The sequence below is a fragment of the Pseudomonas sp. IPO3749 genome, from assembly GCF_013386605.1.
In the GTDB taxonomy this organism is placed as follows: domain Bacteria; phylum Pseudomonadota; class Gammaproteobacteria; order Pseudomonadales; family Pseudomonadaceae; genus Aquipseudomonas; species Aquipseudomonas azotoformans_A.
Genome location: NZ_JACARN010000072.1, coordinates 1 through 55284 on the forward strand (window position 1 = coordinate 1; position 55284 = coordinate 55284).

59 protein-coding genes and 1 pseudogene (1 of these 60 only partly in view) are annotated in these 55284 nt (G+C 62.1%); 30 read left to right on the forward strand and 30 right to left on the reverse strand.

Translation table 11 applies throughout. The features are described from left to right. The first annotated feature begins 155 nt into the window (after positions 1–155). The 4 genes from metF to HX812_RS25265 all read left to right on the forward strand — a co-directional run bounded on the left by metF (position 156) and on the right by HX812_RS25265 (position 5129). Positions 156–1001, forward strand: a complete 846-nt coding sequence (gene metF, locus HX812_RS25250; RefSeq protein ID WP_038849413.1) for a methylenetetrahydrofolate reductase [NAD(P)H] — start codon at positions 156–158, stop codon at positions 999–1001. Between the two features lie 82 nt (positions 1002–1083). Continuing rightward, positions 1084–2166, forward strand: coding sequence for a hypothetical protein (locus HX812_RS25255; RefSeq protein ID WP_038849415.1), 1083 nt, complete (start codon positions 1084–1086; stop codon positions 2164–2166). A 63-nt stretch (positions 2167–2229) separates the two neighbouring features. Then, the gene (locus HX812_RS25260) at positions 2230–3021 is read left to right on the forward strand and encodes an ABC transporter substrate-binding protein (RefSeq protein ID WP_038849417.1); all 792 of its coding nucleotides are present in this window, start codon (positions 2230–2232) and stop codon (positions 3019–3021) included. A gap of 221 nt (positions 3022–3242) precedes the next feature. Beyond that, positions 3243–5129 (forward strand): DEAD/DEAH box helicase, encoded by a 1887-nt coding sequence (locus HX812_RS25265; protein ID WP_038849418.1) that lies wholly within the window; start codon positions 3243–3245, stop codon positions 5127–5129. 67 nt (positions 5130–5196) lie between these two features. On the opposite strand, the gene HX812_RS25270 is transcribed toward HX812_RS25265, so the two are convergent. After that, entirely contained in the window at positions 5197–5775 is a 579-nt protein-coding gene (locus HX812_RS25270) for a YceI family protein (protein WP_016976077.1), read from the reverse strand. Positions 5776–5807: 32 nt separating this feature from the next. After that, a complete protein-coding gene (locus HX812_RS25275; protein ID WP_038849419.1) occupies positions 5808–6359 on the reverse strand; it encodes a cytochrome b in 552 nt (183 codons plus the stop codon). A 272-nt stretch (positions 6360–6631) separates the two neighbouring features. Here HX812_RS25275 and HX812_RS25280 point away from each other — a divergent pair, with 272 nt between their 5' ends. Together HX812_RS25280 and HX812_RS25285 are read left to right on the forward strand one after the other, a co-directional pair. Continuing rightward, entirely contained in the window at positions 6632–8038 is a 1407-nt protein-coding gene (locus tag HX812_RS25280; protein WP_038849421.1) for an adenosylmethionine--8-amino-7-oxononanoate transaminase, read from the forward strand. Between the two features lie 151 nt (positions 8039–8189). Beyond that, a complete protein-coding gene (locus HX812_RS25285) occupies positions 8190–8909 on the forward strand; it encodes a 16S rRNA (uracil(1498)-N(3))-methyltransferase (protein WP_033897093.1) in 720 nt (239 codons plus the stop codon). Positions 8910–8929: 20 nt separating this feature from the next. On the opposite strand, the gene HX812_RS25290 is transcribed toward HX812_RS25285, so the two are convergent. Next, positions 8930–10153: a D-amino acid dehydrogenase gene (locus HX812_RS25290; protein WP_038849424.1), complete on the reverse strand. Its 1224-nt coding sequence runs from the start codon at positions 10151–10153 to the stop codon at positions 8930–8932. Between the two features lie 108 nt (positions 10154–10261). Here HX812_RS25290 and HX812_RS25295 point away from each other — a divergent pair, with 108 nt between their 5' ends. Beyond that, positions 10262–11164, forward strand: a complete 903-nt coding sequence (locus HX812_RS25295) for a LysR family transcriptional regulator (protein ID WP_038849427.1) — start codon at positions 10262–10264, stop codon at positions 11162–11164. Here HX812_RS25295 and HX812_RS25300 read toward each other — a convergent pair. Beyond that, entirely contained in the window at positions 11159–11776 is a 618-nt protein-coding gene (locus HX812_RS25300) for a hemolysin III family protein (RefSeq protein ID WP_016976069.1), read from the reverse strand. The genes HX812_RS25295 and HX812_RS25300 overlap by 6 nt on opposite strands. A 163-nt stretch (positions 11777–11939) precedes the next feature. Here HX812_RS25300 and HX812_RS25305 point away from each other — a divergent pair, with 163 nt between their 5' ends. The 3 genes from HX812_RS25305 to HX812_RS25315 are packed head-to-tail and all read left to right on the forward strand — an operon-like array spanning position 11940 to position 14006. Continuing rightward, on the forward strand, positions 11940–12506 hold the full coding sequence (locus HX812_RS25305; RefSeq protein WP_038849429.1) for a chromate transporter: 567 nt from the start codon (positions 11940–11942) through the stop codon (positions 12504–12506). After that, entirely contained in the window at positions 12506–13048 is a 543-nt protein-coding gene (locus HX812_RS25310; protein ID WP_038849430.1) for a chromate transporter, read from the forward strand. The genes HX812_RS25305 and HX812_RS25310 overlap by 1 nt, the downstream gene beginning before the upstream one ends. Positions 13049–13085: 37 nt before the next feature. After that, positions 13086–14006, forward strand: a complete 921-nt coding sequence (locus tag HX812_RS25315) for a LysR substrate-binding domain-containing protein (RefSeq protein WP_038849433.1) — start codon at positions 13086–13088, stop codon at positions 14004–14006. Between the two features lie 2 nt (positions 14007–14008). On the opposite strand, the pseudogene madM reads toward HX812_RS25315, so the two are convergent. From madM to HX812_RS25365, 10 genes and pseudogenes are all read right to left on the reverse strand, one after another. Beyond that, positions 14009–14740, reverse strand: a pseudogene (gene madM, locus HX812_RS25320) (malonate transporter subunit MadM); the annotation flags it as partial. A 1-nt stretch (position 14741) separates the two neighbouring features. Next, positions 14742–15146, reverse strand: coding sequence for a malonate transporter subunit MadL (gene madL / locus HX812_RS25325; RefSeq protein ID WP_038849435.1), 405 nt, complete (start codon positions 15144–15146; stop codon positions 14742–14744). Positions 15147–15213: 67 nt separating this feature from the next. Beyond that, entirely contained in the window at positions 15214–16113 is a 900-nt protein-coding gene (gene mdcH / locus HX812_RS25330) for a malonate decarboxylase subunit epsilon (protein WP_038849438.1), read from the reverse strand. Then, a complete protein-coding gene (locus tag HX812_RS25335; protein ID WP_038849441.1) occupies positions 16110–16697 on the reverse strand; it encodes a malonate decarboxylase holo-ACP synthase in 588 nt (195 codons plus the stop codon). Before HX812_RS25335 ends, mdcH begins: the two co-directional genes overlap by 4 nt. Then, entirely contained in the window at positions 16691–17461 is a 771-nt protein-coding gene (mdcE, locus tag HX812_RS25340; protein WP_038849444.1) for a biotin-independent malonate decarboxylase subunit gamma, read from the reverse strand. Before mdcE ends, HX812_RS25335 begins: the two co-directional genes overlap by 7 nt. Next, entirely contained in the window at positions 17458–18300 is an 843-nt protein-coding gene (locus HX812_RS25345; RefSeq protein ID WP_038849446.1) for a biotin-independent malonate decarboxylase subunit beta, read from the reverse strand. The genes mdcE and HX812_RS25345 overlap by 4 nt, the downstream gene beginning before the upstream one ends. Then, on the reverse strand, positions 18293–18592 hold the full coding sequence (locus tag HX812_RS25350) for a malonate decarboxylase subunit delta (RefSeq protein ID WP_015886328.1): 300 nt from the start codon (positions 18590–18592) through the stop codon (positions 18293–18295). Before HX812_RS25350 ends, HX812_RS25345 begins: the two co-directional genes overlap by 8 nt. After that, positions 18592–19425 (reverse strand): triphosphoribosyl-dephospho-CoA synthase, encoded by an 834-nt coding sequence (locus HX812_RS25355; protein ID WP_038849449.1) that lies wholly within the window; start codon positions 19423–19425, stop codon positions 18592–18594. The genes HX812_RS25350 and HX812_RS25355 overlap by 1 nt, the downstream gene beginning before the upstream one ends. After that, a complete protein-coding gene (gene mdcA, locus HX812_RS25360; RefSeq protein ID WP_038849452.1) occupies positions 19426–21096 on the reverse strand; it encodes a malonate decarboxylase subunit alpha in 1671 nt (556 codons plus the stop codon). A 297-nt stretch (positions 21097–21393) separates the two neighbouring features. Continuing rightward, positions 21394–21633, reverse strand: a complete 240-nt coding sequence (locus tag HX812_RS25365) for a DUF6124 family protein (protein ID WP_025857698.1) — start codon at positions 21631–21633, stop codon at positions 21394–21396. A 565-nt stretch (positions 21634–22198) separates the two neighbouring features. On the opposite strand from HX812_RS25365, the gene HX812_RS25370 reads away from it, so the two are divergent. Further along, on the forward strand, positions 22199–22486 hold the full coding sequence (locus tag HX812_RS25370; protein WP_038850857.1) for a HigA family addiction module antitoxin: 288 nt from the start codon (positions 22199–22201) through the stop codon (positions 22484–22486). Positions 22487–22607: 121 nt separating this feature from the next. Here the strand turns inward: HX812_RS25370 and HX812_RS25375 are convergent, their stop codons facing one another. The 6 genes from HX812_RS25375 to pilG are packed head-to-tail and all read right to left on the reverse strand — an operon-like array spanning position 22608 to position 32301. Next, positions 22608–23063, reverse strand: a complete 456-nt coding sequence (locus tag HX812_RS25375; RefSeq protein ID WP_038850856.1) for a chemotaxis protein CheW — start codon at positions 23061–23063, stop codon at positions 22608–22610. Then, the gene (locus tag HX812_RS25380; RefSeq protein ID WP_038850854.1) at positions 23056–28860 is read right to left on the reverse strand and encodes an Hpt domain-containing protein; all 5805 of its coding nucleotides are present in this window, start codon (positions 28858–28860) and stop codon (positions 23056–23058) included. The genes HX812_RS25375 and HX812_RS25380 overlap by 8 nt, the downstream gene beginning before the upstream one ends. 18 nt (positions 28861–28878) lie before the next feature. Beyond that, a complete protein-coding gene (locus tag HX812_RS25385) occupies positions 28879–30948 on the reverse strand; it encodes a methyl-accepting chemotaxis protein (protein WP_038850853.1) in 2070 nt (689 codons plus the stop codon). Next, positions 30945–31469 carry a chemotaxis protein CheW gene (locus tag HX812_RS25390; RefSeq protein ID WP_033897068.1) on the reverse strand — a complete coding sequence of 175 codons (525 nt, stop codon included), beginning with the start codon at positions 31467–31469 and terminating at the stop codon, positions 30945–30947. The genes HX812_RS25385 and HX812_RS25390 overlap by 4 nt, the downstream gene beginning before the upstream one ends. A gap of 12 nt (positions 31470–31481) precedes the next feature. Then, positions 31482–31847: a twitching motility response regulator PilH gene (gene pilH, locus HX812_RS25395; RefSeq protein WP_016976047.1), complete on the reverse strand. Its 366-nt coding sequence runs from the start codon at positions 31845–31847 to the stop codon at positions 31482–31484. Positions 31848–31893: 46 nt separating this feature from the next. Continuing rightward, the gene (pilG, locus tag HX812_RS25400) at positions 31894–32301 is read right to left on the reverse strand and encodes a twitching motility response regulator PilG (protein WP_010564379.1); all 408 of its coding nucleotides are present in this window, start codon (positions 32299–32301) and stop codon (positions 31894–31896) included. A 239-nt stretch (positions 32302–32540) separates the two neighbouring features. Between pilG and gshB the strand changes: the two genes are divergently transcribed. The 7 genes from gshB to HX812_RS25435 all read left to right on the forward strand — a co-directional run bounded on the left by gshB (position 32541) and on the right by HX812_RS25435 (position 38428). After that, the gene (gene gshB, locus HX812_RS25405; RefSeq protein ID WP_028618297.1) at positions 32541–33494 is read left to right on the forward strand and encodes a glutathione synthase; all 954 of its coding nucleotides are present in this window, start codon (positions 32541–32543) and stop codon (positions 33492–33494) included. Positions 33495–33571: 77 nt separating this feature from the next. Next, positions 33572–34477, forward strand: a complete 906-nt coding sequence (locus HX812_RS25410; protein WP_038850851.1) for an energy transducer TonB — start codon at positions 33572–33574, stop codon at positions 34475–34477. A 67-nt stretch (positions 34478–34544) separates the two neighbouring features. Continuing rightward, on the forward strand, positions 34545–35114 hold the full coding sequence (locus tag HX812_RS25415) for a YqgE/AlgH family protein (protein WP_033897066.1): 570 nt from the start codon (positions 34545–34547) through the stop codon (positions 35112–35114). After that, a complete protein-coding gene (ruvX, locus tag HX812_RS25420; protein WP_003195067.1) occupies positions 35114–35551 on the forward strand; it encodes a Holliday junction resolvase RuvX in 438 nt (145 codons plus the stop codon). The genes HX812_RS25415 and ruvX overlap by 1 nt, the downstream gene beginning before the upstream one ends. A 73-nt stretch (positions 35552–35624) precedes the next feature. After that, positions 35625–36131: a bifunctional pyr operon transcriptional regulator/uracil phosphoribosyltransferase PyrR gene (pyrR, locus tag HX812_RS25425; RefSeq protein ID WP_033897063.1), complete on the forward strand. Its 507-nt coding sequence runs from the start codon at positions 35625–35627 to the stop codon at positions 36129–36131. A 24-nt stretch (positions 36132–36155) separates the two neighbouring features. Then, positions 36156–37160 (forward strand): aspartate carbamoyltransferase catalytic subunit, encoded by a 1005-nt coding sequence (locus HX812_RS25430; protein WP_016976042.1) that lies wholly within the window; start codon positions 36156–36158, stop codon positions 37158–37160. Continuing rightward, positions 37157–38428, forward strand: a complete 1272-nt coding sequence (locus HX812_RS25435) for a dihydroorotase (RefSeq protein WP_016976041.1) — start codon at positions 37157–37159, stop codon at positions 38426–38428. Before HX812_RS25430 ends, HX812_RS25435 begins: the two co-directional genes overlap by 4 nt. A gap of 45 nt (positions 38429–38473) precedes the next feature. Here HX812_RS25435 and HX812_RS25440 read toward each other — a convergent pair whose 3' ends face one another. Further along, positions 38474–38902 (reverse strand): TM2 domain-containing protein, encoded by a 429-nt coding sequence (locus tag HX812_RS25440; protein ID WP_033897061.1) that lies wholly within the window; start codon positions 38900–38902, stop codon positions 38474–38476. Between the two features lie 250 nt (positions 38903–39152). Here HX812_RS25440 and HX812_RS25445 point away from each other — a divergent pair, with 250 nt between their 5' ends. After that, positions 39153–39794 carry a C40 family peptidase gene (locus HX812_RS25445; protein WP_028618303.1) on the forward strand — a complete coding sequence of 214 codons (642 nt, stop codon included), beginning with the start codon at positions 39153–39155 and terminating at the stop codon, positions 39792–39794. Between the two features lie 62 nt (positions 39795–39856). On the opposite strand, the gene HX812_RS25450 is transcribed toward HX812_RS25445, so the two are convergent. Then, positions 39857–40891: a type IV pilus twitching motility protein PilT gene (locus HX812_RS25450; protein WP_038850850.1), complete on the reverse strand. Its 1035-nt coding sequence runs from the start codon at positions 40889–40891 to the stop codon at positions 39857–39859. Between the two features lie 57 nt (positions 40892–40948). Between HX812_RS25450 and HX812_RS25455 the strand changes: the two genes are divergently transcribed. From HX812_RS25455 to HX812_RS25495, 9 genes are all read left to right on the forward strand, one after another. Next, positions 40949–41635 carry a YggS family pyridoxal phosphate-dependent enzyme gene (locus HX812_RS25455; protein WP_033897058.1) on the forward strand — a complete coding sequence of 229 codons (687 nt, stop codon included), beginning with the start codon at positions 40949–40951 and terminating at the stop codon, positions 41633–41635. 33 nt (positions 41636–41668) lie between these two features. Beyond that, positions 41669–42487: a pyrroline-5-carboxylate reductase gene (proC, locus tag HX812_RS25460; RefSeq protein ID WP_038850848.1), complete on the forward strand. Its 819-nt coding sequence runs from the start codon at positions 41669–41671 to the stop codon at positions 42485–42487. Positions 42488–42496: 9 nt separating this feature from the next. After that, positions 42497–43087 carry a YggT family protein gene (locus HX812_RS25465; protein ID WP_033897055.1) on the forward strand — a complete coding sequence of 197 codons (591 nt, stop codon included), beginning with the start codon at positions 42497–42499 and terminating at the stop codon, positions 43085–43087. Between the two features lie 95 nt (positions 43088–43182). Then, the gene (locus HX812_RS25470; RefSeq protein ID WP_038850846.1) at positions 43183–44322 is read left to right on the forward strand and encodes a homoserine O-acetyltransferase; all 1140 of its coding nucleotides are present in this window, start codon (positions 43183–43185) and stop codon (positions 44320–44322) included. A gap of 7 nt (positions 44323–44329) precedes the next feature. Further along, positions 44330–44950: a methionine biosynthesis protein MetW gene (gene metW, locus HX812_RS25475; protein ID WP_010207236.1), complete on the forward strand. Its 621-nt coding sequence runs from the start codon at positions 44330–44332 to the stop codon at positions 44948–44950. A gap of 21 nt (positions 44951–44971) precedes the next feature. Continuing rightward, the gene (locus tag HX812_RS25480) at positions 44972–45406 is read left to right on the forward strand and encodes a DUF4426 domain-containing protein (protein ID WP_016976033.1); all 435 of its coding nucleotides are present in this window, start codon (positions 44972–44974) and stop codon (positions 45404–45406) included. Continuing rightward, a complete protein-coding gene (gene rdgB / locus HX812_RS25485) occupies positions 45403–45999 on the forward strand; it encodes an RdgB/HAM1 family non-canonical purine NTP pyrophosphatase (RefSeq protein WP_038850844.1) in 597 nt (198 codons plus the stop codon). The genes HX812_RS25480 and rdgB overlap by 4 nt, the downstream gene beginning before the upstream one ends. Further along, positions 45996–47198 (forward strand): radical SAM family heme chaperone HemW, encoded by a 1203-nt coding sequence (hemW, locus tag HX812_RS25490; RefSeq protein ID WP_038850842.1) that lies wholly within the window; start codon positions 45996–45998, stop codon positions 47196–47198. The genes rdgB and hemW overlap by 4 nt, the downstream gene beginning before the upstream one ends. 19 nt (positions 47199–47217) lie before the next feature. Next, positions 47218–47541, forward strand: a complete 324-nt coding sequence (locus tag HX812_RS25495; protein ID WP_038850841.1) for a DUF3392 domain-containing protein — start codon at positions 47218–47220, stop codon at positions 47539–47541. A gap of 144 nt (positions 47542–47685) precedes the next feature. Here the strand turns inward: HX812_RS25495 and trmB are convergent, their stop codons facing one another. The 4 genes from trmB to HX812_RS25515 form a co-directional block, all read right to left on the reverse strand. Beyond that, complete coding sequence (gene trmB, locus HX812_RS25500) at positions 47686–48411, reverse strand: tRNA (guanosine(46)-N7)-methyltransferase TrmB (protein ID WP_038849389.1); 726 nt, start codon at positions 48409–48411, stop codon at positions 47686–47688. A 9-nt stretch (positions 48412–48420) separates the two neighbouring features. After that, positions 48421–49215: a thiazole synthase gene (locus HX812_RS25505; RefSeq protein ID WP_016976029.1), complete on the reverse strand. Its 795-nt coding sequence runs from the start codon at positions 49213–49215 to the stop codon at positions 48421–48423. Positions 49216–49267: 52 nt separating this feature from the next. Further along, on the reverse strand, positions 49268–49468 hold the full coding sequence (gene thiS, locus HX812_RS25510) for a sulfur carrier protein ThiS (RefSeq protein ID WP_015886354.1): 201 nt from the start codon (positions 49466–49468) through the stop codon (positions 49268–49270). Positions 49469–49539: 71 nt separating this feature from the next. Beyond that, the gene (locus HX812_RS25515; protein ID WP_038849390.1) at positions 49540–49917 is read right to left on the reverse strand and encodes a DUF423 domain-containing protein; all 378 of its coding nucleotides are present in this window, start codon (positions 49915–49917) and stop codon (positions 49540–49542) included. 74 nt (positions 49918–49991) lie between these two features. On the opposite strand from HX812_RS25515, the gene mtgA reads away from it, so the two are divergent. After that, on the forward strand, positions 49992–50714 hold the full coding sequence (gene mtgA, locus HX812_RS25520) for a monofunctional biosynthetic peptidoglycan transglycosylase (protein WP_038849395.1): 723 nt from the start codon (positions 49992–49994) through the stop codon (positions 50712–50714). 125 nt (positions 50715–50839) lie between these two features. Here the strand turns inward: mtgA and rpoH are convergent, their stop codons facing one another. From rpoH to ftsY, 4 genes are all read right to left on the reverse strand, one after another. Continuing rightward, positions 50840–51694 carry an RNA polymerase sigma factor RpoH gene (gene rpoH / locus HX812_RS25525; protein WP_016972967.1) on the reverse strand — a complete coding sequence of 285 codons (855 nt, stop codon included), beginning with the start codon at positions 51692–51694 and terminating at the stop codon, positions 50840–50842. Between the two features lie 126 nt (positions 51695–51820). Further along, positions 51821–52846 (reverse strand): permease-like cell division protein FtsX, encoded by a 1026-nt coding sequence (gene ftsX / locus HX812_RS25530; RefSeq protein ID WP_016976026.1) that lies wholly within the window; start codon positions 52844–52846, stop codon positions 51821–51823. Then, on the reverse strand, positions 52843–53514 hold the full coding sequence (gene ftsE / locus HX812_RS25535; protein WP_003234627.1) for a cell division ATP-binding protein FtsE: 672 nt from the start codon (positions 53512–53514) through the stop codon (positions 52843–52845). The genes ftsX and ftsE overlap by 4 nt, the downstream gene beginning before the upstream one ends. Beyond that, positions 53511–54869, reverse strand: a complete 1359-nt coding sequence (gene ftsY, locus HX812_RS25540) for a signal recognition particle-docking protein FtsY (RefSeq protein WP_038850621.1) — start codon at positions 54867–54869, stop codon at positions 53511–53513. The genes ftsE and ftsY overlap by 4 nt, the downstream gene beginning before the upstream one ends. Positions 54870–55100: 231 nt before the next feature. Between ftsY and HX812_RS25545 the strand changes: the two genes are divergently transcribed. Continuing rightward, on the forward strand, positions 55101–55284 hold the beginning of the coding sequence (locus HX812_RS25545; protein ID WP_038850623.1) for a pitrilysin family protein. It continues 1172 nt past the right edge of the window; 184 of the gene's 1356 nt are visible here — the first part of the coding sequence; its start codon is at positions 55101–55103; the stop codon falls past the right edge of the window.

Sequence of the window (55284 nt, forward strand, 5' to 3'; positions counted from 1 at the left end):
CGAGGGAAGCGGGCTTTATGTGGGAGCGGGCTTGCTCGCGAATGCGGTGTGTCAGTCGACATATTCATCAACTGACCTACCGCATTCGCGAGCAAGCCCGCTCCCACATTGACGGTGTACATCTTCTGGCTTGATGAGTTTCCATAGGTACGACCATGTCCCAAGACCGTCGCTACAGCTTCGAGTTCTTCCCGACCAAGACCGATGCTGGGCATGAAAAACTGATGGCGACTGCTACGCAGTTGGCCAGCTACAACCCCGACTTCTTCTCCTGCACCTACGGCGCCGGCGGCTCGACCCGTGACCGCACGATCAACACCGTGTTGCAGCTGGAAAGCCAAGTCAAAGTTCCCGCCGCTCCGCATTTGTCATGCGTGGGCGACAGCAAGGACGACCTGCGCGGCCTGCTGACCCAATACAAAGCCGCCGGCATCAAGCGCATCGTCGCCCTGCGTGGCGACTTGCCGTCCGGCATGGGCATGGCCAGCGGTGAGCTGCGCCACGCCAATGACCTGGTGAGCTTCATCCGTGAAGAAACCGGCGATCACTTCCACATCGAAGTGGCGGCTTATCCGGAGATGCACCCCCAGGCACATAGTTTCGAAGACGATCTGCAGAACTTCGTGCGCAAGGCCAACGCCGGCGCCGACAGCGCGATCACCCAGTACTTCTTCAACGCCGACAGCTACTTCTACTTCGTCGAGCGTGTACGGGCCATGGGTGTGAACATCCCGATCGTGCCGGGCATCATGCCAATCACCAACTACAGCAAGCTGGCGCGCTTCTCCGACGCCTGCGGTGCCGAGATCCCACGCTGGGTGCGCAAGCAACTGGAAGCCTATGGCGATGACGTCAAGAGCATCCAGGCGTTTGGCGAACAGGTCATCACGAATATGTGTGAAGATTTGTTGAACGGTGGTGCGCCAGGGCTGCATTTCTATACCCTTAACCAGGCTGAACCGAGCCTTGCGATCTGGAACAACCTCAAGCTGCCGCGCTGAGGTCGTTCAAGCAGTATCAAGGCCCTCGTTTATACGGGGGCTTTTTTTGTTCACACACTCCCGGAATGGAAGCCAGCAGTAAATGAATACAGCGCCCCCGACTCCTCGCCCACAGCTGGTTTACCTGGTATTTGGCGCCGAGACCTACCATCAGGAAGCGGTATTCAGCATCGCCAGTGCACTCGCGCATCTGGGCACTACGCAGAACATGCCGCTGGACATCCAGGTGTTCAGCGATAACCCCACGCCCTACGCAGGTTTGCCGGTGCAGGTCCACGCACTGGACGACGCCACGCGCCAACGCTGGAGCGAACCCCACGGCTACCATTTCCGCACCAAACATGTGCTGTTGCGCCAGGTCCTCGAAACCTCGGAACGCGCGCTGCTGATCGACACGGATACGTTTTTCCACGACTCGCCCATGGCGCTGTTCGAGCGCGTCGCGCCCGGCACCTTGTTGTGCAACGCGTTCCACGCAAAATACGGTGATAACTGCGAAAGCGTGCTGTATGAAGCCCTGGCCAACTACCTGGCCGACAAGGGCGTGGCCGACGACGATATGTGGCTACTCAACTCCGGCGTCATGGGCCTGGCCCGGCAAGACGCACACCTGCTGGAGCACTCGATCGAGTTGATGGACGAATTGTTTCCGATGGCCCATGGCGCGTACACCCTGGAAGAGTTCTGCTTGTCGGTGGCCGCATACCGTCAAGTCAACGTCCGCCAGTGTCCGGACCTGATCCACCACTACTGGAGCCGCAAACAGCTGTTCCGCGCCAAGGTCAAGGCTTGGATCATCAAACACGCCGCCACGCCCGTCAGCGCCGAGGCACTGGCCGACACGCGCAAGGTTTCCGCCCACCTGCCGCGCCCACCGCGCCTGCAGCGCCTGATGTACAAGCTGATCACCCTGGCCCTGCCCAAGCGCAAGCAGCAGTTCATCCGCGAGATTCTCTACGGTTGCTACGAGCATGAAAACGAATTCGACCAGGCGTGCGGCCCGGTTTGGTGGGACAAGGCTCGGCAAAACCAGGCAGAGCGCCAGAAGTGCCCGGTGGACGCGCACCAACTGGAACACTGGTTCGCCAACCCCCTGGTGCGCCTGATTCTCGGCGAGCGGCGCGCAGCCATCTACGAACACCTGATGACCTCAGAGGCAAAATAGCATCGCCCGCAGATGCGTGCGCCAGAGCTTCTCTTTAAGGCAGGAGCGTCGTAACCTCAGGGCATGCCCATCATTCTGAAGCTTGTGACCGCTGCCCTTTTTACTTGCCTGAGCCTGGCCGCTTACGGCGAGAAACTGCGCATTGTCACCGAGCCCTGGGCGCCCTATGTGTATGAGCAACAGGGCACCATGCAGGGGCTGGACTACGAAACCACGGTGATCGTGTTCCAACGCTTGGGCGTGGAAGTGCAATGGCAGTTCCTGCCCTGGAAGCGCTGCCTGGCCATGCTCGACCAAGGCCATGCCGACGGGGCGCTGGATATTTTCCACAGCCATGAGCGCGACGCCTTGCTGCTGTACCCCAGCGAACCGCTGTCGGAGGTGGAATTCGTGCTGTTCTACGCCAATGATCGCCCCCATCCCGTTCAAAGCCTCGAAGAGGTGCGGGGCCTGACTGTCGGGACGTCGCCGGGGTATCTGTACGGCGCGACATTCGGCGATTCCACCCTGTTCAACCGCGAGCCCGCCCCCAGCCATGAAGCCAACTTCGGCAAATTAATGCTCGGGCGTATCGACCTGGTGATCACCGACCGCCGTGTAGGCCAGCATGTGATCAAGACGCTAGGCCTGGAAGGCAAGGTCAGCCAGGCGCCGTTGGTGGTCAGCCGCCAGCAGCAGTTCCTTGCGGTGCGTCGTGGCGCGGGCATGGATCTGTTGGTGCAACGCTTTGCCGCCGAGCTCAAACGCTTCAAGCAAGAGCCGGCCTATAGTGTTTTGAGCGCCAAATATGGTGGAATCCAAGCGATTACGGGGTCTGGACGCACCGTTGAGCAGCAGGAAAGCAGCGCGCCGTGATTGCTCTGTTATACTCCGGCCTTTCCGCCAGGCTCACGCCCGGCCGCTGAGGTCTTGAAAAAGGCACCCAACCCCGCTACAGCGCAGCTTTCAGCCCGCGCGAGCCGGTGGAGTGCCCGCCAGACGCAGCAGGACCGGACGGGATAACGCTCCCCTAAGCGTCATTCACGCCCGGCAAGATTATCCCTTTGGGCCAAGCCCTAACTAAAACAGGATTACTCATGTCCTTTGCTTCCCTCGGTCTCTCCGAGGCTTTAGTCCGCGCCATCGAGGCAGCGGGCTATACCGAGCCTACTCCGGTGCAACAGCGGGCCATTCCCGCCGTGTTGCAAGGTCGCGACCTGATGGTCGCGGCTCAGACAGGTACTGGTAAAACCGGCGGCTTCGCCCTCCCGATTCTGGAGCGGTTGTTTCCCAATGGTCACCCGGACAAATCCCAGCGTCACGGCCCGCGCCAACCGCGCGTACTGGTTCTGACCCCCACCCGCGAACTCGCCGCCCAAGTGCACGACAGCTTCAAGCTGTATGCCCGCGACTTGAAGTTCGTCAGCGCCTGCATCTTCGGCGGCGTCGGCATGAACCCACAGGTTCAGGCCATGTCCCGTGGTGTGGACGTGCTGGTCGCGTGCCCAGGTCGTTTGCTCGACCTGTGCGGCCAAGGCAGCGTCGATCTGTCCCACGTGGAAATCCTCGTGCTGGACGAAGCCGACCGCATGCTCGACATGGGCTTTGTCCATGACGTGAAAAAGGTCCTCGCCCGCCTACCAGCCAAACGCCAGAACCTGCTGTTCTCGGCCACGTTCTCCCAGGACATCACTGCCCTGGCCGGCAAGCTGCTGCACAACCCGGAACGCATCGAAGTCACGCCGCCGAACACCACGGTCGAGCGTATCGAGCAACGCGTGTTCCGCCTGCCTGCCAGCCACAAGCGTGCGCTGCTGGCTCACCTGATCACCGCTGGCGCGTGGGAACAGGTGCTGGTCTTCACCCGCACCAAGCATGGCGCCAATCGCCTGGCCGAGTACCTGGACAAGCATGGCCTCACCGCCGTCGCCATCCACGGCAACAAGAGCCAGAACGCGCGCACCAAGGCCCTGGCTGACTTCAAGGCCGGCACCGTACGCATCCTGGTCGCCACCGATATCGCCGCCCGCGGCCTGGATATCGACCAGCTGCCGCATGTGGTCAACTTCGAACTGCCGAACGTCGATGAAGATTACGTGCACCGTATCGGCCGTACTGGCCGTGCCGGTCGTTCGGGTGAAGCCATCTCCCTGGTGGCGCCGGACGAAGAAAAACTGCTGAAAAGCATCGAGCGCATGACCAAGCAGAAAATCGCCGACGGCGACCTGATGGGCTTCGATGCCAGCGCCGTTGAGGCTGAGAAGCCTGAAGCGCGCGAGCGTCCAGACGTGCGCAACCCGCGCAACCCACGCGGTCCGAAGGGCGATGGCCCGAACGGCGGCGGTGGTGGCGGCGGTCGTCGCGACAAGGGCAAAGACAAGGGCGGCAAGGAAAAAGCGCCTACCAACGGCCGTGGCGAGCGTCCAGCCCGCGAGCAAAAGCCACGTGAAGGCACCCCGGCCCGCGAACAGCGCCAGCCGAGCCAGCCGCCACGTGCCGCTGCCGACCGTGCACCGGACGAGTTCCTCGACGACGACGTGGATAACTTCGGTAACCGCGTCGACTACGTACCACAGGCCAAACCGGCCCAGGGCCGTGGCCGTCGTCCAGGTGCCCCGGCACAGGGCGCAGGCGCTGGTGCTCCACGTGGCGGTCAGCCACAAGGTGGTCGTCAGAATGGTCCACGCAACAGCAGCGGCGGCACCACCGGTACACCACCTGCCAAGCGCAACGGCCCGCGTAACGGCGCGCCGCGTGATGGCCAGGCTCGCCGCGAAGACTCGCGCAGCAACAACCGTCGCCCGGCCCGTGACGACCAGCCTCGCTCGTCCGAGCCGGCCGTGCAGAACCCACGCGGTGGCCCGGCGCCAAAGATCATCCACAAGGAGTCGAAGGCTGATCGCTTCCCGACACCCGAGCAGTTGGATCAACTGCCAGGCCGTCCTCGTGGTGAAAAGCCAGCGCTGCTGACCCGCAACCGCTGAGTTTTGTAGCCCAATAAAAAATGCCCCGCATCTTTCGATGCGGGGCATTTTTTTGTGCAGGCAAAAATTACTTCTGCTTAACACCTTCCAGCGAGATGTCCAGGTCCACAGTCTGCGAGGACGGGCCTGGGCCTTTGATGCCGAAGTCGTTCAGGTTGACGGTGGTCTTGGCGTTGAAGCCGGCACGCTCGCCGCCCCACGGGTCTTTGCCCTCACCGTTGAAGGTGGCCTTGAAGGTCACCGGCTTGGTCACGCCGTGGAAGGTCAGGTCGCCGGTCACGTCAGCGGTTTTTTCGCCGGTCGATTTAACAGCGGTGGAGACGAACTTGGCGTCAGCGAACTTGGCAACGTCCAGGAAATCTTTGCTGGCGATGTGCTTGTCACGTTCTGCGTGGTTGGACCACAGGCTGGCGGTTTTCACGTCGACCGCGATTTTGCTGGCTTCCGGCTTGGCGGCATCCCAGCTGAAGGTGCCATCCCAATCCTTGAAGGTGCCGTGGATGAAGCTGTAGCCCAGGTGGCTGATTTTCCAGTCGATGAAGGCGTGCTGGCCTTCTTTGTCGATCTTGTAGTCAGCAGCCATCACCTGACCTGCAGACAGCAGGGCAGTACCGATTGCCAGAGCGGCGAGGGTCTTTTTCAACATGCGTTCTATTCCTTGTGAGTCGAGGTTGAACATCAGGCTTTGCGGCCCAGCATACGAAGCAGGGTCGCATCACGGTCAATGAAGTGGTGTTTCAACGCAGCCACGCCGTGCAAGCCGGCGAAGACCACCAACACCCAAGCGAGGTACAGATGCACCAGGCCGGCGTTATCTGCCTGGTCCGGTAGTCCGGAAACCACGGCAGGAATCTCAAACAGGCCAAACACCGGGATACCGACACCGTCTGCGGTGGAAATCAGGTAACCGGCGATCATCACGGCAAACAACCCGAGATACAGGAACCCGTGGCCAAAGGCAGCGCCGATACGGGTCATGCGGCTGTAGCTGGCCAGCGGTGGCGGCGGCGGGCTCACCAGGCGCCAGACAATACGCACTAGCATGATGGCGAACAGCGTGATGCCAATGCTCTTATGCAGGTCCGGCGCGTCTTTACGCCAGGCGCTGTAGTAGTCGAGACCGACCATCCACAGGCCCAGGGCGAACAAGCCAAACACCACCAGGGCCACGCCCCAGTGCAAAACCATGCTGACCCAGCCATAGCGGGCCGGTGAATTACGAAACTGCATGTACTTAATCCCGTAGTAGTGCGCCCAAGACTAGCGATTTACCTATCGAATTAAAGCGGAAAATTTCGCTTTGAAATATCGAGAAATACGATCTTGAGGGTATGAAGCGTAAATTAACATCGGATTAAGGACTATCCAGAAGAAACGTGACAGACCGTCCTGCCTTTACCGTCAATTCATAGGTAATGGCTTGTGACACAGCCATGCATTGCATAGGCTTGCGCGATTGTTTTACCTGCGCCCGCCGCAGGACCGCTTCGAGGAGAACACCGATGGGCTTGAACAACCAGTGGATGCAACGCGACCTGGCGGTGCTGTGGCATCCCTGCACCCAGATGAAAGACCACCAGCAACTGCCGCTGATCCCGATCAAGCGCGGTGAAGGCGTATGGCTGGAAGACTTCGAAGGCAAGCGCTACCTCGATGCCGTCAGTTCCTGGTGGGTCAACGTGTTTGGCCACGCCAACCCGCGCATCAACCAGCGCATCAAGGACCAGGTCGACCAGCTGGAACATGTGATCCTCGCCGGTTTCAGCCACCAGCCGGTGATCGAGCTGTCCGAGCGCCTGGTGCAGATGACGCCCGAGGGCCTGACCCGCTGCTTCTATGCCGACAACGGCTCGTCCTGCATCGAAGTCGCGCTGAAGATGAGCTTCCACTATTGGCTCAACCGCGGCCAACCGAATAAAAAGCGCTTCGTCACCCTGACCAACAGCTACCACGGCGAAACCATCGCCGCGATGTCCGTGGGCGACGTGCCGCTGTTCACCGAGACCTACAAGGCGCTGCTGCTCGACACGATCAAAGTGCCAAGCCCCGATTGCTACCTGCGCCCCGAAGGCGTGAGCTGGGAAGACCACTCGCGCACGATGGCCCAGGTAATGGAACAGACCCTGGCCGAGCACCACGCCACCGTCGCCGCCGTGATCATCGAACCGCTGATCCAGGGCGCCGGCGGCATGCGCATGTACCACCCGGTGTACCTCAAGTTACTGCGCGAAGCCTGCGATCGCTACGGCGTGCATTTGATCCACGACGAAATCGCCGTAGGCTTCGGTCGCACCGGCAGCATGTTTGCCTGTGAGCAGGCCGGCATCCGCCCGGACTTCCTGTGCCTGTCCAAGGCCCTCACCGGTGGTTACCTGCCGTTGGCCGCCGTGGTCACCACCGATGACGTGTACGACGCGTTCTACGACGACTACCCGACCCTGCGCGCCTTCCTGCACTCCCACAGCTACACCGGAAACCCGCTGGCGTGCGCGGCAGCGTTGGCGACCCTGGATATTTTCGAAGAAGACAACGTCATCGAAAACAACAAGGCCCTGGCCCAGCGGATGGCTAGCGCCACCGCGCATCTGGTGGACCATCCACACGTGTCGGAAGTGCGCCAGACCGGCATGGTGCTGGCCATCGAGATGGTCCAGGACAAAGCCACCAAGACCGCCTACCCCTGGCAGGAACGCCGTGGCCTGAAGGTGTTCGAGCATGCCCTGGAACGTGGTGCACTGTTGCGGCCACTGGGCAGCGTGGTGTATTTCCTGCCGCCCTATGTGATTACGCCGGAACAGATCGACTTCCTCGCCGAAGTCGCCAGCGAAGGCATCGATATCGCCACTAACAGCAGTGTCAGTGTTGCGGTACCAAAAGATTTCCACCCAGGCTTCCGCGACCCCGGTTGATTTGTGGCGAGGGAGCTTGCTCCCGCTGGGGTGCGAAGCGCCCCCAAAAGCAGGCGACTGCTGCGCAGTCGAACGGGAGCAAGCTCCCTCGCCACAGTTATTTTGCTCCTACGTTATCTCGCGCCTACACAGAATTTTGCAGAGAAAAGAAATGAGACTGTCCCGTTTTTTCACCGACACCCCGCTGAGCCTTGGCGATCACGAACTGCCGGAAGCCCAGGCGCACTACATCAGCCGTGTGCTGCGCATGGGCGAAGGTGACGCTGTGCAATTGTTCGACGGTTCCGGCCAGGAGTTCCGGGGCAGCCTGCTGGAAGTCGGCAAGAAACGCGTTAGCGTGCAACTCGTCGAAAGCTTTGCCGGCCAAGCTGAATCGCCGCTGCACATCCACCTGGGCCAGGGCTTGTCCCGGGGCGAGCGCATGGATTGGGCCATTCAGAAAGCCACCGAACTGGGCGTCAACGCCATCACGCCGATTTTCAGCGAGCGCTGCGAAGTGCGGCTCAAGGACGAACGCGCCGACAAACGCCTGCTGCACTGGCGCCAGGTGGCGATCAGCGCCTGCGAGCAATGCGGGCGCTCCACGGTGCCGGTGATTCACCCACCACTGCTGCTGGCGGACTGGTTGAAACAGACCGAAGCGGATTTGAAGCTGGTGCTGCACCCGGTGGCCGAGCCGATGGTCAGTCACGCCAAGCCTTCCAGCCTGGCCTTTCTGATCGGCCCTGAAGGTGGGCTGACCGACAATGAAGTCGACACCGCCCAAGCCGCCGGCTACCACGCCGCCCGCCTCGGCCCGCGTGTATTGCGTACCGAGACGGCGCCGGTGGTGGCGTTGGCGGTCGCCCAACAGTTGTGGGGCGATTTCTAACGCCTTCTTCTGCAACCCGATCAAATCAGCGCTGGCGAAAGGCCCTGCATATCAATGGAAGGCGCTCGCTGGCCAATCAGTTCAGCCAGCAACTGCCCGCTGCCACAGGCCAATGTAAAACCCAGCGCGCCGTGGCCAAGGTTCAGCCACAGGTTGCGGCAGGTACTGGCGCCAATCAGCGGTACGCCGGTCGGCGTCGCCGGACGCATGCCGGCCCATTCCACCGCGTGGGCGTAGTCGCCAGCGTCAGGAAACGTCTCCAGTGCCTGGCGCTTCATCAACGCCAGGCGTTTGGGCTCAAGGCTGGCGTCGAAGCCAACGATATCCACCATCGCGGCTACTCGCAGTTGCTCACCAATACGCGCGTACACGATCTTTCGGTCGTAATCGGTGATGCTCACATTCGGCGCCTGATGTTGCGTGCCAATCGGCACGCTGAGGCTGTAGCCCTTGAGCGGGTACAGCGGCAACGGCACCCCCAACTCGGCGCTGCGATACCCGGCCGCCAGCACCAGATGCTCAACCGGCATCACCTCATCGCCCAACTCGATGGCCTGCACTGCGCCCTCGGCGTGGCGAATACCGGTGACCTTGCGGCCCAGCAAAAAGCGGCATCGTCCCGACGCTTCCAACCGCGCCGCCAACTGCTGGCAGAAGGCGTGACAATCACCGACCTCCTCATTGGGCGTGTAGATCCCGCCGACAAAACCACCGCCCGCCAGCGCGGGCTCGAGGCGTGCGCAATCGGCGGCTGAGAGCACTTGTTGTTGCAGGATATCGGTGACCTTGCTACGAGCATGTTCAAAGGAGCTGGCGCTGCGAAAGGTCACCAGCTTGCCGTTGCGCCGCCAATCGAAGCCATCCAGGTGATCTTCGTCACGCCACTGCTGCAAGGTGTCCTGGCTCAGGGAGGCCAGGCGCAACAGGTGCGCGGCATTACGCTTGTTCACCGAGCCCCGGCAGGCACCGAGAAACGCCGCCATCCAGCGCCACTGCTGCGGGTCGAGGCGCGGGCGCAGCTTCAACGGAGAGTCACCGCGCAACAACCAACCGATGGCTTGCAGCGGCACACCCGCATCGGCCAGTGGCGCCACGTAGCGGTAGGACAGTTGACCGCCGTTGGCGAAGCTGGTCTCGCTGCCCAGGGTCTCGCGCGCGTCGATCACCGTCACCTCATGACCGGCACGCACCAACGCATAGGCGCTGGCCAGGCCAATCACTCCACCCCCGATAATGCACACCATTTGCGCCGTCCGCCGTTGAATCCAGAGGTCTCAAGCCTAGGGGCAGGTGACAGGCCGCCGACAATGAATAAAGATGGCTCACCTATAAACAAAGGTTATGGACTTGCCATGCGCTTGCGTCATATCGAAATCTTCCAGGCCATCCGCCAGACCGGCTCCGTCAGCGCCGCCGCGCAGTTGTTGCATGTGTCGCAACCGGCGGTCACCAAGGTGCTGCAACATGCTGAATTGCAGCTAGGCTTCCCGCTGTTCCTGCGCGTGCGCGGCAAATTGCAGCCCACCCCGGAAGCCCTGGCGCTGGAAAGCGAAGTGGAGAAAGTCACCGAAAGCCTGCAAGGCGTGCGACGCCTGGCCAAGAGTCTGCGCCGTGCACCAGGCCAGAGTGTGCGCATCGGCGCGATCCCGGCGCTGGCCTTGTCACTGCTGCCGCCGGCGATTCTGGAATGGAAGCGCGACTACCCGGACATGGCCTGCGAGCTGTCCAGCGACCATAGCCGCGAGCTGGTGCAGAAGCTGCTGATGCGTGAGATCGACCTGGCGCTGACGCTCAACTTTTCCGGTCATCCGGGGTTGACCACGCAGGTGCTGGCCAACGGCGTGCTGGTGGCGCTGGCGTCCAAGGGCTATTGGTCCGACGCCGAATTGAGCCAGCCATTGCCCCTGGCGAATCTGGCAGGCACGCCGCTGATTGGCCTGTCCAGCGCCGACCCGCTGGCGGCAAAACTCGACAGTTACCTGGAAAACGTCGACCCACCGCCACGGGTGACAATCGCCGTGCAAACCTACTCCCTGGCTCGTGCCATGGTGGAGTCCGGCGCCGGCCTCACCGTCATCGACCCCTTTACGGCCCTGGGTGCCTCGACGGCCACCACGTGCATCCGCCCGCTCACGCCACCGTTGCCGATTACCCTGTACGCCCTGACCCGCGCCGATGAACCGCCGCCGCACATGCTGGCCAATCTGCTGCAGATCTTTGGCCAGCGTGCCCGTGAGCTTCTGGAGCGTTTATAGGACGTAATGCATGATCGCCACGAAGTGCAGCAAACTCCCGCCGATCACAAACAAATGCCAGATCCCATGGGAGTGGCGCAGGCGATCCTCCAAGGCAAAAAAGATGATACCGACGGTGTATAAAACGCCGCCCGACGCCAGCCAGATAAACCCCGCCGTGCCCAATGCGGCAAGCAGCGGCTTGACCGCCACCAGCACGATCCAGCCCATCACCGCGTAAATCACGATCGACAGGATGCGCGCTTCGGAGCGCGGCTTGATCTCCTGCAGGATGCCGATCACCGCCAGCCCCCACACGATGCCAAACAGCGTCCAGCCCCACGGCCCTCTCAAGGTCACCAGGCAAAACGGCGTGTAACTGCCGGCGATCAGCAGGTAGATCGAAAAGTGATCGACCTTCTGCATGATCTCTTTTCGCCGCCCCTTCACGCTGTGGTACACGGTCGAGGCGCTGTACAACACCATCAGGGTAAAGCCATAGATCGCCACGCTGACGATCTTCCAGGGGCTGCCATCCAGGCTCGCCACCACCAACATCCACACCGCGCCGATACAGGCCGCAACCGCCCCAAGCAAATGGCTCCAGGCGTTGAATCGTTCCCCGTGATACATGTGTCACTCACCTCGAATAACCGTTATCACCTTAAGCATTCTGACGCCACCCACTCACTATCAGGTAACACCCTTTCTTCATTTGCACGAACACTACCGTCCATTGGATGATTCACAGCGGCGCCTACAGGGGGCGCATCCGCCCCAATCATTGGTGTTGACCATGCTCGAGTTTGAACCCGACGCGCCGCAACCCAGCCTATGGCAGCTGTTTTACAACTTTGCCATGGTTGGCCTGTTCGGCTTTGGTGGCGTGATGCCCTGGGCGCGGCAAATGATGGTCGACCGCAGGCGCTGGGTCAGCGAACAGGCGTTCAATGAGCTGCTGACCACTGGCCAGTTTTTCCCCGGTCCCAATATCGCCAACGTCGGCATCATCTACGGCCGTCGCCTGCATGGCCTGCCCGGTGCGGTTGTGACCGTGTGCGGGCTGTACCTGTTCCCGTCGCTGATCACCGTGCTTGCCGGATTCGCCTATACACAGTGGTGGAGCCATGAGGTGGTGCAGCAGATTTTCGGCGCGGTGATGCCGATTGCCACCGGCCTGATTCTGGGCACCACCCTACGCCTGCTCAAGGCCATGCCCAGGACGGTCGCCAACTACGTCGCGTTCCTGATGACCTTTGTGCTGATGGCAATCCTGGTGCTGCCGCTGTGGATGGTGCTGTTGATCTGCATCCCCAGTTCGCTGGCGCTGGGCTTCATCGATACACGCAAGGGAGCCCGCTGATGCAAGGCACGCTCCTGCACTTGATGATCCAATGCGCGCTATGGTCGTTGATGTCGATCGGCGGCAACATGGTGGCCATCGGCGATATCCATCGCTACTCAGTCAACGACATGAATTGGCTGACCGACGCACAGTTCGTCGCGTTCTTCGCCCTATCCCAGGCGTTGCCCGGCCCCAATGGCATGCTGTTGGTGTTTATCGGCCAGCAAGCCGCCGGCCTGCCCGGCGCCATCGTGGCCTTGCTGGCCAAGCTGGTGCCGTGCTCGGTGCTCACCTACGTCGGCGCCGGCTGGCTGGAGCGCCACACCGAAACGCCGTGGGTGCAGCGAGTCAAGCGCAGCTTGCTGCCGATTTCCATTGGCCTGATCCTCGCCGCCAGCTACATCCTCATGAACAGCCTGGAAAGCAACGCCACCAGCCTGGTGCTGACCCTGGCCAGTGCCGCCGTGGTGTATTACACGCGGCTGAATGCGATCTGGCTGATCATCCTTGGCGTGCTATTGGGCCTGTGCAGTGCATGGCTGGGAGCGGACTGGTTTTAGGGGCACAATCGACGGCATTCGAACCAGAGCCACGGCCATGCTGATCGACGAAGAATTCACCCTCAAAAAGCTCGAGATCTTCCTGGCGTTCATGCGCACCGGCAACCTGGCCCGCGCCGCCGCCGAGCTGCAAACCAGCAACGTCAGTGTGCACCGCGCCATCCACTCCCTGGAAAACGCCCTGCGCTGCCCGCTGTTCAAACACGAAGGGCGCAACCTCACGCCGCTGGAAAGCGCCTACGTCTTGGAAGAGCGCGCGCAGAAACTGGTGGCCGATGTGGTCGACAGCGTGCGCCTCACCCGTGAAGCCGCCGGGTTCTCCGCTGAACGCTTCAAGCTCGGCTCGCTGTATTCGCTGACGGTGAAGACCGTGCCGCAACTGATCATGGGCCTGAAGATCCGCCGCAGCGAACTCAACATCGACCTGATCCTGGGCTCCAACTTCGACCTGCTCTACAAGCTCAAGAACATGGAAGTGGACGCGATCCTCATCTCCCTCGACGAGCACGCCAACGACCCGGACTGCGAACAGATCGCGCTGTTCTCCGACGATATCTTCCTCGCCACCCCGGCGGATTCACCGTTCGACCGCGACCAGCAAATCGACCTGGCAGATGTGCGCGACGCGACCTTCATCACCCTCACCCAAGGCTTCGCCACACACCAGGATGGCAATCGCGTGTTCAAGCAGGCGGGGTTCGAGCCGAAGGTGGCGATGCAAGTCAATGACATCTTCACGTTGCTGAGCATGGTCAGCTCAGGCGTGGGTTATGCGCTGCTGCCGGGGCGGATTGCGGCAGTGTATGAGAACCGCGTGAAGTTGATACCGCTGCAACCCCGGTATCGGTTGCAGCAGCATATTGGCGTGGTGTTCCTGAAGGCCAAGGAAAGGGACCCGAACTTGCTGGCGTTATTGGCGGAGTGTCGGATGTACGCCAACCGCCAGGTGACAGCCTGACAAACCGCTTTCGCGAGCAAGCAACCCAACCCGGTGTGAAACGTCGCAGTCAGCGCGCCATAGGGCACCAACCGCCGATCTGTCGCCGCCAAGCCAGCCGTCACACCACTGACGGTGCCGGCCAGCCCACCAAACACCATCGCCGAACGCGGGTTATCCAGCCCCATCCAACGCGCCGCCACCGGCGTGCCGACCATCACCAGGATCGCCTTGATCAACCCGGTGGCAATCGACAGCGCCATCACATCCGACGTCGCGCCAATCGCCGCGCCGGTCACCGGGCCGACGATATAGGTCACAGCGCCCGCGCCAATGGTGGTCATGCTGATCGCATCGCGATACCCAAAGGCCCAGGCCATGCTCGCGCCGACGATAAACGGCAGGATCGTGCCCAGCAGCAACGCGATCACACCGATCATTCCGGCCTTGCGCGCCTCGGTGGCTTGCACTTCAAACGCCGTGGCGACGATGGCGAAGTCGCGCAGCATTGCGCCGCCCATCAGGCCGATGCCGGAGAACAGCGCCAGGTCCGCCAGGCCTTTCTGGCCGCCGGTGATCGTGCCGCCGACCCAGGCCAATACCAGGCCGATGACAATGGCAATCGCCGAGCCATGAATACGCCCGAAGGTCAGGCGCTTGGACAGCACCACGGAAATCCACATCACCACGCCGACAAAGGCAAACGCGGTGACCAGGCCGTTATGTTCCAAGCCTTTTTCAATTAGATCCCACATATCAGCGACCTCCCGCAGGAACGATCAGCGGATCTTCATCGGGCAAGGGTTCGCCCTTGTGGGTACGACTGATCAGCGCAATGGTGCAACCACACACCACCACTGACCCAATCGCCGCGAGCACCGCCACAGGGCCACCGTGCAGAGCGGTCACCACGTTTTGTTGCGCAGCCATCGCCACCACCACGGGGATGTACATCGCGCCCCAGAAGCCCACGCCCATTTCGCAATCCTTGGTCATGCCGCCGCGCTTTTGCATCCACAGGCGGGCGCAGATCAGCAGGATCATCGCGATCCCCACCCCGCCCACGTTGGATTTGACACCCAGCAACACGCCAAGCATGTCGCCCATGATCACGCCCGCAAGCGTGCAGATCGCCAGCAATGCCACACCGTAGATAATCATTGTTGTTGTCCTCAAAGTGCTCGATCGAAATTGTTGTTGTTGTGCTTCGAAAGCCTTGGGTGCTGCTTTATCGGTGGCGGCGCTCCTCCTCTTGCAGCAGGGCCTGCAAGGTGTCCAGGCGTGCGCCTTCGCAGGCGATCACCGTGCCTTGTTCGAATACGCGGCGTGACAGGCCGGTGAGCACGGCGCCCGGTGGCAGTTCGATTTGCAGGCGCACGCCGCGCTCGTAGGCGCTTTGCACAGTGCCGCGCCAGTCGACGATGCGACACATATTGAAGGCCAGGTCGTCGCGCAATTGTTCGGGGTTGTGGATCGGCCGCGCACGGGTGCTGCTCAGGTAGGTGATGCGCGGTGCCTTGAGCGGCACGAAGGCTTGTGCCAAAGCCTGGGCTGGCTGCTCCAGCAACGCGCAGTGAGACGGCACGCTGACAGCCAGTCGCTTGGCGATGCCGTTGCCTTTGATGCGACTGGCGACAAGCTTCATGGCCTGGTCGCTGCCAGCGATCACCGTCTGGTTGTCGGCGTTGATATTGGCCAGGTACACCGGGGTTTCGGGGCTGTGGATTTCGGCCAGCAGGTTTTCGACGGTGGATAACTCCGGGCCGATGATCGCGGTCATGCCGTAGCCCTGTGGATAAGCGTTTTGCATCAGCTCGCCGCGCAGGCTGACCAGCCGGATCGCGTCGGCGAAATCCAGCGCACCGGCAATCACCGCTGCCGGGTAAGCACCAATGGACAACCCTGCGACGTAATCCGGCGTGTGTTGCAGCAAGCGGGCGTGGGCCACGCCGGCGATCAGCAGGCAAAGCTGCACGGCGCGGGTACTCGCCAGGGCGTGCGCCGAATCCAATACGCGAACGTCTTCGCCCAAGGCATCACTGGCGTGTTCCAACACATCGGCCGGCAACGCCTGGAGCATGCCGGAGCGTTGGGCGCCCTGGCCGGGGAAGACCAAAAGGCTGCTCATGCCACCGCCTGCCAAGGATCAATGACGAGGTGCGCACCGCGGGCGGTTTTCAATAGCACGCGCCGCGATGAACCGGCCCATTCGCGCAAGGCGACGGCGCCGAAAGGTGTTTGCAGTTGCATATCCACAGCGCACGCGGTGTTGTCCAAGGTTGCCAGCAAGTCGCGTGCATCGTTGCGATCCAGCGGCTCGGGCGTGCGCAGCATCAGGTCCAGATCGCTCTGGGCATGCAGCGCTTCAATGCCCGTTGCCAGCTCAAACCCCGCGCTGCCGGTGATGCCCCAATTCAAGGGCGCCAGCACCGGCCGCAGTTGTTCGAGTGCGTGCAAGGCCGGTAAGTCCCGTGTCGAGACAACGTCACGCAGCGCTTGCGGCGTGACTCGCCGCTGCACCGCGGCAATCGGCATCTCGGCAGCAAACCGCTGCTCGCGCAAACGCCCGCGCACGCCTACCGCGACCCAGCCCGGCGCAACGATTGCGCGACGCACCACCACCGTGCCTACCGCCTCCACCGCCCACACCGGAGCGTCAGCAGGCAGATGCGCCGGGGTCATGCCCCAGAGCAAGTCGTGGGCGTTCACCATTGTTCCCGCAGCAGTTGGCGTACGTGGCTGGAAGCCGCGCGGTTGGTCGCACCAAGGCGGACGCTCAAGTCGGTGCTGCGAATATCCTTGATCGCACTCACCAGGCAATCGCTGACCCGCGCCACATCCTCTGATGTAGGCTGTTCAATCTGGCTGACCGACAAGGTTTCCCACAGCAAGCCCAGGCTGGCGTAACTGTCTATGTCATAGGCCATGGGCGGCACGCTGGCGGCCAAGGCTTCCAACTCTTCGACGCTGCGCAGGGTCACCCGCGCCGCCGAAGCCTTACCCATGGCGTGCACCATCACACCGGGATCGCGCAGGGCAATCAGGCGATTGGCTTGGTACCCATGGGCGAGAAACGCACCGGACATGGCCTTGCCCACCAACAGCGCAATCACCGGGTGCCCGGCCAGACGCGCACGGGCATAGCTGTCGGCGGCAGCAGCCAGCGCCTGGTGGATGCCGAGCGCTTCTTCGCGACGGCCATAGGCTTGGCTCGGTACATCGACGATGGCGATGATCGGGCGCTTGTCGCCACGGGCGATGGCTTCATCGACGGCTTTTGCCAGACCCCAGCCTTCCAGCAGGCCGACTTCGCCATTGCGTGCGCGGGGGAAGCGGTTTTGCGCGTCGGTGACCACAGCGATATAGCGCACAGGCTGCTCACCCAGCACACCATCGGCGACTTTCAGCGAGTTGGGCAAACCCTCAACGGCTGTCGCTCCGGCGCTCAATGCGTTGAACCACTGCAAACCTCTCATGAGCGATCTCCTTGAAACAGCGCGCGTACCGTCGCCGGGTCGATTTGCGGCGTTGCGTCCAGTTCGGCCAAGCGCGCCAGGTAATAGTCGGCCTGACGACTGCGTTGTTGGGTGGGCAGGCCTTGTTGTCGTAATGCGCTGACGGTCTGTTGAATCTCGGCCACATCGTCAGCGACATAGCGATCGGCCAGGCCGCTGTTGAAGCGTTGCTCACCGCCGGTCAGGCTCCAGATGAAAGGCCGATCGCGGGAGTCGTACTCCTCAAGCCCCGCTTCCTGTTCGATGACTTGCGGGCCATTCAAACCCAGGCGCGCTTCGCGGGTGACGACAAGGTAACTGCACAATCCAGCAGCAATGGACATGCCGCCAAAGCAACCGACACTGCCCGCCACCACGCCGATCACCGGCTGGTGTTGGCGCAGATCGACAATCGCCGCGTGGATATCCGCAATGGCCGCCAGGCCCAGGTTGGCTTCCTGCAAGCGCACGCCACCGGTTTCCAGCAACAGGACGGCGCAGGTGGGAATGCCCTTGCGATTGTCCTCGGCCGCCAGCTCCAGAGCGCCCGCAATTTTTGCACCGCCGACTTCACCCAGGCTGCCGCCCTGGAAGTTGCCTTCAATGGCGGCAACCACCACAGGCTTTCCGTCGATGCTGCCCTTGGCGATCACCACACCGTCATCGGCCTGCGGCACTACACCTTGGCGACTGAGCCACGGCGACATGACGCGCTGGAACGGGTCGATCAATTCGCGGTAGGAACCGGCGTCCAGCAACGCCTTGGCCCGCTGCCGAGCGCCCAGCTCAACGAAGCTGTGTTTGGCGAGTAAGTCAGTCATGGCCGATCTCCTCGAAACCCTGCTCCAGGCGCAAGCGCACCACGCCGGGGGTGGCACCGAAGTCGTGGATATCAATGTTCAACGCCGGTGGCGTCTGCTCCTGGAAGATGCGCTCGAACAGATGCTGCCAACGTTGCTCGGCGCCATTCACCGAGGTTTGCACCTGGATGGTCAGCGTGCCCGGCGTACCGGGTTCCAGCAGCACCTCCAGATCGCCCGAGCCGACGCAACCCACCAGAGCACGGCCTTTTGGCGGCTGCCCGGCGGGGAATTCAAAGGACAAGGTTTCCATCACAACGCTCCGTCGAGGCGGTCGATAAACAGGCAGGCAGCCAACAGGTCGGCGGCGCCGCCGGGGGAGGCATTCAGGGCCAGCAGTTGAAGGTCCAGCGCGTGCAGTTGGCGACGACCGCCGAGGGTTGCGCTGCCGCCTGCCTCCAGCACGGCCTGGGCGCCGCGTTGCATCGCGTAGAGGCCTTCGGTGCCAGCACGGTAGAGCACGCAGGTGTCGGCCAGGTCCGTCATGATCGCGAGCAAGGCGTCCAGGCGCGCGTTCTGTTCGCCGGCGTTTTGCTGGCGGCTTCGGTGCAGCTGCGGCAAGCCGCGTTGCACCACGGACGGGAAGCCCAGCTGCGCTTCTTCACGAGCGCCGCGTGCGCCGTAACGTTGGGCGACTTGAGCACCGTGGCTCACGGGCTGCGGCGCGTAGCGGTCGTTGAGCAAGGCCAGTTTGGCTGCCGTCAGCGTGACGGCGCGAGGTTCCAGCGCCGCCGCTGCCGTGAGCAAACCAAGGGCCCAGATCGCACCGCGATGGGTGTTCACGCCGTTGGTGGTGGTCAACATTGCTTGCTCACCTTCACGGCCAATGCGCCCAAGGGCTTCACGCAGGGGCAAGCCGACTTCACCGAATTCAATCGCCGCCTCGGCCATCTCCTTAAACATCGGCCACAGCGACAACGCCGAGGCGTGCATCAGGCCCAGGTGCAAATCACTGTGGGCGCCGTTGCCACGCCGGTCCACCAGCGCGGGTTTGGGCGACAGGTCCGCTTCATCGATCAGCGCATCGACGGCCAGATCGGCCAGGCGATCCGCAAGGCTGAGTTCATGCAATTTAAGGGCGCGCATTTACCAGCTCCTGAATTTGGCGGGCGGGTTGTACAAGCCACCGGACCACTCCACCAGGTCGGCCACGCTCTTGGCGGCCAACAGTTCGCGGGTGGCGTCGGTGCGGCGGATGCCCAAGTCTTCGGGCAAGGCGATCAACCCTTCGCGGCGCATGCGCGCGGTGTCCTTGGGGTTGTGGCGCATGCCAATCGCCGTGACACCTGCGACGGCAGCGATCATCGCCTGGCGCTCTTCGAGTGAACGCGCCTTGTACAGGTAGGCGATGCCCTCTTCAGTGAGCAGGTGAGTGACGTCATCGCCATAGATCATGATCGGCGCCAAGGGCATGCCGCTTTTGCGCGCGACTTCCACGGCGTCGAGGGTGTCGACAAAGGTGGGTTTACCGCCTTCCTGGAAGGTCTCGACCATTTGCACCACGAGTTTTTTGCCGCGCTCCAACAGCGCTTCCGGTGCATCGTCGTGGCGCATATCCAGCCAGGCCGGCGTGCCATGGCGACGACCACGCGGGTCGTGGCCCATGTTCGGTGCGCCGCCAAACCCGGCGAGGCGTCCACGGGTCACGGTGGAAGAATGGCCGTCACCGTCCACTTGCAAGGTGGCGCCGATAAACAGGTCCACCGCGTATTGGCCGGCAAGTTGGCAGAACATCCGGTTGGAACGCATCGAGCCGTCGCGACCAGTGAAGAACACATCCGGCCGTGCAGCGATGTAGTTCTCCATGCCCAGTTCGGTGCCAAAACAATGCACGCTTTCGACCCAGCCGCTTTCAATCGCGGGGATCAGCGTGGGGTGCGGGTTGAGGGTCCAGTTGCGGCAGATCTTGCCCTTGAGGCCAAGGGATTCTCCGTAGGTGGGCAGGATCAATTCAATGGCGGCGGTGTTGAAGCCGATGCCATGGTTAAGCGACTGCACATTGTGTTTTTCGTAGATGCCACGGATCGCCATCATCGCCATCAGCACATGCACCGGCTTGATGTGGCGCGGGTCGCGGGTGAACAGCGGCTCGATATAGAACGGCTTGTCGGCCACCACCACAAAATCCACCCAGCTCGCCGGGATATCCACGCGCGGCAAATCGGTAACGTCATCCACCAACTGGTTGACCTGCACGATCACGATGCCATCGCTGAACGCGGCGGGCTCGATCAGCGCCGGGGTGTCTTCGGTGCTGGCGCCGGTGTAGATATTGCCAGCGCGGTCGGCCATGAAGCCGGCGGAAAGCACCACGTTGGGGATCAGGTCCACCACCAGCCGCGCGTAGAGTTCGATGTAGGTGTGGATCGCGCCGATTTCCAGCAGGCCGTCTTCGAGCAACTGGCTGATGCGCAGGGATTGGGTGCCCGCGAAGGAGAAGTCCAGCTTGCGCGCGATGCCCTTTTCAAACAGGTCCAGGTGCTCGGAACGGCCGACGCTGGGCATGATCATGTGCAAGTCGTGGAGCTTGGACGGGTCGGCTTTGGCGAGGGAGCGCGAGAGGAAATCCGCCTGCTTCTGGTTATTGCCCTCCAACACCACACGGTCACCGGGCAGGATCAGCGCCTCAAGCGCCTCGACGATCCTGTCACTGGGCAACACCGCCCCGTCTGCGTATTTTTTGACCAGCCCGAGCCGCCGCTGCTTCTCGTCGCGCCGCCGCGTCCAGCGCGAGTCGGGGGTGATTGTTGTTGTCATGGTCGCTCCACGGGTTTGCTGTCGTGGGCTGTACCTTAGGAGTGATTCAGAGGGCCATCAATCAAGCTCGGCGGTGGTTCGTTACGGTTGGGGTAATAGAACATCAGCAAATGCTGGTTTTGACCGAATGAAGATCAAAATGTGGGAGCGGGCTTGCTCGCGAATGCGGTGTATCAGATGCAGATGTATTGGCTGACACCCTGCATTCGCGAGCAAGCCCGCTCCCACATGTGTTGGGTGGTGTTCTTTAAGTAGCGGTCCCAAGCAGGGAACGATCAGTCCCTGTTTGGGACCGTTTCAAGAGGCTGGCGATGGGCTGACTTGCTCCAACGCTCTATCAACCAACAACTGACCCAACTCTGCCATTTGCTGAATCCCGAGCATGATCGCGCGCTGGGAGGTGTCCAGGTCGAAAGCGAGATTGCAGGTCAGTGCGTTGAGGGAAGACAGGGTTTCGCTGGCGTTGACCAGCAGGGTTTCGGTGTTTTCGTGCGGGTTTACGGTGAAGAGGGGCGGATTGGGGGTAGGTTTGACCATGATGAAGCTCCTAAACAGTGAGTAAGGAGCGCCACCTTTCGCTTGCACGCGAATGAGGGTGGCGACCGTGCGCAGGTGTGCAAGACCGGGCCTGTTTAGGACACCCAGCAGGTCCGAAGACCTCCTGCGCGCAGCCGCCATAAAGCAGCGAGCACAAAAAACGCCCGTTGGTTGGCTGGGCGTTTGTACGCCTAAACAGTTTCGTCGGACTTGCACGTCCGTGTCACCGTTTTTTGCGATGACAGGACGAAGACTAGGCGCGCTGACGGCACGCGACAAGTTCATGCATGGCCCAAAATCTTGCAGGAAAAATCCGAGAGCCCAACCCCCTGTGACGAGGGAGCTTGCTCCCGCTGGGCTGCGCAGCAACCCCAGTAAGAACACTGCGTTTTTACAGGCAGGAAGCGGCCGCACATTTTGGGGCCGCTTCGCGTCCCAGCGGGAGCAAGCTCCCTCGCCACAAAAGAGATCAGCAGGAAGATTCATACAATATTTTAAGGTTGTTGCTCGGAACGGCCCCTTCTAGCCTTTGGGCTGAATACCCATCGCCGTAGGACACTTCAACATGACCCTGCACAACCCCCCTCACCCAGGTGAAATCCTGCTTGAAGATGTAATCCCTGCCCTGGACATCACCATCACCGAAATGGCCCGGCACCTGGGTTTCGCCCGTGAGACGTTTTCGAGGATTTTGCATGGGCATGCGCCTGTCAGTCCTGACTTGGCGGTGCGGCTTGAGCGGGCAGGTGTGAGCACTGGGCAGTTATGGCTGTCGATGCAAAGTGCCTACGACTTGTGGCAGGCCGAGCATCGGGAGCAGCCGGTGATTGAGCGGTTTGCGCGGATTGATTGAGCCTGTTCCTGTAGGAGCGAGCTTGCTCGCGAAGAACCGTCAGGCACCGCTGGTTTAAAAGGAGCGCTGCGTTATCGTTGGCGTTTTTCGCGAGCAAGCTCGCTCCTACAGTGGGTCACTGTCAGGCCAGGCCGGACTCTACCAGCAGTGCCTCAAGCCCCATCAAATCCGGCACCTTCGCCACATGCTCGCCCACCTGCACCGCCGCCAGCTCTAGCGGGCACAGCGGCACGTCCACGTAGCTCAACTCACTGTCGAGCTTGTACGAACGCGGAATGCCCTGGATCACCAGCGCAATAAACTTCAACGTCGGCCGCCCACCCAATGAATTCAACACCACGATCCGCGAGCGTTCGCCGGTCACGCTGGCTTCGCCGCACACCGCTTCAAAGCTGATCAGCGGGATTTGCCGATCGCGCCAGGTCACTTGGCGCAAATACCACGGCGGCGCGTCGCTGGCCGGTTCGCCGCGCTGGAAGTCGATCAGTTCGGCGATGGCGACGTTGGGCAGCACCAGGTGGCGGTCAGCCAGGGGTAGCAGCAGGCCGGTGAGTTGGCTGGCGCGGTGGTCAAGCATGGGACTTGCTCCAGTAGGCGATGCTTTCGAGCAACACCGATTCCTGGTACGGCTTGCCGAGGTAGTCATTCACGCCGATGGCCATGGCGCGGTCGCGGTGTTTCTGGCCGGTGCGCGAGGTGATCATGATGATCGGCAGGCGCATCAGCCGGGGGTCGTTACGCACTTGGGTGGCGACTTCGAAACCGTCCATGCGCGGCATTTCGATGTCGAGCAGCATCAGGTCCGGGGTGTGCTCTTCCAGCACGGCGAGGGCGTCGATGCCGTCTTTGGCGGTGAGCACGTTCATGCCGTTGCGTTCCAGCAGGCGGCTGGTGACTTTGCGCACGGTAACCGAGTCGTCCACCACCAGCACTAGCAACGGACGCTTTTTCAGCGGGTCGTTGAGGATCAGCGGCGCATCCACTGACTGCGCCGGCAAGGCCGCTGGGCGGGCGCGGATATGCGCCAGCAAGTCGATGATCAACACCACGCGGCCATCGCCCAGAATCGTCGCGCCAGACAAACCCTGCACGCCGGCAAACTGCGGCCCCAGGCCCTTGACCACGATTTCACGCGTACCAGCCATGCCGTCCACATGGATAGCCACGCGCCGCTCATTGCACTGCACCAGCAGCACCGGCACTGGTTGATATTGGCCCAACAGTTTCGGGCGGCTGACGGTGTGCAACAGGTCGCCCAGATAGAACAGCTCGTAACGCTGGCCGGCGTATTCATAACGCGGCGGGTCTTGCTGGTAATGCCCGGCCAACTCATGGGGCAACACACGCACCAGGCCTTCGATGGTGTTGAGCGGGATCGCATATTGATCGTCCGCACATTGCACCATCAGCGCACGGTTGACGGACACGGTGAACGGCAAGCGAATACGAAAGTGCACGCCCATACCCGGCGTCGAGTCGATGACCATCGAGCCGCCCAACTGACGCACTTCCTCATGCACCACATCCATGCCCACGCCGCGCCCGGAAATCTGCGTGATCTTTTCCGCCGTGGAGAAGCCCGGTTGCAGGATGAACTGCAACACGTCGCGGTCGCTGATCTCCTGATTCGGGTCGAGCAAACCGCGCTTGATCGCCTTGCGCCGCACGGCCTCCAGCGGCACACCCGCGCCGTCGTCGCGCATGTCGAAGACGATGTCGCCGCCTTCGTGGGTCAAGTCCAGGGTGATGCGACCTTTCTCCGGCTTACCGGCCAGCAGCCGTGCATCGCGGGACTCCAGCCCATGGTCGACGGCGTTGCGCAGCATGTGTTCCAGCGGCGCCGCCATGCGTTCCAGCACGTTGCGGTCCATCTCGCCTTCAGCGTTGCCGACGATGAACTCCACGTCCTTGCCCAACTCACCCGCCACTTGGCGCACGATGCGTTTGAGGCGCGGCAGCATGCGTTCGAACGGCACCATGCGCGTGCGCATCAGGCCTTCCTGCAACTCGGTGTTGATACGCGCCTGTTGCTGCAACAGGTCGTGGGCGTCTTCGTTGCGGCGCTCAAGGGTGTCCTTGAGGTCGAGCAAGTCAGAGGCAGATTCGGACAATGCGCGCGACAGTTGCTGCAACTGCGAATGGCGGTCCATTTCCAGCGGATCGAAGTCTTCATAGCCCAGGCGCTCGGCCTCGGCTTGCTGGCGGCTGAGGATGCGGCCCTGGGTTTCAGTGTCGAGGCGACGCAGTTGGTCGCGCATGCGCTCAATCGTAGTTTCCACTTCGGTCAGGGCGATGCGTGCGTCGTTGACTTGTTGTTCGATACGGCCACGAAAGATCGAGGTTTCACCAGCCAGGTTGACCAGGTCGTCGAGCAACTCGGCAGAGATCTTCACCATGTCGGCCATCGGATCGACGACGGCCTCCGCCTTGCCCGCCGGCAACGCCAATGGCGTCACAGGCTCGTCGCTCGGGTGCACCAGGCTTTTGATGCGCTCGATGAGCTTGTCCACCGAGCCGACCGGCAAGCCGTCCGCCACCGCGTCGATCATCTGCGCCAGGCGGTCGTGGCAGCCTTGCAGCAATGCGAACAACGCCGGGGATGGCGCGAGCAAACCGGCGGACAGGCCTTCGTAGAGAAATTCCAGTTCATGGGCCAGGTCGCCGATGGGCGCGATCTCGACCATACGCGCGCCACCCTTGAGGGTGTGCAGGTCGCGCAGCAGGGTCTCCACTTCCTGGCGATTACCGGGCTCGGCCTGCCAGCGCGACAGCGCAGCACTGGAGCTGTCGAGGATGTCGGCCGCTTCTTCGAGGAAGATATCCAGCAGCTCAGGGTCGGCGCCAGACGCAGGCGGCGCGGCGGCCGGTGCCGCAGGCGCGCTGCCTTGGCGCAAGGCGCGCACCCTGGCGATCAGCTCAGCGCTATCGCTCAAGGGTTGGTGATGCTGCAGTTCTTCAAGCTGCAAGGCGAGGCGTTCATGGCTGGCCATCAGCACCTGGGACAGTTCGGCAGAGTAGCTGTAGCGACGGTCCACCAGCCCTTCGTACAGGCACTCCAACTCGTGGGCCAGTTCGCCAATCGGCTCGATTTCAGCCATGCGCGCGCCGCCCTTGAGGGTGTGCAGATCGCGTTGCAACGACGACAGCGGCGCGGCGTTGTCGGGCTCCAGCAACCAGCGCTTGAGCGACTGCCCGGCGCTGTCGAGGATGTCCACGGCTTCTTCGAGGAAGATCTCGACGATCTCGTCGTCCATCGTCGTTTGCTGATCCAACTGCTGTGTGGCGGCGCCCAGTTCGGCAATGCTCAGCGCGCGGCTGCCATCGCTTTTGATCAGGCCGGTGGCGGACGGGTCGAGGGCTTCATCCAGCAGCTCGCGCAGGGCGTGGACACGGGCCGGTGCCGGGCTGATTTCCTGGCCGGCGGCCAGTTGGTCGAGCATGTTGATCAGCGCTTCATGGGCCTGTTCGGCCTCATGGAAAAACCGCTCGCTGACCGCCAGGCTGCTTTCCTCAACGGCGCCGTACAGGTCGAGCAAGGCTTCGCAGAGTGCGTCGATGGCATGCAGGTCTGCGACGTGCGCGCCCTCCCCCAGCGTGGTCAATTCATCCAGCAGCGCGGTGAGTTCCTGGCGTTCGCCGGGGTGTTGCTGCCAGCGACGTAGCAGGCTCTCGGCGTCGAGCAGGATATCCATGCCCTGGGCCAGGAAGTTGGCGATCAGTTGTGGGTCGCGCTTGATGTGCACGTCGAGCAGCGCTTCAAGCTGCTGATCCAGCAGGCCTTGGGTGCGGCTGATCAGGTCCTCTGCACCGTTGATCGGCGCCAGGGGATCGTTGTCCAGATCGCGCAGCCCCTGTTGGAACAGGCCTTCGGCTTCCAGCAGCAACTCCACTTCGTCCAGGTCCAGCGGCAGGCGGTGGGCCTTGTATTCGCGGGTCAGGTGGTCGAGCGGGCGCGCCAGCTCGGCAATGGGCAACACGCCAGCCATATAGGCGCTGCCCTTGAGGGTGTGCAGGGCGCGTTGCAGTTCATCGCTGACTTGCAGCGGCACATGCTCGGCGGCCTGTTGCAGGAAGTGGTTGAGGCTGTCCAGATGGCTTTGGGCTTCGTTGCGGAAAATCTCCAGCAGCATCGGATCATGAGGCTCGGCGGCCAGCGCGGGTGTACCGCTGGCCAAGGCGTGGGCACGGGCGGCCAGGGCGTCGACTTCATCGCGTTGACGCTGGTCGTCGATGGCAAAGTCCGCGATCAACTCCGGCAGCAAGGCCACCGCTTCGTCCAGCACCTGCTGCACGTCGGGGCCAAGGTTCACGCTGCGCTCCAGTACACGGTTCAGCAGGTTTTCCACCGCCCAGGCCAACTCGGCCAAGACCAGGGCGCGCACCATGCGGCCGCTGCCTTTGAGGGTGTGGAAGGCGCGGCGCATTTCGGCCTGGGCGGTTTTGTCCGCGCTGTTAGGCAGGTAACGGTGCAGCACCTCAAGGACTTCGTCGGTCTCCTCAAGGAAGACTTCGCGCAGTTCATCGTCGATGGGTTCTTCATCGGCCGGCGGCGGCAACAGGCTGCCAGGGCGCTGCAGGGCCGGCGGGTTCAGGCGCGACGTGGGGCTGGCGAGTGCGTCGAACTGGGATTGGCTCGGCGCAACCTCGGCCGAGAGCGCGCCATCCGGTGCAACCAGGGCCTGGCGCCAGGGTTTTTCGGCGGGCAGGTAACCCAGTGCGGCCAAGCCTTGGGTAGCCAGTTCCAGCACCCGCTCGCCCGCAGCATCCGGGTCCTGGAGCATGCGTTCCAGGTAGTACTCCAGGCTGCTGATCACGTCGGCGAAATGCGCCAGTTGCCTCTCGGAAGGCGGTGCATCGTTGCCCATCAACTGTTCGTCGACGTAATCCGTGCAGCCGCGCATCAGGCTGGCCGCGCGGGGCAACGGGATCATCGCCAGGGCGCCGCGCACCTGGCTCAGCAGCTCCGGCAGGGACTCCAGGCGCTGGCGGTCCCAATCGGCTTCAATGCAGTCGATCACCAGTTCCTTGGCTTGCTTGAGGCACTGGCAGGATTCACGGATCACCAACTGGTGGATCTGGGTCAGGTCGGTGGTGGGCAAGCGGCTTTCTTCGCGGCTTTCCGGCTCGACGGTGCCGACCATGCCCGCCAACGTGGCTTCGACGTAAAGCAAGGCGCCAGCGACGTCCATCAACACAGCGTCATTGGGTTCGCGTTGGCCTTGGGCCAGGCTCAGCACCACGGCGAGTTGGTCGATGATGACTTTACGTGGCTGGCCGAAGCCCAGTACCGCCAGGGTGTCGGCGATCTGCCGCAACGGCGCCAGCAGTGCATCAAGGTCGCTGGTGTGCTGACGGTCGCTGCGTACGAACAAGTCGAGGCGTTCTTTGACCCGCACCAACTCTTCACACAGGGCGCCCAGCACCGAGCCCATGGCGTTGCGGTCCGGCCCGGCCAGGCGTGCGCGCTCGGCATCCACCACGGCGCTGTCAGGCAAGGCTTCATCCAGGCCGTAGCGTTCCTTCAGGCTTTGCATGCGCGGCGTCGGACGGGTGACCTTGGCCACATAGAACAGCAGGCTCTTGAGCAATTCATCCGGCGCCGGCTGGTTGATCCCGCCGATACCCTGGGCCAGCAGGCGCTTGAGTTGTTTGTCACTGGCCTTGAGCAGGCTGCGCAACGCCGGGCTGTTGGCGATCACGCCGGTGAGCATGCCTTCGACCAACGCCGAGGTGACCTGCCACAGCGGTAACAGCGGCGCGCCTTGGCACAGTGCTTCAAGGCGTGCGAACACCCGCGCCATGTCTTCCAGGTTGCTGGGGCCATGGTCTTCACGCAGCAGCCCCGCCAGTGCCTGCTGCAACAGCTGATGCCACTGGCGCAGTTGTTCTTTCAGGTCGGGCAACGCGCGTTGGGCCAGGGCCTCGTCGGGCAGTGGCGCGATGGTCAGCAGTTGCGGGCTGAACAGGCTGGTTTCCGACAGCAGGCTTTCGCCGTGCGCGCTGCGCAGGTCATTGAGCAGTGGCAACACCACCAGTGGCAGGTCGCGGCGGGCGCTGTGCACGCGGTCCAGGTACAACGGCAATTGAGTCAGGGCTTGTTGCAACAGGCGAATGCTTTCGTCGCGCTGACTGACGCTCCCGGCTTGCAGGGCCAGCGCCAGTTCTTCGATTTCCTCGGCCAGCAGCGCCGCGCCGTAGAACTCGACCATCTGCAACGCGCCATGCACTTGGTGGACGCACGCCAGGCAGTCGCTGATCGCTTCGGCGTCTGTAGTCTCGACATAAGCGTCGAGCGCCGAGCGAGCCTGTTTCAGGGTTTCGGCAATGTCGCCCTTGACCCATTCGAGGGCCACGTAGTCGTGCCGATCAACCATAACTGCTCCGCGTTGAAATCATGAATGGCTGTGGGGCTGTTCATCCACCGGACGCGCCGGCGGCAAGGTGAAGCCCGACACCGACCGCCGCAACTGGCTGGCCATTTTCGCCAGGTTGCCGATGCTTTCGGCGGTGGCCGTGGAGCCCGACGAGGTCTGGGTGGTGATCTGCTGGATCACGTTCATGGTCAGGGAGATCTGCCCGGCCGATGAGGTCTGTTGCTGCGCTGCGTTGGAAATACTCTGGATCAGCGCCGCCAGGGTCTTGGATACGCCTTCGATCTCTTCCAGCGCCACCCCGGCGTCCTGGGCCAGCCGCGCGCCGCGCACCACTTCGGTGGTGGTCTGTTCCATGGAAATGACCGCTTCGTTGGTGTCGGCCTGGATCGCCCGCACCAACGTTTCAATCTGCCGGGTCGCCGCCGATGAGCGCTCGGCCAGGCGCTGCACTTCGTCTGCCACCACCGCAAAGCCGCGCCCGGCATCGCCGGCCATGCTTGCCTGGATAGCAGCGTTGAGGGCGAGGATGTTGGTCTGGTCGGCAATGTCGTCGATCAGGCTGACGATGTCGCCAATTTCCTGGGACGACTCGCCCAGGCGCTTGATGCGCTTGGCGGTGTCCTGGATCTGCTCGCGGATGTTGTCCATGCCATGGATGGTGTTGTGCACCACCTCGTTGCCCTTGTTGGCGATTTCCACCGAGCGCTCTGCCACCGCCGAGGACTCGGCAGCGTTGGCCGAGACCTGGTCGATGGACTGGGCCATCTGGTTGATCGCGGTGGACGCCTCGGCGATCTGCTGGGCCTGGTGCTCCGAGGCCTGGGCCAAGTGCATGGCGGTGGCCTGGGTGTCCTGCACGGCGCCGGCGACTTGCCCGGCTGTGAGGTTGATGGTGGCGACCAGGTCGCGCAGTTGGTCGACGGAATAGTTGATGGAGTCGGCGATGGTGCCGGTGAAGTCTTCGGTCACCGAGGCAGTCACGGTGAGGTCGCCGTCGGCCAGGTCTTCGATTTCATCCAGCAGGCGCATGATCGCGTTCTGGTTGCGTTCGTTCTTCTCGGCGGTTTCGTGCAGCTGGCGGTTGGTCTCGCGCACCATCACCAGGCCGATCAGGATGATCGAGGTCAGGGCGAGCAGGCCCAGGACATAGCCGCCGATGGTGTCAAAGCTGCGCCCGCTGGCGAGGTTTTCGAACCCGGTCGCCAGGTGCGAGGCTTCATCGAGCAGGGTTTGCGACAGATTGAAGATGTTGCTCGCTGAGGCCCGCACCTGGAACAGCTGCGGCGAGGTCTCGAGGATCTCATCCACGGAGCCGGAAACGAATTCGAACAGCTCGGCGATTTCCGCCAACCGCGCGCGGGCGTCGCGGTCCTCGACCTGGGTGATGCGCAAACCGGGGTTGCCCTGGAGCATGCCATTGAGCACCTGGCCGAAACGGTTGGCGTCGCGGCCAAAGGCATCGGCGGCCTGCACGGCGGTTTCGTCGCCGGCCAACACGGTGTTCACCGCGCCAAGGATACGTTCGGCCAGCAGTGATTGGCGCTGGGCCAACGCAACCTGGCTGGCCGGAGCACCGCGTTGCAGGAGGATATCGACGACCTTTTCCGACTCCATCTGCAGTTGCGGCACGGTTTCGGCCAGGGTCGCGGCCACCTGATGCAGCGACAGCACGGTCTGCTCGCTGGCGAGGATCGCGTCGGTGTTTTTCAGCAGTGCTTCCCAGTCGGTCTGCACCGCGCGCATTTCGGCACGCACTGCGCTGGGCGCGGCGGGCAGACCGGTTTGCGGGTCACCTTTTTTCAGGAAGCCCCAGCGCTGGGCGAAGTCGTTACGCGCGTCGCCCAGCAGCTTGAACGCCGCAGCCTTGCCGGCGGCGGCTTCGGTGGCGTTCTTGGCGATACGCTGGGACAGCACGCGCAGCTCACCGGCGTGGCCGATGTACTGTTTATCGTAGGTGGATTGGGTATTGAGGTACGCAAAGTTGGCGAACAGCAACATGATGAACACGATCAGTGCGATGAACAGCACGATGATCTGCGAGCGGCTGCGCGAGCCGGCCTGGGGTTTGAGTGCGGTAGCGGTGGTCATGCGGCAACATCCATGAAGCCAGGGGCCTGGGCCAGGGCGAAGGGGCTGAACACCTGCCACGACGGGTCGCCGTCGAACCGGCCTTGAATAAACGCTGCGTCGGGCGCGGTGTTCGCCCGCCAGGCGTCTTGTGCGAAATGCTGCATCCCCACCACCTCGTCGACCAGCAGCCCGACAAACACGTCGTTGAACTCCACCACCAGCACCCGCCGTTGCTTGCGCGCCTTGGACAACTCAAGGCCGAGGAATCCACCCAGGTCCATCACCGGCAACAGGCGCCCACGCAGGTTGGCCACGCCCTTGACCCAGGCCTTGACCCCGGGCATCAAGGTGCAACGTGGTTCGTGCAGGACTTCGGCGACTTCACCCATGGGCGCCACATACCAGTGCTGGCCCAGGCGAAAGCCGATCCCGCTCCAGCGTTGCAGGCGGGTTTCCTGGGACGGCAGGTCAGCGGCCAGCAGGCGGCAGCGGCGGTCGATGTCCAGCAGCAGCTCGAAGGCGGTTTGCGACTCGGTCATGATGGCGAACCGTCAGCCGGCCAGCACCTTGTTCAGGGTGGCGATCAGGGTTTCTTCATCCACCGGCTTGGTCAGGTAGTCCTTGGCGCCCTGGCGCGCGCCCCAGATCTTGTCGGTTTCCTGGTCCTTGGTGGTGATGATGATGATCGGGATGCCGTTGGTTTCCGGCTCCTTGGACAGCTGGCGGGTGGCCTGGAAGCCGTTGAGGCCCGGCATCACGATGTCCATCAGCACGGCGTCGGGCAATTCCTGGCGGGCAAGCGCCACGCCGTCCGCGCCGTTTTCGGCCTTGAGGACCTGGTGACCATGCTTTTCCAGCATGCCGGTCAGTTTGTACATTTCGGTCGGCGAATCGTCGACGATCAGAACACGTGCCATGGTTTTCCCCACTACATAGGTGGACGCCGGCCCTTGTGAGGCGGCGTCAGTGTGCTTGTTCTACTGCGGCGAACCCCGGCACGTAGGCCTTGATCGCGCCCAGCAGTTCTTCCTTGCTGAAAGGCTTGGTCAAAAACTGATCGACCCCCACGATGCGCCCCTTGGCCTTGTCGAACAGGCCGTCCTTGGACGACAACATGATCACCGGGATCGACTTGAACGCCGGGTTGTTCTTCACCAGCGCGCAGGTCTGATAGCCATCCAGGCGCGGCATCATGATGTCGACAAAAATAATATGCGGGTGATGATCAACAATCCGGGCCAGGGCATCGAAACCGTCGATGGCCGTGATGACATCGCACCCCACGTTCTTCAACAAGGTTTCAGCGGTGCGGCGGATCGTCTTCGAATCATCGATCACCATCACTCTCAAGGCGTTGGAATGCTGTTCCATATCTGCTCTGCCATCGCCACAGCGAATCGGTTTTCGGTGTGTACTGCCTGATGTTGCACAGGATGAGCGCCGCGGGCCTTGGAATTCAAGGGCTGCTGCGCCGTGGCAGTCTTTTTAGCACAGTCTCCGGGCGCAATCTATCGAGCAACCGGCCAGGTGGTTTTTCCTTGACCCACAACAGCCGCAGCGCCACTCTGACGCCACTTTTATGCGCCCTTATTTGCTAGAGGAAATCCCCCATGAGCGTTCGCGTCGGCATTGTCATGGACCCTATCGCCAGCATTTCCTATAAAAAGGACAGCTCGCTGGCCATGCTCCTGGCCGCCCAGGCCCGCGGCTGGACCCTGTTCTATATGGAGCAGCGCGATCTTTACCAGGGCGACGGCGAGGCCCGTGCACGCATGCGCCCGCTGCAGGTGTTTGCCAACCCGGAAAAGTGGTTCGAACTGCAAGATGAAATCGACAGCCCGCTGAGCGATCTGGACGTGATCCTGATGCGCAAGGACCCGCCGTTCGACATGGAGTTCGTCTACTCCACCTACCTGCTGGAGCAGGCCGAGCGCGCTGGTGTGCTGATCGTCAACAAGCCACAGAGCCTGCGCGACTGCAATGAAAAGCTGTTCGCCACCCTGTTCCCACAGTGCACGCCGCCGACCGTGGTCAGCCGCCGCGCCGATGTGCTGCGTGAATTCGCCGCCAAACATGGCGATGTGATCCTCAAGCCGCTGGACGGCATGGGCGGCACCTCGATCTTCCGTCACCGCGCCGGCGACCCGAACCTGTCGGTGATCCTGGAGACCCTGACCGCCTTGGGCACCCAGCAGATCATGGGCCAGGCCTACCTGCCGGCGATCAAGGACGGCGACAAGCGCATCCTGATGATCGACGGCGAACCGGTGGATTACTGCCTGGCACGCATCCCGGCGGCGGGCGAGACCCGTGGCAACCTGGCGGCCGGTGGTCGTGGCGAAGCGCGCCCGCTGTCGGACAAGGACCGCTGGATTGCAGCCCAGGTCGGCCCGACCCTGCGTGAAAAGGGCTTGCTGTTTGTCGGCCTGGACGTGATCGGCGAGAACCTGACTGAAATCAACGTCACCAGCCCGACCTGCATTCGCGAGATCGACAATGCATTTGGCACGAACATCGGCGAAATGTTGATGGCCGCCATTGAGCGCAAGCTGCAGGCCAAGTGATATAGAACAGCCGGACACAAACCAACATTGCGTTATCATGCGCCACCTGTGAAACGCGCGATGTTGGTTTTCTTGTCATGACACTCCCGTCCGATCTGCCCCCCGAACTCTCCCACAGCGGCGTGCGCCCGGCTGATCGGCTCGGATTTACCCTGTTCCTGGCCGCGCTGATCCACCTGGCCCTGATCCTCGGCGTGGGTTTCACCATGGTCGAGCCCAAGCAGATCAGCAAAACCCTGGAAATCACCCTCGCCACATTCAAAAGCGAAAAGAAGCCCGAGAAGGCTGACTTCCTCGCCCAGGACAACCAGCAAGGCAGCGGCACCCTCGACAAGAAAGCCGTGCCCAAGACCACCGAAGTGGCGCCGTTCCAGGACAACAAGGTGAATAAAGTCACCCCGCCGCCGGTGCCCAAGCCGGAGGTCAAGCAGGCCGCGCCCAAGGCAGCAGTGACCACCGTCGCGCCCAAGCCGCAAAAAGCCCCGACCCAGCGTGAAAAGACCAAGACCGAACCCACGCCCGAGCCCGTAAAGCCAGCGCCGACCTTCGACAGCTCGACCCTGTCCGACGAAATCTCCAGCCTCGAAGCCGAACTGGCCAACGAACAGCAGCTGTACGCCAAGCGCCCGCGCATCTACCGGCTCAACGCCGCCTCGACCATGCGCGACAAAGGTGCCTGGTACAAAGACGAGTGGCGCAAGAAGGTCGAGCGCATCGGCAACCTCAACTACCCGGAAGAAGCCCGGCGTCAGCAGATTTACGGCAATTTGCGTCTATTGGTTTCAATCAACCGCGACGGCACGTTATATGAAGTGCAGGTACTGGAGTCGTCCGGCCAGCCGTTGCTGGACCAGGCCGCCCAGCGCATCGTGCGCCTGGCCGCGCCTTTTGCCCCTTTCAGCGGCGACTTGAACGACGTCGATCGCCTGGAAATCATCCGCACCTGGAAGTTCGCCAAGGGCGATCGGTTGTCGAGCAATTGATGACAATTGCCACCTGTGGCACATCACCAGCTTGTCAGTTCGCCCCTCCACCGCCACACTATCGAACATGAAAAACGTCAGCCCGACCTACCTCAAGCATCAATTCCTGATCGCCATGCCCCATATGGCCGACCCGAACTTTGCGCAGACCTTGACCTACATCGTCGAGCACACGGCCAATGGTGCCATGGGGTTGGTGGTCAACCGCCCGCAAGAGCTGAACCTGGCGGATATCCTTGAACAGCTGCGCCCGGAAGTCGACCCGCCTGCCCGTTGCCAGGGCGTGCCGATCTACATCGGCGGGCCGGTGCAGACCGATCGCGGTTTTGTGCTGCACCCGACGGGGCCGAAGTTCCAGGCCACGGTCGATCTGGACGGTGTGTCACTGTCCACCTCCCAGGACGTGTTGTTCGCCATCGCCGACGGCGTGGGCCCTGAGCAAAGTGTGATCACCCTCGGTTACGCGGGCTGGGAAGCGGGCCAATTGGAGGCCGAACTGGCCAGCAACGCCTGGCTGACATGCCCCTTCGACGCCGACATCCTGTTCAACACCCCTAGCGAATTGCGCCTGGAAGCGGCGGCCGCCAAGCTGCGGGTCAACCTCAGCCTGTTGACCAGCCAGGCGGGGCACGCCTGATGGCTTTGCGACTAATCCTGGGTTTTGACTACGGCACCAAACAGATCGGCGTCGCGGTCGGCCAGGTCATCACCGGCCAGGCCCGCGAGCTGTGCACCTTGAAAGCCCAGAACGGCGTGCCGGACTGGAACCAGGTCGAAGCCCTCATTAAAGAGTGGAAGCCCGATGCGGTCGTGGTCGGCCTGCCCTTGAACATGGACGGCACCCCCAGCGACATGTGCCTGCGCGCCGAAAAATTCGCCCGCCGCCTCAATGGCCGCTACAACCTGCCCTTTTATACCCACGACGAACGCCTCACCACCTTTGAAGCCAAGGGTGAGCGCCGTGACCGTGGCGGGCAGAAGGGCAGCTACCGCGACAACCCCGTGGACGCCATCGCCGCCGCCCTGTTGTTGCAGGGATGGCTGGATGAAAACACTGCATTATTTGAATCCTGACTGACGCGGCTTGCCGCGTCTTTTTACGTTTGAGCCCGGACCTTGCCTGCGCCAAGGTCCTGAAGGAGCCTGCATGAGCCTGCCGAACCCCGCCGAACTGATCAGCCAGATGGCCACCAGCCTCACGGCCCATCTGCAACACCGCAACATCAGCGAGCCGCGCTTCATCGGTATTCGCACCGGTGGTGTGTGGGTGGCCCAGGCATTGCTGGAAGCACTGGGCAGCGACTCGCCCCTCGGCACCCTCGACGTGTCCTTCTACCGTGACGACTTCAGCCAGAACGGCCTGCACCCGCAAGTGCGCCCGTCGGCCCTGCCGTTCGAGATCGAAGGCCAGCACCTGGTGCTGATCGACGACGTGCTGATGAGTGGCCGCACCATCCGTGCCGCCATGAACGAACTGTTCGACTACGGCCGCCCGGCCAGCGTGACCCTGGTGTGCCTGCTCGACCTGGATGCCGGCGAACTGCCGATCAGCCCGGATGTGGTCGGCGCCACACTGTCGCTTTCAGCCCACCAGCGGGTAAAATTGTCCGGTCCCACGCCGCTCGAACTCGAACTGCAAGACCTCGCCCTTTAAACCGCCTTGTAAAGAGTCCCCGCGATGACGCCTCTCGATGCCAAGCGCCCGCTGCAGCTCAATGCTCAGGGCCAGTTGCAACACTTCTTGTCCCTCGACGGTTTGCCCCGCGAACTGCTCACCGAAATCCTCGACACCGCCGACTCGTTCCTTGAAGTCGGTGGCCGCGCGGTGAAGAAGGTCCCGCTGCTGCGCGGCAAGACCATCTGCAATGTGTTCTTCGAGAACTCCACGCGCACCCGTACCACCTTTGAACTGGCGGCCCAGCGGCTGTCGGCCGACGTGATCACGCTGAACGTGTCCACCTCGTCGGCAAGCAAGGGCGAGACCCTGCTCGACACCCTGCGCAACCTGGAAGCCATGGCCGCCGACATGTTCGTGGTGCGCCACGGCGACTCCGGCGCCGCGCACTTCATCGCCGAGCACGTGTGCCCGCAGGTGGCGATCATCAACGGCGGCGACGGCCGTCACGCCCACCCGACCCAGGGCATGCTCGACATGCTCACCATCCGTCGGCACAAGGGCAGCTTTGAAAACCTCTCGGTGGCCATTGTCGGCGACATCCTGCACTCGCGGGTTGCACGCTCCAACATGCTGGCCCTCAAAGCCCTGGGTTGCCCGGATATCCGCGTGATCGCACCAAAAACCCTGCTGCCGATCGGCATCGAGCAGTACGGCGTGAAGGTCTACACCGACATGGCCGCCGGCCTCAAGGACGTGGATGTAGTGATCATGCTGCGCCTGCAACGTGAGCGCATGGCCGGTGGCCTGCTGCCGAGCGAAGGCGAGTTCTACCGCCTGTTCGGCCTGACCACTGCGCGCCTGGCCGGCGCCAAGCCGGATGCCATCGTCATGCACCCGGGCCCGATCAACCGTGGGGTGGAGATTGAGTCGGCGGTGGCCGACGGCCCTCAGTCGGTGATCCTGAACCAGGTCACCTACGGCATCGCCGTGCGCATGGCCGTGCTGTCCATGGCTATGAGCGGGCAAACCGCGCAACGTCAATTCGAGCAGGAGAACGCCCAGTGAAGCTCAGCATTCTTGGCGCTCGCGTTATCGATCCGGCCAGTGGCCTGGATCAAGTCACCGATTTGCATCTGGAAGCCGGCAAGCTTATCGCCATCGGCGCTGCTCCGGCAGGTTTCAGCGCGACTGAAACCCTCGACGCCAAAGGCTTGGTGGCCGCGCCGGGCCTGGTCGACCTGAACGTCGCCCTGCGCGAGCCAGGCTACAGCCGCAAAGGCAACATCATCAGCGAAACCCGCGCCGCCGCTGCCGGTGGCGTGACCAGCCTGTGCTGCCCGCCGCACACCAAGCCGATCCTCGACACCTCGGCCGTGACCGAACTGATCCTCGACCGCGCCCGTGAAGCCGGCAATTGCAAGGTGTTCCCTATCGGCGCCTTGAGCAAAGGCCTGGAAGGCGAACAACTCGCCGAACTGATCGCCCTGCGCGACGCCGGTTGCGTGGCCTTCGGCAATGGCCTGGAAAGTTTTCGCAGCACCCGCACGCTGTTGCGCGCCCTGGAATACGCGGCCACCTTCGACCTGACGGTGATCTTCCATTCCCAGGACCGCGACCTGGCCGAAGGCGGCCTGGCCCATGAAGGCGCCGTGGCCAGCTTCCTCGGCCTGCCGGGCATTCCGGAAACCGCCGAGACCGTGGCCCTGGCCCGTGACCTGCTGCTGGTGGAACAAAGCGGCGTGCGCGCGCACTTCAGCCAACTGACCAGTGCACGAGGTGTCGCCTTGATCGCCCAGGCCCAGGCCCGTGGCTTGCCGGTAACGGCGGATGTGGCGCTGTATCAGCTGATTCTGACGGATGAAGCGCTGATCGACTTCTCCAGCCTGTACCACGTGCAGCCGCCGCTGCGCACTTTGGCCGACCGCGACGGTTTGCGCGCAGCGGTCAAGTCCGGTGTGGTTTCGGCGATTTCCAGCCATCACCAGCCCCATGAGCGGGATGCCAAGCTGGCACCGTTTGGCGCGACAGAGCCGGGCATCAGCAGTGTCGAACTGTTGCTGCCGTTGGCGATGACGTTGGTGGAAGATGGGTTGCTGGACTTGCCGACACTGCTGGCACGCCTGAGCGCTGGCCCGGCCGAGGCCCTGCGCCTGCCGGCGGGTAAGTTGGCGGTGGGATCGGCGGCGGATCTGGTGCTGTTTGATCCGGCCAGCTCCACGGTTGCCGGGGAGCAGTGGTTGTCCAAGGGTGAAAACTGCCCATTCATCGGGCATAGCCTGCCGGCGACGGTGCGCTACACCCTGGTTGACGGACGCATCAGCTACCAGGCCTGACGCTACAAACCTGTAGGAGCGAGCAAGCTCGCTCCTACAGGTTATTTACCGCCCGGAATTGCGCTCGGCATTGCGGATCGAAATCTGCGTATTCAATGTCCAGAAGTCATACAGCACCCCCACCAGGAACAAGCCGCCGGTCAGCAGGTAGATCAGGCCGGTGATCCATTTGCCCTGGTACATGCGGTGCACGCCAAATACCCCCAGAAACGCCAACAGGATCCAGGCCACGTTGTATTCGATGGGCCCGGCGGTAAAACGCAGGTCCGCTTCACGGTCCATGGCCGGAATCAGGAAAAAGTCGATCAACCAGCCAATACCCAACAGGCCGAGGGTGAAAAACCAGATCGTGCCGGTGACGGGTTTGCCGTAATAGAAGCGATGCGCCCCGGTAAAACCGAAAATCCACAGCAGGTAACCGATCACCTTACTGTGGGTGTCTTGCTGCGGGCCAATCTGCTGATAGGTGTTCATCGCGTACCTCTTTTGCCTCGATAGATAAATTTTTTCATTTTCTTTGTGACTTTTTTACAGGCGCCCGACGTACGGCAAATGGTATCTTCCCTGCCCTGAAAGCCTTATGCCACCTGACTTGTGTAGGACAATTGCGGCGAATCGTCGCGTTTTTCCTGATTTTGACGTCAAGGTTCAGTCGACAAACGGCCTGAGAACGGCACAAAAAGCTGTTATAAAGTTGCGCGCAAACCCATAAGAGCCACGCCTAATGCGACCATTTTTCAAGACATGGCTAACCATTTGCCTATTAATGCCACTGGCCGCCCACGCCACCAATCGTGAGCAACGACTTCCTAACGTTAACGGTTTCACCCCTAAAGTCCACAGCACGCCAAGCACCGCCAAATCGGTAAAGCTGACCGTCAACCGCCCGACTCAACTGAGCAAGGCGCACAACGGCAAAGCAGTCCCAGGCCTGGTCGGCGTCAACACCAAGCAGAGCAGCACCGTCCTCAGCCGCGCCGTCAACGTGCTCGGTACCCCTTATCGTTGGGGCGGCAGCAGCCCAAGTAAAGGGTTCGACTGCAGCGGCTTGGTGAAATATGCGTTCAACGACGTAGCCGCCGTGGATTTGCCGCGCACGTCCAACGCCATGGCCGCCGGCCACGGGCAGAAGGTTGATCGCAAGGACCTGAAACCCGGTGACCTGCTGTTCTTCAAGCTGAAGAGCCGCCAGGTCAACCACGTTGCCATCTACCTGGGCAACGATCGCTTCATCCACGCACCGCGTCGTGGCAAGTCGGTGAGTATCGACACGCTGAAGAAGCCGTTCTGGGACAAGAACTACGTGATTGCCAAGCGGGTGTTGCCGAAAGAGCAGAACAACAACCTGCGGGTCGTCCAACGCTGATTCCAGGCTGGAATGCGGAAAACAATGTGGGAGGGAGCATGCCCCCTCCCACATTTGGATCTTCATATTTCCCCAGGCACCCTCGCCTTCTCCCTCGCATCCTCCCGGCTGATCACCCCCTCCCCGACCAGCGCCTTCAAACTCATATCCAGCGTCTTCATCCCCAACGCCCCACCCGTCTGTATCGCTGAAACCATCTGCGCCACCTTGTCCTCCCGGATCAAATTCCGAATGGCCGGCGTGCCCAGCATGATTTCATGGGCCGCCACGCGTCCGCCGCCGATCTTCTTTACCAGCACCTGGGACACCACCGCCTGCAACGACTCCGACAGCATCGAGCGGACCATGGCCTTTTCCCCGGCCGGGAACACATCCACCAGCCGGTCGATAGTCTTTGCCGCCGAACTGGTGTGCAGGGTGCCAAACACCAGATGCCCGGTCTCAGCCGCCGTCAGCGCGAGGCAGATGGTTTCCAGGTCGCGCAGTTCGCCCACCAGGATCACGTCCGGGTCTTCGCGCAGCGCCGAGCGCAGGGCGATGGAAAAACCCTGGGTGTCGCGATGCACCTGGCGCTGATTGATCAACGCCATTTTCGGCGTGTGGATAAATTCGATGGGGTCTTCAAGGGTGAGAATGTGGTGGCGCCGATGCTGGTTGAGAAAATCGATCATCGCCGCCAGGGTGGTGGACTTGCCTGAGCCGGTCGGGCCGGTGACCAGCACCAGACCACGTGGCAGTTGGGCGATACGCTGGAACACTTCGCCAAGACCGAGGCTTTCCAGGCTCTGGACCTCAGAAGGGATGGTGCGAAACACCGCACTCATGCCGCGATCCTGCCGGAACACATTGGCCCGGAAGCGCGCCACGCCGGGCAGTTCGAAGGCAAAATCTGTTTCTAGAGATGTTTCGAAATCCTTTTGCTGGTGCTGAGTGAGCAAAGGGCTCAATAAGTCCGCTACTTGCGTAGGTGACAGCACCGGCCCCTCCAGCGGCCAGACCTCGCCATCCAGTCGCAGCATCGGCGCCAGGCCGGCAGACACATGCAGGTCGGAGGCGCCACGGCGCACGCTGGCCGTGAGTAATTCAGTGATATCCATAGGGCTTTCCATTTCCAGTAGAATGCCGCGGACTCCATATCCACGGGCGCATCTTGAATGTCGACGATAGCAGACAACATCGGCCAGGTTAGCCAGCGCATCCGCGCCGCAGCCGACGCCGTGCAACGTGACGCAAGCAGCATCCACCTGCTGGCCGTGAGCAAGACCAAACCCGCGCAAGCCGTGCGCGAAGCCTATGCCGCCGGCATGCGCGACTTTGGCGAGAACTACTTGCAGGAAGCCTTGGGCAAACAGGCCGAATTAACCGACCTGCCCTTGAGTTGGCACTTCATCGGCCCCATTCAATCGAACAAGACGCGCGCTATCGCCGAGAACTTCGCTTGGGTGCATTCCGTGGACCGCCTCAAAATTGCTCAACGCTTGTCCGAACAACGCCCGGCCGACCTGCCACCGCTGAATATCTGCATCCAGGTCAATGTCAGTGGCGAAGCCAGCAAGTCCGGCTGTACACCCGCCGACCTGCCGGCCCTGGCCCATGCGATCAACGCACTGCCGCGCCTGAAACTGCGTGGCCTGATGGCGATTCCGGAGCCGACTGAAGATCGGACCGCGCAAGACGCAGCGTTCGCCGCGGTACGCGACCTGCAAAACAGCCTGAACCTGCCGCTGGACACACTTTCCATGGGCATGAGCCACGACCTTGAGTCGGCCATTGCCCAAGGCGCCACCTGGGTGCGGATCGGTACCGCCCTGTTTGGTGCCCGCGACTACGGCCAGCCATGAAATGGCTGACTTCCCTCTGAGTAAGGACCTGTCATGAGCAACACGCGTATTGCCTTTATCGGCGCCGGTAACATGGCGGCCAGCCTGATCGGTGGCCTGCGGGCCAAGGGCCTGGACGCCGCGCAGATCCGCGCAAGCGACCCAGGCGCCGACACCCGTGCCCGTGTCAGCGCCGAGCACGGCATTGAAACCTTTGCCGATAACGCCGAGGCTATCCAGGGCGTCGATGTGATTGTGCTGGCCGTTAAGCCGCAGGCCATGAAAGCCGTGTGCGAAAGCCTGCGTCCGAGCCTGCAGCCGCAGCAACTGGTGGTGTCCATCGCCGCCGGCATCACCTGCGCCAGCATGAACACCTGGCTCGGTGCCCAGCCGATCGTGCGCTGCATGCCCAATACGCCAGCACTGGTCAGCCAAGGTGTGAGCGGGCTGTATGCCACCGCGCAAGTGAGCGCCGAACAACGTGACCAGGCGCAGGAGCTGCTGTCTGCCGTGGGCCTCGCCCTGTGGCTGGAGCAGGAACAGCAACTGGACGCGGTCACCGCCGTGTCCGGCAGCGGCCCGGCGTACTTCTTCCTGCTGATCGAGGCCATGACTGCCGCTGGCGTGAAACTGGGCCTGTCCAAGGACGTGGCCGAGCAACTGGCCGAGCAGACTGCCCTGGGCGCCGCCCATATGGCGGTGGCCAGCGATGTCGACGCCGCCGAGTTGCGCCGTCGCGTGACCTCGCCAGGCGGCACCACACAGGCGGCCATCGAGTCGTTCCAGGCCGGGGGCTTTGAAGCCCTGGTGGAAAAAGCATTGGGTGCCGCTGCGCACCGCTCGGCGGAACTCGCCGAACAACTGGGCAAATAAGGAGCCAACATGATTGGTTTGAACACCGCAGCCGTCTATGTGCTGCAAACCCTCGGCAGTCTGTACCTGCTGATCGTACTGATGCGCTTCGTGCTGCAACTGGTGCGTGCGAACTTCTACAACCCGCTCTGCCAGTTCATCGTCAAAGCCACCCAGCCGCTGCTCAAGCCGCTGCGCCGGATCATCCCGAGCCTGTTTGGCCTGGACATGTCGTCGCTGGTCCTGGCGATCCTGGTACAGCTGGCCTTGATGGCGCTGACCCTGCTGCTGACCTACGGCACCACCGGCAACTTCGTGCAACTGCTGGTCTGGGCCATCATCGGCGTGACCGCGCTGTTCCTGAAGATCTTCTTCTTCGCCCTGATCATCAGCGTGATTCTGTCCTGGGTCGCCCCCGGCAGCCATAACCCTGGCGCCGAACTGGTGAACCAGATCTGCGAACCGGCCCTGGCGCCGTTCCGCCGCCTGCTGCCGAACCTGGGCGGCCTGGATATTTCGCCGATCCTGGCGTTCATGGTGCTCAAATTGCTCGACATGCTGGTGATCAACAACCTGGCAGCCATGACCGGCATGCCAGAGATTCTGCGCCTGCTGATCTGATGTTCCCTGGCGAGGGAGGCCCCTCCCTCGCCATTGCTTGCCGCTAGGTGCAGCGGTCTTTAGACTTACGCCTCATTTAAACGAGAGCAGGGTCGATGCCAGCTGCCTTTCCCCCCGATTCTGTTGGACTGGTCGTGCCCCAAGTGGCGCACTTCAGCGAACCGCTGGCCCTGGCCTGCGGGCGTTCGCTGCCTGCCTATGACCTGATCCATGAAACCTACGGCCAACTGAACGCCACGGCGAGCAACGCCGTGCTGATCTGCCATGCCTTGTCCGGCCATCATCACGCCGCCGGCTTCCACTCGGTCGACGAGCGCAAGCCCGGCTGGTGGGACAGTTGCATCGGCCCCGGCAAGCCCATCGACACCGACAAATTCTTTGTGGTCAGCCTGAACAACCTCGGCGGCTGCAACGGCTCCACCGGCCCGAGCAGTATCAACCCGGAAACCGGCAAGCCGTTCGGCGCCGATTTCCCGGTACTGACCGTGGAAGACTGGGTGCACAGCCAGGCCCGCCTCGCCGACTTGCTTGGCATCCACCAGTGGGCCGCCGTGATCGGTGGCAGCCTGGGCGGCATGCAGGCGCTGCAATGGACCATCACTTACCCGGACCGTGTGCGCCATTGCCTGGCCATCGCCTCGGCGCCCAAGTTGTCGGCGCAGAACATCGCCTTCAACGAAGTGGCGCGCCAGGCGATCCTCACCGACCCGGAGTTCCACGGCGGTTCGTTCCAGGAAGCCGGGGTGATCCCCAAGCGCGGCCTGATGCTGGCACGGATGGTGGGGCATATCACCTACCTGTCCGATGACTCCATGGGCGAGAAATTCGGCCGTGGCCTCAAGAGCGAGAAGCTCAACTACGACTTCCACAGCGTCGAGTTCCAGGTGGAAAGCTACCTGCGTTATCAGGGTGAGGAGTTCTCCGGGCGTTTCGACGCCAACACCTACCTGCTGATGACCAAGGCACTGGACTATTTCGACCCGGCCGCCAATCACGACGACGACCTGGCCAAAACCTTCGAAGGCGCCACGGCCAAGTTCTGCGTGATGTCGTTCACCACCGACTGGCGCTTCTCGCCGGCCCGCTCCCGTGAGCTGGTGGATGCGCTGATGGCCGCGCGCAAGGACGTTTGCTACCTGGAAATCGATGCGCCGCAAGGGCACGACGCCTTCCTGATTCCGATCCCGCGTTACTTGCAGGCGTTCGGCAATTACATGAACCGGATTACTGTGTGAGAACGCCATGAGAGCCGACCTGGAAATCATCCAAGAATGGATCCCCGCCGGCAGCCGTGTGCTCGACCTGGGCTGCGGCGATGGCGAACTGCTGAGCTGGCTGCGCGACAACAAGCAAGTCACCGGCTACGGCCTGGAAAACGACCCGGACAATATCGCCCAGTGCGTGGCCAAGGGCATCAACGTGATCGAGCAGGACCTGGACAAGGGCCTGGGCAACTTTGCCAGCAACAGCTTCGACATCGTGGTGATGACCCAGGCCCTGCAAGCCGTGCACTACCCGGACCGCATCCTCGACGAAATGCTGCGCGTCGGTCGCCAGTGCATCATCACCTTCCCGAACTTCGGCCACTGGCGCTGCCGCTGGTACCTGGCCACCAAGGGCCGCATGCCGGTGTCGGACTTCCTGCCGTACACGTGGTACAACACGCCGAACATCCACTTCTGCACCTTCGAAGACTTCGAAGCCTTGTGTGGCGAACGCGAAGCCAAGGTGATCAACCGCCTTGCCGTCGATCAGCAGCACCGCCACGGCTGGGCGAGTAAGCTATGGCCCAACCTGTTGGGCGAAATTGGTATTTACCGGGTCAGCAGTCCTGGCCTGACCGACCACAAGATTGCCGTCTAATCATCTTCAAGAGGGACGCTCATGAGTCGTTTGGCTATTTTTCTATTGACCGCCTGCCTGGGCGCCAGCGCCGTGGCCGCAGACGCAATAGACGCTAACCGCAAGAAAGACTTCGGTGACATCACCGTGCACTACAACACCTTCACCTCCAGCTTCCTGCAACCGGAAACGGCCCAGGCTGTCGGCGTGGTACGCAGCAAGGAGAAGGGCCTGATCAACGTGACCGTGATCAAGGGCGTGACCCCGGTGGCCGCGCAAGTCACCGGCACCATCAAGGACCTGGGCGGCAAGAGCGAGATCCTGACCTTCAAGCAGATCAACGAGAAAGGCGGCGTCAACTATCTCGCGCCCTACTCCGTGACCCAGCGGGAATACAAGACGTTTACCATCAATGTTGAAACCGGCGGCAAAGCCCATAGCTTCCAATTCAACCAAGAACTGTTCCCGGCCGAATGATGAAACTCACCCAACTCGTACTGGCCAGCCATAACGCCGGCAAACTCAAAGAATTGCAGGCGATGCTCGGCGACTCCGTGCACCTGCGCTCCATTGGCGAGTTCAGCCAGGTGGAGCCGGAAGAGACCGGCTTGTCGTTCGTCGAGAACGCCATCCTCAAGGCACGCAACGCCGCACGCATCTCCGGCCTGCCGGCGCTGGCGGACGACTCGGGCCTGGCGGTGGACTTCCTCGGCGGTGCCCCTGGCATCTATTCGGCACGTTATGCCGACGGCAAGGGCGACGCGGCCAACAACGCCAAGCTGCTGGACTCACTCAAGGACGTGCCGGATGAAGAGCGCGGCGCGCAGTTCGTCTGCGTGCTGGCCCTGGTGCGCCACGCCGATGACCCGCTGCCGATCCTGTGCGAAGGCCTGTGGCACGGGCGCATCCTGCATGCGGCCAGTGGCGAACATGGTTTTGGCTATGACCCGCTGTTCTGGGTGCCCGAACGCAATGTTTCCAGCGCCGAATTGAGCCCGACCGACAAGAACCAGATCAGCCACCGTGCTCGCGCAATGGATTTGCTGCGCCAACGCCTGAGCCTGAAATGACCCAGAACACCTCTGCGCAGCCGCTGATCCACGGCGGCGCGCAAACACCTCGGGCGGCCTTGCCGGTACTGCCGCCCCTGGCGCTGTATATCCACATCCCGTGGTGCGTGCGCAAATGCCCCTATTGCGACTTCAACTCCCACACCGCCAGCAAGGTGCTGCCGGAAGAGGAGTATGTGGACGCCTTGCTGGCAGATCTCGACCAGGATCTGCACGCTGTGTACGATCGCGAGCTGAGTTCGATCTTCTTTGGCGGCGGTACGCCAAGCCTGTTCAGCGCCGCCGCATTGGGCCGCCTGCTCAAGGGTGTGGAAGCGCGCATCCCGTTTGCCAGTGATATCGAGATCACTTTGGAAGCCAACCCCGGCACCTTCGAACAAGAGAAGTTCGTGGCGTACCGCAAGCTGGGGATCAACCGGCTGTCCATCGGCATCCAGAGTTTCCAGCAGGAAAAGCTTGAAGCGCTGGGGCGTATCCATAATGGCGATGAAGCCGTGCGCGCAGCGGGCATGGCGCGCCTGGCCGGGTTTGATAACTTCAACCTGGACCTGATGCACGGTTTGCCCGATCAGTCCCTGGACGACGCCCTGAGCGACCTGCGCCAGGCCATCGCGCTGAAGCCGACGCACTTGTCCTGGTACCAGCTGACCCTGGAACCCAACACCGTATTCTGGAACCAGCCGCCCACGCTGCCGGAAGACGACACGCTGTGGGATATCCAGGAAGCCGGCCAGGCGCTGCTTGCCGAACACGGTTACGCGCAATACGAAGTGTCGGCCTACGCGCAACCGGGTCGCCCGGCGCGGCACAACCTGAACTACTGGAGTTTTGGCGACTTCATCGGCATCGGCGCCGGTGCCCACGGCAAGCTCAGCCACCCCGACGGGCGCATCGTGCGCACCTGGAAGACCCGAGCACCAAAGGACTACCTCAACCCGGCCAAAAGCTTTCAGGCCGGCGCGAAGGAACTGACCAATGAAGAACTGCCATTCGAGTTCCTGATGAACGCGTTGCGCCTCACCGAGGGCGTCGAGGCCAGGCTCTACGCCGAGCGCACCGGCCTCGACCTGGCAAGCCTCGATGAAGGCCGCCGCGAGGCCGAACAAAGTGGCTTAATGCAGGTCGAACCGTCACGCCTGGCGGCGACCGACCGTGGGCAACTCTTTCTCAATGACCTGTTGCAAAAGTTTTTGAGCTGATCGCTCTTAAGGAAATCGAATGGATTTGGTACTCGACCTGCTCGCCACCGTATCCCGCTGGAGCCGTAGCAACCTGTCGGAAATCTCCCTGGCCCTCATCGGCTGCCTGCTGGTGCTGTTCGGCGCGGATATCAAAGGCTGGGTGGAAGCGCGCTTGGGCAGCATCGCCGGCGCGTTGCGCGTACCGTTGATGGCGCTGGTGTGCATGATCGGCAGCGGCGCCGCGTTGATCTACGCCACGCCGTGGATTGTGCGGGGGTTGAGCCAGTTCAATAACTACAGCCTGGCGCCGGTGTTGGTGGTGGTACTGGTGTTGATTGGCGTTGTGGCAGACCGCCGCTGACTCCCACGCCAACGCAGATACACATGTGGGAGCGGGCTTGCTCGCGAATGCGGAGTGTCAGTCACTGGAGATATTGACTGATCGACCCCATTCGCGAGCAAGCCCGCTCCCACATTTTTGACCGCATTCCAAATCAACGGTTTGTCAGTCAACCTTCTCGAACTTCAAATCCCACACCCCATGCCCCAACCGCTCACCACGGCGTTCAAACTTGGTGATCGGACGCTCAGCCGGGCGTGGCACGCATTTGCCGTCTTCGGCGATGTTGCGGTAGCCGGGGGCGACGTTCATCACTTCCAGCATGTATTCCGCATACGGTTCCCAATCGGTGGCCATGTGCAGGATGCCGCCCACTTTCAGCTTGCTACGTACCAGCTCCGCGAAGGAGGCCTGGACGATGCGGCGCTTGTGGTGACGGGATTTGTGCCATGGGTCCGGGAAGAACAACATCAGGCGGTCGAGGCTGTTGTCGGCGATGCAGCGGTTGAGCACTTCGATCGCGTCGCAGTCATACACGCGCAGGTTGGTCAGGCCTTGGGTCAGCACGCCATTGAGCAGCGCGCCCACACCTGGGCGGTGCACTTCCACACCGATAAAGTCCTGCTCCGGCGCGGCGGCGGCCATTTCCAGCAGGGAGTGGCCCATGCCGAAGCCGATTTCCAGGGAACGCGGGGCCGAACGGCCGAACACCTGGTCGTAATCCACCGGCGCATCGGCCAGCGGCAACACGAACAGCGGCGTACCTTGCTCCAGGCCCTTTTGCTGGCCTTCGGTCATGCGACCGGCGCGCATCACAAAACTCTTGATGCGGCGGTGCTTGGACTCGTCGCCTTCTTCTACAGTGTTCGGCGTTTCGTTTGATTCAGTCATCAATGGCTCTTACTTGATCAGACCATCCAGCGGCGAGGAGGCGCTGGCGTAGAGTTTTTTCGGCATACGGCCGGCGAGGTAGGCCAGGCGGCCCGCGACGATGGCGTGGTTCATGGCTTGCGCCATCATGATCGGCTGCTGGGCATGGGCGATGGCCGAGTTCATCAGCACCGCGTCGCAGCCCAGCTCCATGGCGATGGTCGCGTCGGAGGCTGTGCCTACGCCCGCATCCACCAGCACCGGGATCTTGGCTTCTTCCAGGATGATCTGCAGGTTGTACGGATTGCAGATACCCAGGCCGGAACCGATCAGGCCGGCCAGTGGCATGACGGCGATGCAGCCGATTTCTGCCAGTTGGCGCGCGATGATCGGGTCATCGCTGGTGTAGACCATCACGTCGAAGCCTTCCTTGACCAGCGTTTCAGCGGCCTTGAGGGTTTCGATCACGTTGGGGAACAGGGTTTTCTGGTCGGCCAGCACTTCCAGCTTCACCAGGTTATGGCCGTCGAGCAGCTCACGCGCCAGGCGGCAGGTGCGCACGGCTTCGATGGCGTCATAGCAACCGGCGGTGTTCGGCAGGAAGGTGTAGCGATCTGGCGACAGCACTTCGAGCAGGTTCGGCTCGCCTTCGATCTGGCCCAGGTTGGTGCGGCGCACGGCGAAGGTGACAATCTCGGCGCCCGAGGCTTCGATGGCCAGGCGGGTTTCTTCCATGTCGCGGTACTTGCCGGTGCCGACCAGCAGACGGGACTGGAAGGTACGACCGGCCAGGACGAAGGGCTTGTCGCTACGAACGATGCTCATGGGAAATCCTCGAAATGGGGTGAGGTTCTGCAGAATTCAGGAAGCTGCGCGACTAGCCGCCGCCGATGGCGTGGACCACTTCGACCTGGTCACCTTCGGTGAGCGCAGTTTCGGCGTGCAGGCTACGCGGGACGATATCCAGGTTGAGTTCCACTGCGACGCGACGCCCGGTCAGGTCCAGGCGCGTCAGCAGGGCCGCAACGGTTTCACCGTCGGGCAGTTCAAAGGATTCGCCGTTCAACTGAATGCGCATGCCACGGGCCGCCATCGTTTTAAGGGGCCCGCATTCTAGCCCGATTGACGTTGCCGGCCCAAGCCCCTTGGTCAGGCGGCCTGCAGGCGCCATGCCGCCAGACCGAGGAAAAACCAACCTAAAACGAACGCCAGCCCACCAAACGGCGTGATGATGCCTAGCTTGCTGAAACCTGTCAGCGTCAGCACATACAGGCTGCCGGAGAACAACAGGATGCCGACGGTAAACGAGATGCCCGCCCAGCTGACCAACCGGCCAGGAATATGCGCCGCCAGCAACGCCACACCGAACAACGCCAGGGTATGCACCAGTTGGTAGGTCACGCCGGTATGGAAGATCGCCAGGTACTCGGCGCTCAAGCGGTTTTTCAGGCCATGGGCAGCAAACGCGCCGAGGGCGACACCGGTAAAGCCAAAAAAGGCAGCCAACATCAGAAAGCCACGCAACATGAGGAACTCCAGTCAGACTCAAAGGGCCGGGTCTGTATAATGGCCCGCTCAACGGGTTCGGCCAAGCCATCTCTATGCTGCGTCTCCTCTTCAAACGCTTTCTCAACGTCGTGAAATGGTTTGCCATCGGCAGTGTGCTGCTGGTGTTGCTGTTTCGTGTCGTCCCGCCGCCGTTCACCGCGCTGATGGTGGAACGCAAGGTTGAATCCTGGTTCGACGGCGAACCCATTGACCTGCAGCGCACCTGGGTGCCGTGGGATGAGATCTCCGACGACCTCAAAGTGGCGGTGATGGCCGGCGAAGACCAACGCTTCCCGCAGCATTGGGGCTTTGACTTCGGTGCGATCCAGGCGGCGATCCTGCACAACGAGCGCGGCGGCTCGATTCGTGGCGCCAGTACGTTGAGCCAGCAGGTGTCGAAAAACCTGTTCCTGTGGACCGGCCGCAGTTATTTGCGCAAAGGCCTGGAAGCCTGGTTTACCGGGTTGATCGAGGTGTTGTGGCCCAAACAGCGGATTCTTGAGGTGTATCTCAACAGTGTTGAGTGGGATGAGGGGGTGTTTGGCGCGGAAGCAGCGGCGCGGCATCACTTCGGCGTGAGTGCCAAGGGGCTTTCGCGGCAGCAGGCCAGCTATCTGGCGGCAGTGTTGCCTAACCCTCGGGTGTGGAGTGCCAGTCATCCGACGGCGTATGTGGCGCGGCGCGCAGCGTGGATTCGGCAGCAGATGAGTCAGTTGGGTGGGGATGGCTATTTGGTGGAGTTGAATAACTCGCGCAAGGCCCCCTGGTCCGACTGACACAACACAGAAACAAATGTGGGAGCGGGCTTGCTCGCGAAAGCGGTGGATCAGTCAATATCTCCAGTGACTGACACTCAGCTTTCGCGAGCAAGCCCGCTCCCACATTTAGACCGCGTCGCGTTTTAGGCGGCGATCGACAACTTCAGCTTGTTCATCGCGCTTTTCTCAAGCTGACGAATCCGCTCGGCCGACACGTTGTACTTCTGCGCCAAGTCGTGCAGCGTAGCTTTGTCTTCCGCCAGCCAGCGCTGGTAGAGGATGTCACGGCTGCGGTCGTCGAGCACTTCCAGCGCTTCGTGCAGGTTGTGGTTGGAGTTGTCACTCCAGTCCGCATCCTCCAGTTGACGCGCCGGGTCGTACCGGTGGTCTTCCAGGTAGTTGGCCGGCGATTGGAAGGCGCTGTCGTCGTCCGCTTCGGCGGCTGGGTCGAAGGCCATGTCATGGCCGGTCAGACGGCTTTCCATCTCGCGCACTTCACGGGGCTCCACGCCGAGGCTTTCGGCCACGCGGTGGACTTCCTCATTGTTCAGCCACGCCAGGCGTTTCTTCTGGCTGCGCAGGTTGAAGAACAACTTGCGCTGGGCCTTGGTGGTCGCCACTTTCACGATGCGCCAGTTGCGCAGGATGAACTCGTGGATTTCCGCCTTGATCCAGTGCACGGCAAACGACACCAGACGTACACCCATTTCCGGGTTGAAGCGTTTCACAGCCTTCATCAGGCCAACGTTGCCTTCCTGGATCAGGTCAGCCTGGGCCAGGCCGTAGCCGCTGTAGCTACGGGCGATATGTACGACAAAACGCAGGTGGGCGAGCACCATCTGCCGAGCCGCCCCCAAATCCTGCTCATAGTAGAGACTCTCGGCCAGTTCACGCTCCTGCTCGGGCGTCAGCAATGGAATGCTGTTGACCGTGTGCACATAGGCTTCCAGGTTCGCACCCGGGACCAAGGCATATGCAGGTTGCAAAGAAGTGGTCATACAAAACCTCCGACTTACATAACTCGTGCAGTGAAGCACTGCGAAAATTGACCGGGAACCGTAGGACAAGTTCCCTAAACCACCAATACGGTCAATACAAACGAAACCACATTAATCTGACATTAACTACTTCGGTGCCAACTCGCGTAAATGACGAGCGACCGCAATCCAAGCACCGATATACCCCAACAATACCGCGCCAAGCAAGAGACTCAGACCATCGGCTACCGGCACACCGGCCAGCGCAAAATCACTGCCGTAGAGTCCGGCCAGCCCGACCACCGCGTCGTTCAGCCAGTCCAGGCCGAACGCCAGCACGCCCCAGGACAAAATCCCGGCACCGAAACCATAAAGCGCGCCCATGTACAGAAAAGGACGACGCACATAGCTGTCCGTGCCGCCGACCAGTTTAATCACTTCTATCTCGGTGCGACGGTTTTCAATATGAAGACGAATGGTATTACCTATCACCAAAAGTAATGCAGACACCAACAGCACCGTCAGGCCGAACACAAAGCGGTCGCCCAGCTTGAGGATCGCCGCCAGGCGCTCTACCCAGACTAGATCAAGCTGCGCCTGTTGCACCTTGGGCATCTCTGCGAGTTTTTGCCGCAGGGCTTCCAGCGCCGGCTTGTCGACTTCATTCGGCGTCACCAGTACCACGCCCGGCAGCGGGTTCTGTGGCAGCTCCTTGAGCGCCTCGCCGAGGCCGGATTGTTGCTGGAACTCTTCAAGGGCCTGGTCGCGACTGATGTACTCGGCATCCGCCACGCCTGGAATGTTCTTGATGTCGTCACGCAACGCTTCGCCATCTTTGGCGCTGGCGTCGATGTTCAAGTACAGCGAGATCTGCGCCGCACGCTGCCAGGAACCGCCGAGGCGCTCCACATTATTGAGCAGCAGCGACAAACCCATCGGCAGGCTCAGGGCCACTGCCATCACCAGGCAGGTGAAAAAGCTGCCAATCGGCTGCTTGCCCAAGCGGCGCAGGCTGTCGACCAGACTGGCGCGATGGCTTTCGATCCAGGCGCGCAGCAAGGTGCTGAAGTCCGGGCCATCATCGTCGTGATCGTGTTTTTTCTTCGGTGGTTGCGGATCGGCCGGTTTCGGCGCCACGCGCTCGGAGACTTTAGGGCTGCGTGTCGCACTCATACGCCGGCCTCCCCGTCACCGATCAGGCGGCCGCGCTGCAGAGTCAGCATGCGATGGCGCATACGCGCGATCAGCGCCAGGTCGTGACTGGCGATCAGCACGCTGGTGCCCAGCCGGTTAATGTCTTCGAACACCCCCATGATCTCGGCCGCCAGGCGCGGGTCGAGGTTACCGGTGGGTTCGTCCGCCAGCAGCAGGGCCGGCCGATGGACGATGGCGCGGGCAATGCCGACGCGCTGTTGCTGGCCGGTGGACAGGTCGCCGGGGTAGAGATCGGTCTTGTCCGACAGCGCCACGCGCTCCAGGGCCGAATCCACGCGCTTGACGATCTCGGCCTTGGACAGCCCGAGGATCTGCAACGGCAACGCCACGTTATTGAACACGGTGCGGTCGAACAGCAACTGGTGGTTCTGGAAAACTACGCCGATCTGGCGGCGCAGGAACGGAATCTGCGCATTGCTGATGGTGGCCAGGTCCTGGCCCGCCAGCAGCAACTTGCCGGTAGTCGGGCGTTCCATGGCCAGCAGCAGGCGCAACAAGGTACTTTTGCCGGCACCGGAGTGCCCGGTTACAAACAGAAACTCGCCGCGACGCACTCGAAAGCTCAGCTCATGCAAGCCCACATGCCCGTTGGCATAGCGTTTACCGACCTGTTCGAATCGAATCATGAACGCTCCCGCTCGGCAAACAGTGCCTGTACAAAGGGTTCGGCTTCAAAGGTGCGCAGGTCGTCGATGCCTTCACCGACGCCGATATAACGAATCGGCAACCCGAACTGTTTGGCCAGGGCAAAAATCACGCCGCCCTTGGCCGTGCCGTCGAGCTTAGTCAATGCCAGGCCGGTCAGTTGCACCGTCTGGTTGAATTGTTTGGCCTGGCTGATGGCGTTCTGGCCCGTGCCCGCGTCAAGCACCAACAGAACCTCGTGCGGCGCGTCTGCATCGAGCTTGCCGATCACGCGACGGACTTTCTTCAGCTCTTCCATCAGGTTGTCTTTGGTGTGCAGGCGACCGGCGGTATCGGCGATCAACACGTCGATGTTGCGGGCCTTGGCGGCTTGCACGGCATCGAAGATCACCGAGGCGGAATCGGCGCCGGTGTGTTGGGCGATGACCGGGATTTTGTTGCGCTCGCCCCACACCTGCAGCTGCTCAACCGCTGCGGCGCGGAAGGTATCGCCGGCGGCCAGCATGACTTTCTTGCCTTCGGATTGCAGCTTCTTGGCCAGCTTGCCAATAGTGGTGGTCTTGCCAGCGCCGTTGACGCCCACTACCAGGATCACGAACGGCTTGTTCGGGGTGATCACCAGCGGTGCCTCAACAGGCTTGAGCATGGCGGCCAGCTCGGCCTGCAGGGATTTGTACAGCGCATCGGCGTCCGTCAGTTGCTTGCGCGCGACCTTCTGCGTGAGGCTCTGGATAATCACGGCGGTGGCTTCGACGCCCACGTCGGCGGTGAGCAGACGGGTTTCGATGTCTTCCAACAGTTCGTCATCGATGACTTTTTTGCCGAGAAACAGGCTGGCCATGCCTTCGCCGATGCTGGCGCTGGTCTTGCTCAGGCCCTGCTTGAGGCGGGCAAAGAAGCCGGTCTTGCTGGTTTCGACGGCAGCTGCCACGGGTTCTGGCTCGATCACCGCAGGCGCAGCGACCTCGACCACAGCCGGAATCGGCGGAGTCACGTGCTCAGCCTGTACATCTTCGACCAGGGCCACGGGCTCTTCGGCCACCGGCAGTTCTGGCCAGGGCTTGTGCTCTGGTTCTGGTTCTGGTTCTGGCTCAGGCTCAGGCTCAGGCTCAGCTTCGACCACCGGCTGCAGCACCGGCTCGGCCATCGGCAACACCACCGGCTCCGGCGCTTGCGCGACCGGCTCGGCTTCTACTATAGGCTCAGGGATGGGTTCAGGCTGAACCGGCGGCTGTTCGTCGACGGTTTCCTGCGGCTTTTTGCGCAGCCATCCGAACAGGCCTTTTTTCTCGCCAGCCGCAGCTGGGGTCTTCTTGTCGTCGTTGGAACCAAACATGGAGACGGCTATCTCAAGGTAGCGACGCGCCAGTAGGCGCGTCGGTAAATAAAATTCGATGCGTAACAGACTGTTTTTTAGCCAGCTCGTTCATGCGCAACATTTTGAAGGCCAAAATAGGGCCTCAACAAGACAGCCGCAGTGGCCGTCACTCAGTCGGATCAGTATCCTAGCACCTCCTCGCCCGCCGACGCTAAGACCAAGCGGGCAGCCCAACAGGTTTAAAAACGAATGAATGCTCTAGCCCGCCGCGCCGCAGGCCTGCTGTTCAGCACAGTTTGTCTGCCTCTTTCAGCCTTGGCTGCCGACCCACAACCCACCCATGAATTCACCCTGGACAACGGCCTGAAGGTGGTCGTACGCGAAGATCATCGCGCGCCAGTGGTGGTTTCCCAGGTTTGGTACAAGGTTGGTT

Coding starts and splice junctions, on each gene's coding strand:
- mdcA (WP_038849452.1), bottom strand. CDS start 21,096: ATGACAACAACAATCACCCCCGACTCGCGCTGGACGCGGCGGCGCGAC.
- HX812_RS25260 (WP_038849417.1), top strand. CDS start 2,230: ATGCCCATCATTCTGAAGCTTGTGACCGCTGCCCTTTTTACTTGCCTG.
- HX812_RS25270 (WP_016976077.1), bottom strand. CDS start 5,775: ATGTTGAAAAAGACCCTCGCCGCTCTGGCAATCGGTACTGCCCTGCTG.
- madL (WP_038849435.1), bottom strand. CDS start 15,146: ATGATTATCTACGGTGTGGCATTGCTGGCGATCTGCACGCTTGCGGGC.
- proC (WP_038850848.1), top strand. CDS start 41,669: ATGAGCAACACGCGTATTGCCTTTATCGGCGCCGGTAACATGGCGGCC.
- HX812_RS25255 (WP_038849415.1), top strand. CDS start 1,084: ATGAATACAGCGCCCCCGACTCCTCGCCCACAGCTGGTTTACCTGGTA.
- trmB (WP_038849389.1), bottom strand. CDS start 48,411: ATGACTGAATCAAACGAAACGCCGAACACTGTAGAAGAAGGCGACGAG.
- HX812_RS25300 (WP_016976069.1), bottom strand. CDS start 11,776: ATGTATCACGGGGAACGATTCAACGCCTGGAGCCATTTGCTTGGGGCG.
- HX812_RS25295 (WP_038849427.1), top strand. CDS start 10,262: ATGCGCTTGCGTCATATCGAAATCTTCCAGGCCATCCGCCAGACCGGC.
- HX812_RS25445 (WP_028618303.1), top strand. CDS start 39,153: ATGCGACCATTTTTCAAGACATGGCTAACCATTTGCCTATTAATGCCA.
- HX812_RS25290 (WP_038849424.1), bottom strand. CDS start 10,153: ATGGTGTGCATTATCGGGGGTGGAGTGATTGGCCTGGCCAGCGCCTAT.
- HX812_RS25305 (WP_038849429.1), top strand. CDS start 11,940: ATGCTCGAGTTTGAACCCGACGCGCCGCAACCCAGCCTATGGCAGCTG.
- HX812_RS25430 (WP_016976042.1), top strand. CDS start 36,156: ATGACGCCTCTCGATGCCAAGCGCCCGCTGCAGCTCAATGCTCAGGGC.
- ftsE (WP_003234627.1), bottom strand. CDS start 53,514: ATGATTCGATTCGAACAGGTCGGTAAACGCTATGCCAACGGGCATGTG.
- HX812_RS25280 (WP_038849421.1), top strand. CDS start 6,632: ATGGGCTTGAACAACCAGTGGATGCAACGCGACCTGGCGGTGCTGTGG.
- HX812_RS25370 (WP_038850857.1), top strand. CDS start 22,199: ATGACCCTGCACAACCCCCCTCACCCAGGTGAAATCCTGCTTGAAGAT.
- metW (WP_010207236.1), top strand. CDS start 44,330: ATGAGAGCCGACCTGGAAATCATCCAAGAATGGATCCCCGCCGGCAGC.
- HX812_RS25365 (WP_025857698.1), bottom strand. CDS start 21,633: ATGGTCAAACCTACCCCCAATCCGCCCCTCTTCACCGTAAACCCGCAC.
- HX812_RS25310 (WP_038849430.1), top strand. CDS start 12,506: ATGCAAGGCACGCTCCTGCACTTGATGATCCAATGCGCGCTATGGTCG.
- gshB (WP_028618297.1), top strand. CDS start 32,541: ATGAGCGTTCGCGTCGGCATTGTCATGGACCCTATCGCCAGCATTTCC.
- HX812_RS25465 (WP_033897055.1), top strand. CDS start 42,497: ATGATTGGTTTGAACACCGCAGCCGTCTATGTGCTGCAAACCCTCGGC.
- HX812_RS25410 (WP_038850851.1), top strand. CDS start 33,572: ATGACACTCCCGTCCGATCTGCCCCCCGAACTCTCCCACAGCGGCGTG.
- pyrR (WP_033897063.1), top strand. CDS start 35,625: ATGAGCCTGCCGAACCCCGCCGAACTGATCAGCCAGATGGCCACCAGC.
- hemW (WP_038850842.1), top strand. CDS start 45,996: ATGACCCAGAACACCTCTGCGCAGCCGCTGATCCACGGCGGCGCGCAA.
- HX812_RS25315 (WP_038849433.1), top strand. CDS start 13,086: ATGCTGATCGACGAAGAATTCACCCTCAAAAAGCTCGAGATCTTCCTG.
- thiS (WP_015886354.1), bottom strand. CDS start 49,468: ATGCGCATTCAGTTGAACGGCGAATCCTTTGAACTGCCCGACGGTGAA.
- HX812_RS25390 (WP_033897068.1), bottom strand. CDS start 31,469: ATGACCGAGTCGCAAACCGCCTTCGAGCTGCTGCTGGACATCGACCGC.
- HX812_RS25375 (WP_038850856.1), bottom strand. CDS start 23,063: ATGCTTGACCACCGCGCCAGCCAACTCACCGGCCTGCTGCTACCCCTG.
- HX812_RS25355 (WP_038849449.1), bottom strand. CDS start 19,425: ATGCGCGCCCTTAAATTGCATGAACTCAGCCTTGCGGATCGCCTGGCC.
- HX812_RS25345 (WP_038849446.1), bottom strand. CDS start 18,300: ATGACTGACTTACTCGCCAAACACAGCTTCGTTGAGCTGGGCGCTCGG.
- mdcE (WP_038849444.1), bottom strand. CDS start 17,461: ATGAGAGGTTTGCAGTGGTTCAACGCATTGAGCGCCGGAGCGACAGCC.
- HX812_RS25415 (WP_033897066.1), top strand. CDS start 34,545: ATGAAAAACGTCAGCCCGACCTACCTCAAGCATCAATTCCTGATCGCC.
- mdcH (WP_038849438.1), bottom strand. CDS start 16,113: ATGAGCAGCCTTTTGGTCTTCCCCGGCCAGGGCGCCCAACGCTCCGGC.
- pilH (WP_016976047.1), bottom strand. CDS start 31,847: ATGGCACGTGTTCTGATCGTCGACGATTCGCCGACCGAAATGTACAAA.
- HX812_RS25380 (WP_038850854.1), bottom strand. CDS start 28,860: ATGGTTGATCGGCACGACTACGTGGCCCTCGAATGGGTCAAGGGCGAC.
- HX812_RS25515 (WP_038849390.1), bottom strand. CDS start 49,917: ATGTTGCGTGGCTTTCTGATGTTGGCTGCCTTTTTTGGCTTTACCGGT.
- HX812_RS25275 (WP_038849419.1), bottom strand. CDS start 6,359: ATGCAGTTTCGTAATTCACCGGCCCGCTATGGCTGGGTCAGCATGGTT.
- HX812_RS25450 (WP_038850850.1), bottom strand. CDS start 40,891: ATGGATATCACTGAATTACTCACGGCCAGCGTGCGCCGTGGCGCCTCC.
- HX812_RS25285 (WP_033897093.1), top strand. CDS start 8,190: ATGAGACTGTCCCGTTTTTTCACCGACACCCCGCTGAGCCTTGGCGAT.
- HX812_RS25495 (WP_038850841.1), top strand. CDS start 47,218: ATGGATTTGGTACTCGACCTGCTCGCCACCGTATCCCGCTGGAGCCGT.
- metF (WP_038849413.1), top strand. CDS start 156: ATGTCCCAAGACCGTCGCTACAGCTTCGAGTTCTTCCCGACCAAGACC.
- rpoH (WP_016972967.1), bottom strand. CDS start 51,694: ATGACCACTTCTTTGCAACCTGCATATGCCTTGGTCCCGGGTGCGAAC.
- ftsY (WP_038850621.1), bottom strand. CDS start 54,869: ATGTTTGGTTCCAACGACGACAAGAAGACCCCAGCTGCGGCTGGCGAG.
- rdgB (WP_038850844.1), top strand. CDS start 45,403: ATGATGAAACTCACCCAACTCGTACTGGCCAGCCATAACGCCGGCAAA.
- HX812_RS25335 (WP_038849441.1), bottom strand. CDS start 16,697: ATGGTGAACGCCCACGACTTGCTCTGGGGCATGACCCCGGCGCATCTG.
- HX812_RS25455 (WP_033897058.1), top strand. CDS start 40,949: ATGTCGACGATAGCAGACAACATCGGCCAGGTTAGCCAGCGCATCCGC.
- pilG (WP_010564379.1), bottom strand. CDS start 32,301: ATGGAACAGCATTCCAACGCCTTGAGAGTGATGGTGATCGATGATTCG.
- HX812_RS25505 (WP_016976029.1), bottom strand. CDS start 49,215: ATGAGCATCGTTCGTAGCGACAAGCCCTTCGTCCTGGCCGGTCGTACC.
- ftsX (WP_016976026.1), bottom strand. CDS start 52,846: ATGAGTGCGACACGCAGCCCTAAAGTCTCCGAGCGCGTGGCGCCGAAA.
- HX812_RS25470 (WP_038850846.1), top strand. CDS start 43,183: ATGCCAGCTGCCTTTCCCCCCGATTCTGTTGGACTGGTCGTGCCCCAA.
- ruvX (WP_003195067.1), top strand. CDS start 35,114: ATGGCTTTGCGACTAATCCTGGGTTTTGACTACGGCACCAAACAGATC.
- HX812_RS25480 (WP_016976033.1), top strand. CDS start 44,972: ATGAGTCGTTTGGCTATTTTTCTATTGACCGCCTGCCTGGGCGCCAGC.
- HX812_RS25440 (WP_033897061.1), bottom strand. CDS start 38,902: ATGAACACCTATCAGCAGATTGGCCCGCAGCAAGACACCCACAGTAAG.
- HX812_RS25350 (WP_015886328.1), bottom strand. CDS start 18,592: ATGGAAACCTTGTCCTTTGAATTCCCCGCCGGGCAGCCGCCAAAAGGC.
- HX812_RS25265 (WP_038849418.1), top strand. CDS start 3,243: ATGTCCTTTGCTTCCCTCGGTCTCTCCGAGGCTTTAGTCCGCGCCATC.
- mtgA (WP_038849395.1), top strand. CDS start 49,992: ATGCTGCGTCTCCTCTTCAAACGCTTTCTCAACGTCGTGAAATGGTTT.
- HX812_RS25385 (WP_038850853.1), bottom strand. CDS start 30,948: ATGACCACCGCTACCGCACTCAAACCCCAGGCCGGCTCGCGCAGCCGC.